The 57,671-nt window shown below is 42.1% G+C and carries 48 protein-coding genes and 1 riboswitch (1 of these 49 running past the window's edge); of the genes, 17 read left to right on the top strand and 31 right to left on the bottom strand.

All coding sequences use genetic code 11. The annotated features are described in order from the left end of the window. The 3 genes from rpoB to PR809_RS16965 form a co-directional block, all read left to right on the top strand. Positions 1-3,376, top strand: the 3' portion of a protein-coding gene (gene rpoB / locus PR809_RS16975) for a DNA-directed RNA polymerase subunit beta (protein ID WP_102140203.1). The gene continues 653 nt to the left of window position 1, outside the view; 3,376 of the gene's 4,029 nt are visible here — the last part of the coding sequence; its start codon lies beyond the left edge, outside the window; its stop codon occupies positions 3,374-3,376. A 108-nt stretch (positions 3,377-3,484) separates the two neighbouring features. Then, entirely contained in the window at positions 3,485-7,708 is a 4,224-nt protein-coding gene (rpoC, locus tag PR809_RS16970) for a DNA-directed RNA polymerase subunit beta' (RefSeq protein WP_102140202.1), read from the top strand. Between the two features lie 290 nt (positions 7,709-7,998). After that, positions 7,999-8,949 carry a VWA domain-containing protein gene (locus PR809_RS16965; RefSeq protein WP_195698093.1) on the top strand — a complete coding sequence of 317 codons (951 nt, stop codon included), beginning with the start codon at positions 7,999-8,001 and terminating at the stop codon, positions 8,947-8,949. A 71-nt stretch (positions 8,950-9,020) separates the two neighbouring features. Here PR809_RS16965 and dcuC read toward each other — a convergent pair whose 3' ends face one another. Both dcuC and pepT read right to left on the bottom strand, forming a co-directional pair. Then, entirely contained in the window at positions 9,021-10,394 is a 1,374-nt protein-coding gene (gene dcuC / locus PR809_RS16960; protein WP_102140200.1) for a C4-dicarboxylate transporter DcuC, read from the bottom strand. Beyond that, entirely contained in the window at positions 10,391-11,644 is a 1,254-nt protein-coding gene (gene pepT / locus PR809_RS16955; RefSeq protein ID WP_206276907.1) for a peptidase T, read from the bottom strand. The genes dcuC and pepT overlap by 4 nt, the downstream gene beginning before the upstream one ends. Before the next feature lie 909 nt (positions 11,645-12,553). Here pepT and PR809_RS16950 point away from each other — a divergent pair. Continuing rightward, positions 12,554-14,113 carry a sulfatase-like hydrolase/transferase gene (locus tag PR809_RS16950; protein ID WP_206276829.1) on the top strand — a complete coding sequence of 520 codons (1,560 nt, stop codon included), beginning with the start codon at positions 12,554-12,556 and terminating at the stop codon, positions 14,111-14,113. Between the two features lie 128 nt (positions 14,114-14,241). Next, the gene (locus PR809_RS16945) at positions 14,242-14,961 is read left to right on the top strand and encodes an oligogalacturonate-specific porin KdgM family protein (RefSeq protein ID WP_102140197.1); all 720 of its coding nucleotides are present in this window, start codon (positions 14,242-14,244) and stop codon (positions 14,959-14,961) included. A 167-nt stretch (positions 14,962-15,128) separates the two neighbouring features. Here the strand turns inward: PR809_RS16945 and PR809_RS16940 are convergent, their stop codons facing one another. The 11 genes from PR809_RS16940 to agaR all read right to left on the bottom strand — a co-directional run bounded on the left by PR809_RS16940 (position 15,129) and on the right by agaR (position 25,098). Then, positions 15,129-16,196: a glycoside hydrolase family 88/105 protein gene (locus PR809_RS16940; protein ID WP_206276828.1), complete on the bottom strand. Its 1,068-nt coding sequence runs from the start codon at positions 16,194-16,196 to the stop codon at positions 15,129-15,131. 17 nt (positions 16,197-16,213) lie between these two features. Next, positions 16,214-16,969, bottom strand: coding sequence for a 2-dehydro-3-deoxy-D-gluconate 5-dehydrogenase KduD (gene kduD, locus PR809_RS16935; RefSeq protein WP_102140195.1), 756 nt, complete (start codon positions 16,967-16,969; stop codon positions 16,214-16,216). A gap of 68 nt (positions 16,970-17,037) precedes the next feature. After that, positions 17,038-17,868, bottom strand: coding sequence for a 5-dehydro-4-deoxy-D-glucuronate isomerase (gene kduI, locus PR809_RS16930; protein WP_166268070.1), 831 nt, complete (start codon positions 17,866-17,868; stop codon positions 17,038-17,040). Between the two features lie 37 nt (positions 17,869-17,905). Beyond that, positions 17,906-19,078 (bottom strand): N-acetylglucosamine-6-phosphate deacetylase, encoded by a 1,173-nt coding sequence (nagA, locus tag PR809_RS16925; RefSeq protein ID WP_206276827.1) that lies wholly within the window; start codon positions 19,076-19,078, stop codon positions 17,906-17,908. Beyond that, positions 19,075-19,506: a PTS galactosamine/N-acetylgalactosamine transporter subunit IIA gene (agaF, locus tag PR809_RS16920; protein ID WP_102140192.1), complete on the bottom strand. Its 432-nt coding sequence runs from the start codon at positions 19,504-19,506 to the stop codon at positions 19,075-19,077. Before agaF ends, nagA begins: the two co-directional genes overlap by 4 nt. A gap of 62 nt (positions 19,507-19,568) precedes the next feature. Further along, on the bottom strand, positions 19,569-20,456 hold the full coding sequence (locus tag PR809_RS16915; protein WP_102140191.1) for a PTS system mannose/fructose/sorbose family transporter subunit IID: 888 nt from the start codon (positions 20,454-20,456) through the stop codon (positions 19,569-19,571). After that, positions 20,446-21,216, bottom strand: a complete 771-nt coding sequence (gene agaW, locus PR809_RS16910) for a PTS N-acetylgalactosamine transporter subunit IIC (RefSeq protein ID WP_004264436.1) — start codon at positions 21,214-21,216, stop codon at positions 20,446-20,448. The genes PR809_RS16915 and agaW overlap by 11 nt, the downstream gene beginning before the upstream one ends. Before the next feature lie 48 nt (positions 21,217-21,264). After that, positions 21,265-21,759: a PTS N-acetylgalactosamine transporter subunit IIB gene (gene agaV / locus PR809_RS16905; protein ID WP_094962832.1), complete on the bottom strand. Its 495-nt coding sequence runs from the start codon at positions 21,757-21,759 to the stop codon at positions 21,265-21,267. A 34-nt stretch (positions 21,760-21,793) separates the two neighbouring features. Next, on the bottom strand, positions 21,794-22,978 hold the full coding sequence (locus PR809_RS16900) for an SIS domain-containing protein (protein WP_102140190.1): 1,185 nt from the start codon (positions 22,976-22,978) through the stop codon (positions 21,794-21,796). 8 nt (positions 22,979-22,986) lie between these two features. Then, positions 22,987-24,270 (bottom strand): tagatose-bisphosphate aldolase subunit KbaZ, encoded by a 1,284-nt coding sequence (kbaZ, locus tag PR809_RS16895; RefSeq protein ID WP_102140189.1) that lies wholly within the window; start codon positions 24,268-24,270, stop codon positions 22,987-22,989. A gap of 51 nt (positions 24,271-24,321) precedes the next feature. Beyond that, positions 24,322-25,098, bottom strand: coding sequence for a transcriptional repressor AgaR (gene agaR, locus PR809_RS16890; protein WP_102140188.1), 777 nt, complete (start codon positions 25,096-25,098; stop codon positions 24,322-24,324). A gap of 528 nt (positions 25,099-25,626) precedes the next feature. On the opposite strand from agaR, the gene PR809_RS16885 reads away from it, so the two are divergent. From PR809_RS16885 to PR809_RS16860, 6 genes are all read left to right on the top strand, one after another. Continuing rightward, complete coding sequence (locus tag PR809_RS16885) at positions 25,627-26,862, top strand: anaerobic sulfatase maturase (RefSeq protein WP_206276826.1); 1,236 nt, start codon at positions 25,627-25,629, stop codon at positions 26,860-26,862. 23 nt (positions 26,863-26,885) lie between these two features. Then, entirely contained in the window at positions 26,886-28,493 is a 1,608-nt protein-coding gene (locus PR809_RS16880; RefSeq protein ID WP_206276825.1) for a sulfatase family protein, read from the top strand. A 63-nt stretch (positions 28,494-28,556) separates the two neighbouring features. After that, complete coding sequence (locus tag PR809_RS16875; RefSeq protein ID WP_166268076.1) at positions 28,557-30,023, top strand: DUF2264 domain-containing protein; 1,467 nt, start codon at positions 28,557-28,559, stop codon at positions 30,021-30,023. Positions 30,024-30,138: 115 nt separating this feature from the next. Next, a complete protein-coding gene (locus PR809_RS16870; RefSeq protein ID WP_102140184.1) occupies positions 30,139-30,993 on the top strand; it encodes a tagatose bisphosphate family class II aldolase in 855 nt (284 codons plus the stop codon). Between the two features lie 90 nt (positions 30,994-31,083). Beyond that, positions 31,084-31,662 carry a DJ-1/PfpI family protein gene (locus PR809_RS16865; RefSeq protein WP_195698099.1) on the top strand — a complete coding sequence of 193 codons (579 nt, stop codon included), beginning with the start codon at positions 31,084-31,086 and terminating at the stop codon, positions 31,660-31,662. A gap of 256 nt (positions 31,663-31,918) precedes the next feature. Continuing rightward, the gene (locus tag PR809_RS16860) at positions 31,919-33,220 is read left to right on the top strand and encodes a uracil/xanthine transporter (RefSeq protein WP_168222875.1); all 1,302 of its coding nucleotides are present in this window, start codon (positions 31,919-31,921) and stop codon (positions 33,218-33,220) included. An 80-nt stretch (positions 33,221-33,300) separates the two neighbouring features. On the opposite strand, the gene PR809_RS16855 is transcribed toward PR809_RS16860, so the two are convergent. From PR809_RS16855 to PR809_RS16780, 16 genes are all read right to left on the bottom strand, one after another. Further along, positions 33,301-34,302 (bottom strand): ABC transporter substrate-binding protein, encoded by a 1,002-nt coding sequence (locus PR809_RS16855; protein ID WP_102140181.1) that lies wholly within the window; start codon positions 34,300-34,302, stop codon positions 33,301-33,303. Positions 34,303-34,314: 12 nt separating this feature from the next. Beyond that, positions 34,315-35,082: an ABC transporter ATP-binding protein gene (locus PR809_RS16850; protein ID WP_229597510.1), complete on the bottom strand. Its 768-nt coding sequence runs from the start codon at positions 35,080-35,082 to the stop codon at positions 34,315-34,317. Positions 35,083-35,084: 2 nt separating this feature from the next. After that, positions 35,085-35,843, bottom strand: coding sequence for an ABC transporter permease (locus PR809_RS16845; protein WP_102140179.1), 759 nt, complete (start codon positions 35,841-35,843; stop codon positions 35,085-35,087). A gap of 12 nt (positions 35,844-35,855) precedes the next feature. Then, the gene (locus tag PR809_RS16840) at positions 35,856-37,658 is read right to left on the bottom strand and encodes an arylsulfotransferase family protein (RefSeq protein WP_206276730.1); all 1,803 of its coding nucleotides are present in this window, start codon (positions 37,656-37,658) and stop codon (positions 35,856-35,858) included. A gap of 327 nt (positions 37,659-37,985) precedes the next feature. Next, a complete protein-coding gene (thiH, locus tag PR809_RS16835) occupies positions 37,986-39,107 on the bottom strand; it encodes a 2-iminoacetate synthase ThiH (RefSeq protein WP_166268079.1) in 1,122 nt (373 codons plus the stop codon). After that, positions 39,104-39,874, bottom strand: coding sequence for a thiazole synthase (locus PR809_RS16830; protein ID WP_206276731.1), 771 nt, complete (start codon positions 39,872-39,874; stop codon positions 39,104-39,106). The genes thiH and PR809_RS16830 overlap by 4 nt, the downstream gene beginning before the upstream one ends. 2 nt (positions 39,875-39,876) lie before the next feature. After that, complete coding sequence (gene thiS / locus PR809_RS16825; RefSeq protein WP_004264499.1) at positions 39,877-40,077, bottom strand: sulfur carrier protein ThiS; 201 nt, start codon at positions 40,075-40,077, stop codon at positions 39,877-39,879. Beyond that, positions 40,065-40,823 (bottom strand): HesA/MoeB/ThiF family protein, encoded by a 759-nt coding sequence (locus tag PR809_RS16820; RefSeq protein WP_206276732.1) that lies wholly within the window; start codon positions 40,821-40,823, stop codon positions 40,065-40,067. The genes thiS and PR809_RS16820 overlap by 13 nt, the downstream gene beginning before the upstream one ends. A gap of 75 nt (positions 40,824-40,898) precedes the next feature. Continuing rightward, the gene (thiE, locus tag PR809_RS16815; protein ID WP_206276733.1) at positions 40,899-41,561 is read right to left on the bottom strand and encodes a thiamine phosphate synthase; all 663 of its coding nucleotides are present in this window, start codon (positions 41,559-41,561) and stop codon (positions 40,899-40,901) included. Further along, positions 41,548-43,527 carry a phosphomethylpyrimidine synthase ThiC gene (gene thiC / locus PR809_RS16810; RefSeq protein ID WP_102140174.1) on the bottom strand — a complete coding sequence of 660 codons (1,980 nt, stop codon included), beginning with the start codon at positions 43,525-43,527 and terminating at the stop codon, positions 41,548-41,550. Before thiC ends, thiE begins: the two co-directional genes overlap by 14 nt. A gap of 143 nt (positions 43,528-43,670) precedes the next feature. Further along, positions 43,671-43,783, bottom strand: a riboswitch (TPP riboswitch). Between the two features lie 228 nt (positions 43,784-44,011). Continuing rightward, the gene (locus tag PR809_RS16805; RefSeq protein WP_102140173.1) at positions 44,012-44,674 is read right to left on the bottom strand and encodes an HAD family hydrolase; all 663 of its coding nucleotides are present in this window, start codon (positions 44,672-44,674) and stop codon (positions 44,012-44,014) included. 18 nt (positions 44,675-44,692) lie between these two features. Then, positions 44,693-45,709 (bottom strand): ABC transporter ATP-binding protein, encoded by a 1,017-nt coding sequence (locus tag PR809_RS16800; protein ID WP_206276734.1) that lies wholly within the window; start codon positions 45,707-45,709, stop codon positions 44,693-44,695. Then, positions 45,709-46,539: an ABC transporter permease gene (locus PR809_RS16795; RefSeq protein ID WP_206276735.1), complete on the bottom strand. Its 831-nt coding sequence runs from the start codon at positions 46,537-46,539 to the stop codon at positions 45,709-45,711. The genes PR809_RS16800 and PR809_RS16795 overlap by 1 nt, the downstream gene beginning before the upstream one ends. After that, on the bottom strand, positions 46,529-47,431 hold the full coding sequence (locus PR809_RS16790) for an ABC transporter permease (protein WP_206276736.1): 903 nt from the start codon (positions 47,429-47,431) through the stop codon (positions 46,529-46,531). Before PR809_RS16790 ends, PR809_RS16795 begins: the two co-directional genes overlap by 11 nt. Next, entirely contained in the window at positions 47,431-48,246 is an 816-nt protein-coding gene (locus tag PR809_RS16785; protein ID WP_206276737.1) for an alkaline phosphatase family protein, read from the bottom strand. The genes PR809_RS16790 and PR809_RS16785 overlap by 1 nt, the downstream gene beginning before the upstream one ends. Positions 48,247-48,273: 27 nt before the next feature. Then, positions 48,274-49,326: an ABC transporter substrate-binding protein gene (locus tag PR809_RS16780; RefSeq protein ID WP_102140168.1), complete on the bottom strand. Its 1,053-nt coding sequence runs from the start codon at positions 49,324-49,326 to the stop codon at positions 48,274-48,276. A gap of 249 nt (positions 49,327-49,575) precedes the next feature. Between PR809_RS16780 and nudC the strand changes: the two genes are divergently transcribed. From nudC to PR809_RS16750, 6 genes are all read left to right on the top strand, one after another. Beyond that, positions 49,576-50,367, top strand: coding sequence for an NAD(+) diphosphatase (nudC, locus tag PR809_RS16775; RefSeq protein WP_102140167.1), 792 nt, complete (start codon positions 49,576-49,578; stop codon positions 50,365-50,367). A 92-nt stretch (positions 50,368-50,459) separates the two neighbouring features. Then, the gene (gene hemE / locus PR809_RS16770) at positions 50,460-51,524 is read left to right on the top strand and encodes a uroporphyrinogen decarboxylase (protein ID WP_102140166.1); all 1,065 of its coding nucleotides are present in this window, start codon (positions 50,460-50,462) and stop codon (positions 51,522-51,524) included. Between the two features lie 109 nt (positions 51,525-51,633). Continuing rightward, positions 51,634-52,305, top strand: a complete 672-nt coding sequence (nfi, locus tag PR809_RS16765; protein ID WP_166268091.1) for a deoxyribonuclease V — start codon at positions 51,634-51,636, stop codon at positions 52,303-52,305. A gap of 74 nt (positions 52,306-52,379) precedes the next feature. Beyond that, positions 52,380-52,967, top strand: a complete 588-nt coding sequence (locus PR809_RS16760) for a YjaG family protein (RefSeq protein WP_102140164.1) — start codon at positions 52,380-52,382, stop codon at positions 52,965-52,967. Between the two features lie 199 nt (positions 52,968-53,166). Continuing rightward, positions 53,167-53,439: an HU family DNA-binding protein gene (locus PR809_RS16755; protein ID WP_004264522.1), complete on the top strand. Its 273-nt coding sequence runs from the start codon at positions 53,167-53,169 to the stop codon at positions 53,437-53,439. Between the two features lie 89 nt (positions 53,440-53,528). After that, positions 53,529-54,155, top strand: coding sequence for a DUF1481 domain-containing protein (locus PR809_RS16750; protein ID WP_102140163.1), 627 nt, complete (start codon positions 53,529-53,531; stop codon positions 54,153-54,155). A 319-nt stretch (positions 54,156-54,474) separates the two neighbouring features. Here the strand turns inward: PR809_RS16750 and purD are convergent, their stop codons facing one another. Together purD and purH are read right to left on the bottom strand one after the other, a co-directional pair. Beyond that, the gene (purD, locus tag PR809_RS16745) at positions 54,475-55,758 is read right to left on the bottom strand and encodes a phosphoribosylamine--glycine ligase (RefSeq protein ID WP_102140162.1); all 1,284 of its coding nucleotides are present in this window, start codon (positions 55,756-55,758) and stop codon (positions 54,475-54,477) included. A 17-nt stretch (positions 55,759-55,775) separates the two neighbouring features. Further along, positions 55,776-57,365, bottom strand: coding sequence for a bifunctional phosphoribosylaminoimidazolecarboxamide formyltransferase/IMP cyclohydrolase (gene purH, locus PR809_RS16740; RefSeq protein ID WP_206276738.1), 1,590 nt, complete (start codon positions 57,363-57,365; stop codon positions 55,776-55,778). Positions 57,366-57,671 lie beyond the last annotated feature (306 nt).

The raw sequence follows: 57,671 nt of genomic DNA, 5'->3' as shown, positions 1-57,671 counted from the left end.
AGAAATCTTAAATCTGTTCTTCGACAAAACTGTATTCCAAATCCGTGATAATAAACTGATGATGACGCTGGTTCCTGAGCGTCTGCGTGGTGAAACTGCTTCTTTTGATATCGAAGCGAACGGTAAAGTCTATGTAGAAAAAGGCCGCCGTATCACTGCACGTCATATTCGTCAGTTAGAAAAAGAAGAAATCAATAGCATCGAAGTACCTGTTGAATATATCGCAGGTAAAGTTGTTGCTAGAGACTACATTGATGAAAGCACCGGTGAGCTGATTTGTGCAGCGAACATGGAACTTTCTTTAGACATGTTGGCACGTCTGAGCCAGTCTGGTCATAAAACAATCGAAACATTGTTTACCAATGACTTAGACCACGGTGCTTACATTTCTGAAACCGTTCGTGTCGACCCAACTAACGACCGTCTGAGTGCATTGGTAGAAATCTACCGCATGATGCGTCCTGGTGAGCCACCAACCCGCGAAGCTGCAGAAAACCTGTTCGAGAACCTGTTCTTCTCTGAAGACCGTTACGACTTGTCTGCGGTAGGTCGTATGAAGTTCAACCGTTCACTGAACCGTGAAGAAATTGAAGGTTCAGGTATCCTGAGTGAAGAAGACATCATTGATGTTATGCGTAAACTCATCGATATCCGTAACGGTAAAGGCGAAGTGGATGATATCGACCACTTAGGTAACCGTCGTATTCGTTCCGTTGGCGAAATGGCTGAGAACCAATTCCGTGTAGGTCTGGTTCGTGTTGAGCGTGCAGTGAAAGAGCGTCTTTCTCTGGGCGACCTCGATGCATTAATGCCACAAGATATGATCAACGCGAAACCAATTTCAGCCGCAGTGAAAGAGTTCTTTGGTTCTAGCCAGCTGTCCCAATTTATGGACCAGAACAACCCACTGTCTGAAATTACGCACAAACGTCGTATCTCTGCGTTAGGCCCAGGTGGTCTGACTCGTGAGCGTGCGGGCTTCGAAGTACGTGACGTTCACCCAACTCACTACGGTCGTGTCTGTCCTATCGAAACGCCTGAAGGTCCGAACATCGGTCTGATCAACTCATTATCTGTTTATGCACAGACCAATGAGTATGGTTTCTTAGAAACCCCATACCGTTTAGTGCGTGATGGTCTAGTTACAGACGAAATCCATTATCTGTCTGCAATTGAAGAAGGTAACTTCATCATTGCTCAGGCAAACACCGTTTTAGGTGATGATGGTAGCTTCGTTGAAGAACTGATTACTTGCCGTAACAAAGGTGAATCAAGTTTATTCAGCCGTGAACAGGTTGAGTATATGGACGTTTCGACTCAACAGGTTGTTTCTGTTGGTGCGTCACTGATCCCATTCCTTGAACACGATGACGCCAACCGTGCATTGATGGGTGCGAACATGCAACGTCAAGCGGTTCCTACTCTGCGTGCTGACAAACCATTAGTTGGTACGGGTATGGAACGTGCAGTAGCGGTTGACTCAGGTGTTACCGCTGTTGCAAGACGTGGTGGTTCAGTTCAGTACGTTGATGCGTCTCGTATCGTTATCAAAGTTAACGAAGATGAGATGTATCCGGGCGAAGCTGGAATCGATATTTATAACCTGACTAAATATACTCGTTCTAACCAGAACACCTGTATTAGCCAGATGCCTTGCGTATCTTTAGGTGAGCCAGTTGAACGTGGTGACGTGTTAGCAGATGGTCCTTCAACAGACCTCGGCGAATTAGCACTTGGTCAAAACATGCGCGTGGCATTCATGCCATGGAATGGTTATAACTTCGAAGACTCCATCTTAGTTTCTGAGCGTGTTGTTCAAGAAGACCGTTTCACTACTATTCATATTCAGGAACTCTCTTGTGTGTCTCGTGACACTAAATTAGGGCCTGAAGAAATCACTGCAGATATTCCAAACGTCGGTGAAGCTGCTCTGTCTAAACTTGACGAATCCGGTATCGTGTATATCGGTGCGGAAGTGAAAGGCGGCGACATTCTGGTTGGTAAAGTCACACCTAAAGGTGAAACTCAGCTGACGCCAGAAGAGAAACTGTTACGTGCTATCTTCGGTGAAAAAGCATCAGACGTTAAAGACTCTTCTTTACGTGTTCCTAACGGTGTTTCTGGTACGGTTATTGACGTACAAGTATTTACCCGTGACGGTGTAGAGAAAGACAAACGTGCATTAGAGATCGAAGAAACTCAGTTACGTGATGCGAAGAAAGACTTAACAGAAGAGCTGCGTATTTTCGAAGCTGGCCTGTTTGCTCGTATCCGTTCTGTACTGGTTAACGGCGGAATTGAAGCTGAAAAACTCGACAAACTGCCTCGCGATCGTTGGTTAGAGTTATCTTTAGCAGACGAAGAGAAGCAAAACCAGTTAGAGCAATTAGCTGAACAGTATGACGAACTGAAATCTGAGTTTGAGAAAAAACTCGATGCAAAACGTCGTAAAATTACTCAAGGTGATGACTTAGCACCTGGTGTACTGAAAATTGTTAAGGTTTATCTGGCGGTTAAACGTCAAATTCAACCGGGTGATAAAATGGCGGGTCGCCATGGTAACAAAGGTGTTATCTCAAAAATCAACCCAGTTGAAGACATGCCTTATGATGAAAACGGTAACCCAGTTGACATCGTTCTGAACCCGCTGGGCGTACCATCACGTATGAACATCGGTCAGATTTTGGAAACCCACTTAGGGATGGCTGCGAAAGGTATTGGTGAAAAAATCAATGCTATGCTTAAACAGCAAGAAGAAGTTGCCAAACTGCGTGAGTTTATCCAAAAAGCGTACGATTTAGGTGATGATCCACGCCAGAAAGTTGACTTGAATACTTTCTCTGACGAAGAAGTTATGCGTTTGGCTGAGAACCTGAAAAAAGGTATGCCAATTGCGACACCAGTATTTGATGGTGCGAAAGAGAAAGAAATCAAAGAACTGCTGAAATTGGGTGGTCTGCCAACTTCAGGTCAGATTACATTATTCGATGGTCGTACTGGCGAGAAATTTGAGCGTCAAGTTACCGTTGGTTATATGTATATGCTGAAACTGAACCACTTGGTTGACGATAAGATGCACGCCCGTTCAACTGGTTCTTATAGCTTGGTTACTCAGCAACCGCTGGGTGGTAAAGCGCAGTTCGGTGGTCAGCGTTTCGGGGAGATGGAAGTGTGGGCACTGGAAGCATACGGTGCAGCCTATACTCTTCAAGAAATGCTTACAGTTAAATCGGATGACGTTAACGGCCGTACGAAGATGTATAAAAACATCGTCGATGGCAGCCATCAGATGGAACCTGGTATGCCGGAATCTTTCAACGTATTGCTGAAAGAAATTCGTTCTCTGGGTATCAACATCGAGCTGGAAGACGAGTAATTCGTTTTATGCCGAAAGGTTCGCCTTTCGGCACATGTAAGCACTGGGATTTGGGGAGAGTGTCTTTGAACACTCACCTGACAGGTCTAACTCCGACAGGAGCATTTTGTGAAAGACTTAATAAAGTTTCTGAAAGCGCAAACCAAGACCGAAGAGTTTGATGCTATCAAGATTGCTCTGGCATCACCTGATATGATCCGTTCATGGTCATTCGGTGAAGTTAAAAAGCCAGAAACCATTAACTACCGTACGTTCAAGCCTGAGCGTGACGGTCTTTTCTGTGCGCGTATTTTCGGGCCAGTAAAAGACTACGAATGTCTGTGCGGTAAGTACAAACGTTTAAAACACCGTGGTGTGATTTGTGAGAAGTGTGGCGTTGAAGTTACACAGACCAAAGTCCGTCGTGAGCGCATGGGGCACATTGAACTTGCTTCTCCGACTGCACATATTTGGTTCTTAAAATCACTGCCATCCCGTATCGGTTTACTGCTCGATATGCCACTGCGTGATATCGAACGCGTTCTGTACTTTGAATCATATGTTGTTGTTGAAGGCGGTATGACTAGCCTTGAGCGTGCACAGATTCTGACAGAAGAGCAATATTTAGATGCGTTGGAAGAGTTCGGTGACGAATTTGATGCGAAAATGGGTGCGGAAGCAATCCAAGGTCTGCTGAAAAACCTCGATCTTGAGAACGAGTGTGAAACCCTGCGCGAAGAGTTAAACGAAACTAACTCTGAAACTAAGCGTAAGAAGCTGACCAAACGTATCAAACTGCTGGAAGCATTTATCCAATCTGGTAACAAACCAGAGTGGATGATCTTAAACGTGCTGCCAGTATTACCACCGGATCTGCGTCCATTAGTTCCACTCGATGGTGGTCGTTTCGCAACATCAGATCTGAACGATCTGTATCGTCGCGTAATCAACCGTAATAACCGTCTGAAACGTCTTCTGGATCTGGCTGCGCCAGATATCATCGTACGTAACGAAAAACGTATGTTGCAAGAAGCCGTTGACGCCCTGTTAGATAACGGTCGTCGTGGTCGCGCAATCACAGGTTCTAACAAACGTCCTCTGAAATCTTTGGCAGATATGATCAAAGGTAAACAAGGTCGTTTCCGTCAGAACTTACTTGGTAAGCGTGTTGACTACTCAGGTCGTTCTGTTATCACCGTAGGTCCATACCTGCGTCTGCATCAGTGCGGTCTGCCGAAGAAAATGGCTCTTGAGTTATTCAAACCATTCATCTACGGCAAATTAGAATTACGTGGTCTGGCAACAACCATTAAAGCTGCGAAGAAAATGGTTGAGCGCGAAGAAGCGGTTGTTTGGGATATCTTGGATGAAGTTATCCGTGAACACCCAGTCATGCTGAACCGTGCACCAACACTTCACCGTCTGGGTATCCAAGCTTTCGAACCTATTCTTATCGAAGGTAAAGCTATCCAATTGCACCCACTCGTTTGTGCGGCATATAACGCCGACTTCGATGGTGACCAAATGGCGGTACACGTTCCTCTGACTTTGGAAGCTCAGTTAGAAGCACGTGCGTTGATGATGTCAACCAACAACATCCTGTCACCTGCAAGTGGTGAGCCTATCATCGTTCCTTCACAGGACGTTGTATTGGGTCTTTACTACATGACACGTGACTGCGTAAACGCGAAAGGCGAGGGCATGGTATTAGCCGGTCCTAAAGAAGCTGAGCGTGTTTACCGTTCAGGTCATGCGTCACTGCATGCCCGCGTTAAAGTCCGTATCACTGAAGAAGTAAAAGATTCGGAAGGTAACATCACAATCAACACTGGTTTAGTTGACACCACTGTTGGTCGTGCAATTTTATGGATGATCGTACCGAAAGGTCTGCCTTATGCTCTGGTAAACCAAGCGTTAGGTAAGAAAGCTATCTCCAAAATGCTGAACACCTGTTACCGTGTTCTGGGCCTGAAGCCTACGGTTATTTTTGCTGACCAAATCATGTATACCGGTTTTGCCTATGCGGCACGTTCTGGTGCATCAGTTGGTATCGACGATATGGTTATTCCAGAGAAAAAAGCTGGGATCATCGCCGAAGCAGAAGCTGAAGTTGCAGAAATTCAGGAACAGTTCCAGTCTGGTCTGGTAACAGCAGGCGAACGTTACAACAAAGTTATCGATATCTGGGCAGCAGCAAACGAACGTGTTGCTAAAGCGATGATGGAAAACTTGTCGACTGAAGCGGTTATTAACCGTGATGGCGTCGAAGAACAACAAGTTTCTTTCAACAGTATCTTTATGATGGCCGACTCCGGTGCTCGTGGTTCTGCAGCTCAGATTCGTCAGCTAGCAGGTATGCGTGGTCTGATGGCTAAGCCAGATGGCTCCATCATCGAAACACCAATCACGGCAAACTTCCGTGAAGGTCTGAACGTTCTTCAGTACTTTATCTCTACGCACGGTGCGCGTAAAGGTCTTGCCGATACCGCATTGAAAACAGCGAACTCCGGTTATCTGACTCGTCGTTTAGTTGACGTTGCACAGGACTTGGTTGTGACTGAAGACGACTGTGGAACTCATGAAGGTATCCTGATGACTCCGGTTATCGAGGGTGGCGACGTTAAAGAACCACTGCGTGAGCGTGTATTGGGTCGTGTGACTGCAGAAGATATCCTGATCCCAGGAACGGCAGACATTCTGGTTCCACGTAATACATTACTGCACGAAAAACTGTGTGACCTGTTAGAAGCTAACTCCGTCGACAGCGTTAAAGTTCGTTCAGTTGTAAGTTGTGAAACTGACTTCGGTGTGTGTGCTCACTGTTATGGTCGTGACCTTGCTCGTGGTCATATCATCAACAAAGGTGAAGCTATCGGGGTTATCGCGGCACAGTCAATCGGTGAGCCGGGTACACAGTTAACGATGCGTACGTTCCACATCGGGGGTGCGGCATCTCGTGCGGCGGCAGAATCTAGCATTCAAGTCCGTAACACAGGTACTCTGAAACTGGTTAACGCGAAATTCGTTACTAACACAGAAGGCAAACTGGTTATTACTTCACGTAATACTGAATTGCGTCTGGTTGATGAATTTGGCCGTACGAAAGAAAGCTATAAAGTCCCTTACGGTGCGCACTTGACGAAAGGCGATGGCGATGCAGTAACGGGCGGTGAAACTGTTGCGAACTGGGATCCACATACCATGCCAGTCGTCAGTGAAGTGTCTGGTTTCATCAGCTTCTCTGACATGCTTGATGGTCAAACAATGACACGTCAGACTGATGAATTAACCGGTCTGTCTTCAATCGTTGTTCTGGATACTGCGGAACGTACTAGTGGTGGTAAAGACCTACGTCCTGCATTGCGTGTAATTGACGCAAAAGGTAACGATGTTCTTATCCCTAACACAGACATGCCAACTCAGTACTTCTTACCGGGTAAAGCAATTGTTCAGTTAGACGATGGCGTTGCTATCAATGCGGGTGATACTTTAGCGCGTATTCCACAAGAATCTGTGGGTACTAAAGATATCACGGGTGGTCTGCCACGCGTAGCTGACTTGTTCGAAGCACGTCGTCCGAAAGAGCCTGCAATCTTGGCTGAAATCAGCGGTATTATCTCGTTTGGTAAAGAAACCAAAGGGAAACGTCGTCTGGTTATCACACCATTAGATGGTAGCGATCCGTACGAAGAGATGATCCCTAAATGGCGTCAGCTCAACGTGTTCGAAGGTGAGATCGTTGAACGCGGTGACGTAGTTTCGGATGGTCCAGAATCTCCACACGATATTCTGCGTCTGCGTGGTGTCCATGCTGTTACGCGTTATATCACGAACGAGGTTCAGGAAGTTTACCGCTTACAAGGCGTTAAGATTAACGATAAACACATTGAAGTTATCGTTCGTCAGATGCTGCGTAAAGTCACTATCGCGGATGCAGGAAGCTCTGAATTCCTCGAAGGTGAACAAGTCGAGTACTCACGTGTTAAAGTTTCGAATCGTAAACTGGAAACTGAAGGTAAAATTCCAGCTAACTTTGCTCGTGACCTGTTGGGTATTACTAAGGCATCTCTGGCAACAGAATCCTTTATCTCAGCAGCATCGTTCCAAGAAACGACGCGCGTACTGACTGAAGCTGCGGTTGCTGGTAAACGTGATGAATTACGTGGTCTGAAAGAAAACGTTATTGTTGGACGTCTGATCCCAGCAGGTACTGGTTTTGCGTATCACCAAGACCGTATCCGTCGCCGTCATCTGAACGATGTTGTGGAAGCACCACAAGTGAGTGCAGATGAAGCAACAGCGAACTTAGCTGAGCTGTTAAATGCAGGTTTCAGCAGTGACAATCAGAACTAATTTCTGATTTTACTGTAAAATTCCTGATTGAAGCCAGTGCCGAAAGGTACTGGCTTTTTTTATATCTAATGATTTTATCAATTAATTTTTCCTAATTAAAATCAATCAGCCCACCAATAAAGTCTTTTTATGGTGTTAGTTTATTTGAATACGTATTTCTATTTTTGAAATATATCGAGCACTAAAAAGAAGTAATAATAAATTGCTTGATTAAAAAGAAATGGTAATAAAAACAATAATAAAAAATTATTTTAAAAATATTTAATAGAAATAAATAAAAGGAATATGCGATGGATAAAGAAAAGACAAATGAACAGACCGATGCAAATCAAACCAACCTTTCGGATTATTATGGATTACTATCAAATTCATTAGGAGTAATGAATACATCTCAGATCGTGACGGGAAACGGGCAAATTGCATTAGACTTAGTTGTTGTTATTGATACGAGTGGTTCAATGTCTGATGAAGCTGGGGATTTAAGCAAACAGATTGATGCGACGATTGAGGCTGCATCAGCAAAGTGTCCATCCCACCTTCGGGCGACATTTTTAGGTATCGAAGGGACTTGGGCAAATACAAAGTTCGACCAATCTGCCAGTGAATATTTAATCAAAACAGGCGCGAACGAAAGGGACCTACAGGCTAGATTGCCGTTTAAAGAATCCGATGGGCGAGATCATGCTGGAAATAAAGAGGATTTATGTCGGGCGGTTATTGATATAAGTAAACATTTTGACTGGCGAGATGATGCGCGTAGAGCTATTTTTGTGTTGGGTGATGAAGGAATGGAGGGGGGCGGTGGAATTCTCACGCGTGCTGCTATCGCAAAAAATAACGAAGCCATATCCGTCGCTCAAGAAAGAGGAATTAAGGTGTATACCTACCAAGGCACACCGGATGATACCCCAACCAATTTAGATCGCTTTCCGACCTTGGTGGATAGAGATAACGTGACGCGAGAGTATGAACGACTAGCCAAAGAAACCGACGGACGCTCATACATTTATACCACTGGGATCGCAAATTTCTCGTTGGTTTTACAGGAAATATTGTGTGATAGCTTAACGCCACCAGTAAAACCGGATAGAAGGCTTTCAGAATGCGATTCTGTTTGTGAAAACTTGCCACTCATTATAAATACCGTGAATACATTGTCTGATATTATAAAAAAGACAATAGATTCTTGCTGCCCTGATCCCAAACATGATGACCCCTCAGACTGCCAGTGTAAACATTAGGATTGGTTAGCTAGAAAAAGTAAAAAGCGGGAATATTTCCCGCTTTAATTATTGAATGGTAAATATAGTAATTAGTAAAAAATACCAATAATTGCACAGTGAGCTACAAAACCAACCATGAGTGGTACCGCGGTTCGTTTCACGACATCAAACGGCTGCAATTTTGCGCCACTCGATACCGCAATAATAACCCCCGCAACAGGCGACATACCTCGACCCATGTGTGAGGCTTGTTGCATAGGTAAAATCATCGCAATTGGGTTAACGCCCATACTGTGAGCAATTTGTGGAATGAGTTCAACGAATGCTAAGAATGGCGCATTACCAGAGCCCATAATAATTGCGGCGGCTAAGGTCACTAAAGCGAATACAATCGCCATGGCAAATGGTGGTAAACCAACAGATTCAGCACCTAATATCAGTTGGTCAATAGCACCACTGACTTTGATACCATGAGCAAATACCCCAGCTGCAACCAGTAAGCCCACCACATTACTAAATGCGTGTCCCATTCCGTTTAAGAAGGTTTGGAACCCATTACAAACCAGTTTGAAGTTACGTACACGAAGAGTTTCAATCACCATACAGATTGCCATTGCAATCAGTACGATAGTCACGACATCTAAGTGAATACCGGAAAAGAACAAATTGGATGTTCCTACCGCCATAATAATGGGTAACATAGGGAGAAGTGCATAATACCCAGGAACTGACTTGGTCACTTTCTCTTTTTCATGAGACTGAATGGCTTTACCGATCTCGGGAACAAAGCCTTGCTTACGGTCACAGTGACGTTGCCAGAAAATATGGGTAATACCGACTACTAATACCGTAGCTAACGCTGCAGGGCCCTGATAGTAAAGCACATACTCAACGACAGACATGTCGACCGCTTTCGCACCACGAATAGCATCAATTGCGGTTGGTGTGTAGGCTACCCCAAGAGACGTTGCGATGACCCCAGCTGCAGAAGCAGGTGATAGACCTAAACCTATCATAATTGGGAACATGGTACCCATTAACAGTACGGCTAAGCCTGTCGCTGATGGAATAGCTAATTGCAAGATACTCGCCAGCAAGAAAGAGAAAAATAGCAATACGTAAGGTGAACGCATATTTTTCAGTGGCTTAGTTGCAACACGAACTACCGCTTCATTGGCACCGATATGGTCCATATAGTGCGCAAAGCCCATCAATGCCATGATCATTAAACCGAGATCCGCTGCACGGCTGCTGAATAAATCTCGCATGACTTCAAATGGGTCGAGCCAAGTGATACCGGTGGTGGCGACATTTTTAGGGAGGATAGGCCCCCAGCCAAGGGCTAGGGTGAATATCATCAATACTAAGCCAGCGATTAACAGTACTGGCTCAGCTTTGTATCCCTTCAAAATAAACCGCGCAACCAAAACAACGATAATCAGAACCGTTAGAATTGGGATCATGCTTTAGCTCCTGGTTTGAAGCGTTCTGCGGTGATTTGTACCACTTGTTTTAGTACATCGCTGGCGGCGTAAAGGGATTTCACTGGCAGGTATTCATAGATTGAATGGAAGTTATGTGCGCCTGTGAAGATATTAGGGCAAGGCAATCCATTTTGCGATAAAGCGGCTCCGTCATAGCCACCACGCATTGGGATCACTTTTGGCGTAATGCCACAAGCTTGATAGGCATCAACAGCGATATCGATTGGATAACGGTTGTCACCTTGTAGGCTATTGTAAACGTTAGAGTAGCGGTCTGATAGCTTACAAGCAACACTTTCGTTGCCCCAAAGGCTTTCGCAGCTCTCTGCTAATTGTTTTAAGAAAGCCATACGTTTGCGATAGCCGTCTTCGGTAAAATCACGCACATCCATTTTTAAAACAGTGCGAGCGCTGTTACCTGACATTTGTTTTACCCAGTAATAGCCTTCGCGTCCATCTGTATACTCAGGGGCTTCACCACCAGGTAACATGGCAATAAATTTTTGCGCCATTAATAATGAGTTAACCAGTTTGCCTTTTGCGGACATTGGGTGTGCTGATTTACCTGTAAAGATGATTTCGGCATCACCTGCATTCCAGTTTTCATAAACTAATTCACCAATACCACAGCAGTCGAGGGTATAGGCAAAATCAGCACCGAATTCTTTAACATCGAAAACTTTAGCGCCACGTAGCCCTTGCTCTTCATCCGGCACAAAACCAATTTTAATTGTGCCGTGTTTAATCTCTGGGTTCTGCTTAAAGTATTGCAGCATATCCATGATAGAGGCAATGGCGGCTTTATCGTCAGCGCCTAATAAGCTAGTTCCATCAGTGACAATGATGTCATCACCGATATAATTCACCAGTTCAGGGAACTCACTCTTACGTAGATAAATATTAAGCTCTTTATTCATACACAAATCTTCACCGGTATATGGCAAGATTTGTGCTTTAGTGTCATTGGTTTGTTCTGCACTGGTGTCTAAGTGGCCAAAGAAAGCAACCGTCGGCACATCATAATCAAGGTTAGATGGCAACGTTGCGGTGACAATGGCTGTGTCACGCAGTTTAATATCTTCAACGCCGAGAGCTTCTAGCTCTTGAACCAGCTGTTTTGCAAGGACGCGTTGTCCTTCTGAAGAAGGCATAATTCCTGCCGCGCCTTTTTCTCTATCAGTGGTGGTGTTAATTTTGGTGTAAGAAATAAACCGCTCAACAATATTCATTCTTTTATTCCCCAGCATCTTATAGAATGCGTTTTACATTAGTTATATCTGTGGCTGTAATTTCATTTCACAGTATTATTCTTTTATCACAACTAAAGATATTCTGAATATCAGACCTGTTGAATTTTTCTAAGAAATGCTAGTGAGAATATAAAATTGATAATTAATAGTGGCATTATTTGAATAATGAATTAGAATGGGCGACTTTACTCCTGCCTTATTCTTCTTATTAAATAACTTTGTTAAATTATTGATATTAAAGCGTGATAATCTTCTTTCACGATGTATATTTTATTTAACACTTCGTTTTAAAATTGACCTATCTTAAATTTAATTAATATATATCTTTGTTAGATAATTAAAATATAATTAACTCTAAAAATAAAAAATATTTTTATTGAAAAAATAATAGAAAACTAGATGGAATGAATGATTAAAGTCATATTTTGGCATTTTATTTTTTTCTTAATTTTAGATAATTGAATAATTTTTATAATTATCCTTATATTGATTAATTTTTACAGAATATAGGGTAGTGATAAAAATTTATCTTTTTGTATTGTTTCGGATTACCTGTTTTTTGCATTATTGAAAGTAAATGAAAATTCGATAAATGAGGTGAAAGCATCATTTTCATACAATTTACAAACATAATTTAGCTTTTGTGCTCATTATCTCTGAATTATTTATTTCTTTTATAAATCAATTTATTGTGTTTATTTTTAATAAGTTGGCACCATCTTTTTATTGTGCGTTAGTTGGCTTTTTCTTGGTATATTGCTCATTTTTTGTGATCTCTACTTGAATTTTGATATTTTCGATCACTTACTTTTTGATCTTATGTAAAAGTATAAATAATATGTATTAACCAAAAACGAAAGAAAACGTAAACGAAAAGAGGATGAAGCAATGACTGTTTCGCGCAGAACCTTTATAAAAGGATTAGCAGCCAGCGGTGCAGCAATGTCGGTTTCTAGTCCCATTTTAGCCAGTGATGGAAAACCTTCAAATATTAAGCCTTATCGGCCCGATGACGCCCCTAACTTATTGATAGTATTCCCCGATGAGATGCGTGCCCATGCCTTACAATTTATGGGAGAAGACCCGTCAATTACGCCCAATTTAAATAAGTTTGCGAAACAAGCGAAAGTGATGACGCAAATGGCATCTAATTACCCATTATGTTCTCCATTCCGAGGCATGTTTATGACAGGGCAATATCCTGTTCGTAACGGTATCACAGGCAACGCTCATGATTATGGCGGTAAGGTAGGGATTGATTTATCACCTTATGCCAATTGTTGGTCTGATGTTTTAAAATCATTGGATTACAGCACGGGGTATATTGGTAAATGGCATTTAGATGCACCATATGCCCCTTTTATTGAAAGCTATAACAACCCGATGGAAGGGCGTTATTGGAATGAATGGGCTGCTCCAAACCGCCGCCATGGCTTTGATTTTTGGTACTCCTATGGCACATATGACCTGCATATGAAACCAATGTATTGGGCCAATGATACGCCTCGTGAAAAACCTATTTATGTAGACCAATGGGGACCAGAGCACGAAGCGGATATGGCCATAAAATTCTTACAGAATAAAAATGGGCAGTTTCGTGATAATACCAAGCCATTTGCGCTGGTTGTTTCAATGAACCCTCCGCATTCACCGTATGACCAAGTTCCACAAAAGTATCTCGATGCCTATAAAGGAAAAACCTCGCAAGAGTTAAATACTCGACCAAATGTTAAATGGGATGTGGAATACCAAGAAGGTTATGGTCCTCAATATTTTAAAGAATATCTGGCGATGGTAAACGGTGTTGATGAACAATTTGGTCGTATTGTTGATGAGCTTGAAAAACAAGGGCTGGCGGATAATACATTGGTTGTTTTCTTCTCTGATCATGGCAGCTGTCTTGGTGCAAATGGCCAGCCGACAAAGAATAACCCATATGATGAATCGATGCGTGTTCCGATGATGTTTCGGTTACCGGGTAAAATTAAACCGGGGCAAGATGATGCATTAATGTCAGCACCTGATATCTACCCAACGATCCTAGGTTTATTAGGGTTAGAGCAATGGATCCCTGGCTCAGTTGAAGGAAGTAACTTAGCTGAACGCGTAGTCACTGGTGAGGGGGATGTCGCCAATTCTCAACTTTATTTATTTATACCGTATGGTGAACCTTCGTTTGGTAAACGTGGCGTGAGAACGAAAACGCATACATTGGTTATTGACCGCCAAGATGGACAACCGCTGAAATATACTCTTTATGATAATGTGAATGACCCTTATCAAATGAAAAATGTCGCAGACGAAAATGCGCCAATTATTGATAAATTAATTAAAGATGAGCTCATACCGTGGTTAGAGAAAACCGGTGATTCTTGGAGACCAACAGAATTTATTACAGCTACAACAAATAAATTAAATAAAAAAGCTTCAGCTTGTGAAGTTAAATAAATTATTTCTTAATTGCCGCCTAATAAATTAGGTGGCATTAACTAAAAATAATGAAAATATTATTCTCTAATAAAATAGGGAATCACTATCCTCGTGCTTAAATAGTACACAGCTTTGGAATAAAGATAATGAAAAAATTAATTATTGCTAGTGCAGTGTTATTTTCAATTTCATCACAATATGCTCTCGCAAATAACTATAAAACAACAATTGAATATCGTCATCAATATTTAGATGCGTCAGGAAAAAGTGGGGACAGAATTAAAGCTTTCTTGGATACAGGAAAGAATATTGGATTTGAACTTGATGCGCGTTATGGAAATAAAGATGGTGCCTATGACGCAATGAAAATTGATGGTTCTGAATTTTCAGCTTTTTATTATACGAAATTAAACCCAAATTTAGTGGGGCTTGTTGGTGCTTCTCTTGATTTTGATAAATTAGGTTTGGTTTATGTTCCTTATGTCCGTTTAAACTATACATTCGATAACGGTATTCGTTTGCAAGGCCGTTATAAATGGAAAGTATGGGATTATGGTCAAGCAGGGGAAAATGGCAGTAATTACCACTCTAAAATCCAAGAGTTTGATAGCTGGATAGGTTATAAATGGGGTAACTTAGACTTACAGTATCAGTTAGATTTAATGTGGGAAATGGCCGACAACGCTCAACCTCTTTATAATGATAAGAAATTCGATTATCAGCACAACGTTCGCCTTCGTTATGATATTAAAGCGGATGATGGTGCTTTATGGCGCCCATTTGTTGAAGTGGGTAATGTGAAAGAAAATAGATTTTCAAGTGACCGCCAAACACGCTTCCGTGTGGGTATTCAATATACTTGGTAATATCACTTTTTATTAAATATACATTTGCCCACGAGTGATCGTGGGTTTTTTATTGCCGGCTTGTAAAGAAGAGAGAAAAATAGAAGCAAGAAAAATGGCCAATAAATTGGCCAAAAAGAAAGTAATGAAATGACAACTTGAGCAATGGTAAATCGGGTCGTAATGGATTAAATCTTGAGTTGGATAACTTCACTTGCGGCTAATAAATAGGCTCCTGCCCCATAATCCATATTATGGTCATACTGGACATCTCGTGGGTTGAACGCTGGAAGCTGTACCCAACCTAGCATTCCATTGGGGTGAATACAGCTTTGTAGTGCACACCATGATTTTTCGAGTAAAGGCAGATAACGTGTCTCTTCCAGTAAACCTTGATTTAAGCCCCATGCTAAGCCATAGCTAAATAATGCAGTCGCACTACTTTCAGGGGCTGGGAAGCTTTGTGGGTCAAGTAAACTGGTACGCCAGAAACCATCATCTTGTTGGTATTGAATGACAGCTTCCATTAGTTCAACAAATAAATTCACATACTGCTGGCGGGCAGGGAAACCATCAGGTAAAGATTGTAAGATACGTGGGATAGATGCAATAACCCAACCAATACCTCGACTCCAAAATACTTTCTCACCATTTTTTTCACGCAATTCACCGCCTTTGCCATCTGGAATATAGCGATAATCACGATAAATTAAGCCAGTTTCAGGATCACGCAAATGGTCTACTGCATCCCAATAAGCGGTATGCATGTAGTCTAAGTAGCGACTGTCATTTGTTTGAGCTGATAAGGCAGCAAAAGCTGGGGGAGCCATGAAAAGTGCATCACACCACCACCAGTCTTCTCGACCTGGTTTTGGCTCAGCTAACATAAGGTTGAATGCGTTAATAGTGGGTTCAAGGACTTCTGGATGATCAAATTGTGAACTTACAGCTAAATAAGCTTGAGTACAGACATGGTCATCGGCAAAACGCGGGTTAGGTCCTGTACGAAATCCAGTATGTAATGTGTAATCCAATACACCAGTCAGATATTCGTTATCCTGTGTTGCTTGCCAAGCAGCGGCAACACAAGACCACAGAACACCACGTTCCCAATCCGTATCTTTAATAAAACGGGTTTTACCACTACGACGAAGTACACTGCGTACTTGGTTTTTTGATTGATAACGGTAAACCCGTTTCATGTCGTCTAAAACCGTATCGCGCTGTAATGGTTTTGGTAATGATGATTGTTCCATTATTTTCTCCAGATAGGTTAGCGAGCTAACCAGCCACCATCAACCGCAATGGTATAACCATTAATATAGTCGCTTGCTTTGGAGGCTAAAAAGACAGCTGGGCCTGCCAAATCCTCTGGTGTTCCCCAACGGCCTGCTGGAATACGCTCTAAGATAGCCGCATTGCGGTCTGCATCAGCGCGTAGTGCTGCTGTGTTGTCTGTTGCCATGTAACCTGGGGCGATTGCATTCACATTAATGTTGTATTGGGAAAGCTCAGTAGCGAGAGCACGAGTGAGCCCCATGACAGCGGACTTACTTGCCGTGTAAGATGGAACTCGAATACCACCTTGGAACGAGAGCATTGAAGCAATATTAATAATTTTACCGCCATTTCCTTGCTTCACGAATTGTCGTGCAACACGTTGAGATAAAAAGAATAGGGTTTTTTGATTAATATTAATCACATCGTCCCAATCTTTTTCACTAAATTCGAGTAAGTCTTCGCGACGAATAATACCCGCATTATTAATAAGGATATCAACATGGCCCATGGCAGATACGGCATCATCAACTAAAGTTTGCAGCCCATCTTGTTCCATTAAATTCATAATAATATAGTGAAACTTGCGGCCTAAAGCTTCGACCTGAGCACGTGTTTCAGGGGCATCTTGGACTCCAACTCCGACAATATCTGCGCCTGCTTGTGCCAAACCAATTGCCATTCCTTGACCTAAACCAGTATTACATCCAGTGACAATCGCGACTTTTCCAGTTAAATCAAATAAGTTCATATGTGCCTCACTTACGATGTGACGGTACAGCCACATCGTTTTTTATTTTGTTCAAAAAGATAAAGGGATTATTTCAGATCTTTCATGGCAACATGGTCCATGTCGTGGAACACCTGATTCTCTCCAACCATTCCCCATATAAATGTATAAGCAGCGGTTCCTACGCCTGAGTGAATCGACCAGCTCGGGCTAATAACGGCTTGTTCATTACGAACAACAATATGGCGGGTCTCCGAAGGCTCACCCATATAATGGAAAACAACGTTGTCTTCTTTCATATTGAAATATAAATAGACTTCCATACGGCGCTCATGGGTATGGCATGGCATGGTATTCCATAAGCTGCCAGGCTCGAGTACTGTCATACCCATTGATAATTGGCAGGTTGGTAAAATCGATGGGTGTAAGAACTTATAGATGGTACGAACGTTACAGTTCTCAACATTACCTAATTTTTCTGGCGAAGCTTGTTCGATAGTAATTTTGCGTGTTGGGTAAGTATGGTGTGCAGGTGCGCAGTTCATGTAGAAGCGTGCAGGAGTATTGGCATCGGCACTAATAAATTCGACAGATTTAGCGCCCATACCGATATAAATAGCTTCTTTTGGTGCGATGTCATAGGCTTCGCCATCAACGATAACTTGGCCCGCGCCCCCAATATTAATTGCACCCAGCTCACGACGCTCAAGAAAAAAATCAACGCCTAATGCTTTTCCTGCCATTAGCGCGAGTGGTTTTTGTGTTGGAACAATACCACCCACAATAATGCGGTCGATATGGCTATAAGTGAGATTCATTTCCCCTTCACGGAACAAATTCTCGATCAGGAACTGTTTGCGTAAGCCTTCAGTATCAAGTGTTTTTGCATGCTCACTGTGAATTGGTTGACGAATTTCCATTATAAATACCTCATAATTTACTGATAGGTAACCGGCCTTAATGGTCGGTATTCCCGAATACAGAGTGAACGTGTTCACCTCTGATGAATGTGTCTGTTAGATAAAAATTGTTATCAACAACAGCGAAATTAGCGTGTGCTCCAACTCGGATGTAGCCAAATTGGTCATCGATCCCAAGGTATTGGGCGGGAACCGAAGTGGCCATTTGTACTGCTTCCCACTCAGGAACATGCGCGAGTTGCACCATGTTGCGCAATGCGCTATCAAGGCTACATGTACTACCTGCAAGAGAGCCATCAGTCGTGCGGGCTTGTCCTTGAGTGACTTTTACTGTTTGCGCACCAAGGAGATAATCGCCATCCGGTAACCCTCCAGCTCGCATACAATCTGTAATTAAAGCGAGCTGCTGATAACCTTTCATTCGATAAGCTAGCTGCATCATGACGGGGTGAACATGAACGCCATCGGCAATCAGTTCCGCAAGGACATCGTGGTACAACACTGCGCCACAGCAACCGGGCTCTCTATGATGTAAACCCGTCATGCCGTTATAAAGATGTACGCCACAATCTGCACCATGTGAAAATGCGAGACTGGTTTGTATGAAATCAGCGGCAGTATGTGCAACACTGGTCTTAATACCGCGTTGTACTAACCAATCAATAGCCTCAATGGCACCTTCTGCTTCGGGGGCCACTGCAACCCGTAAAAGTGTGTGATTAGCACATTGCACAAGGTCTTCCAGCTCATGAATGGTGGGTGCTTTTAAGTACTTAACAGGATGTGAACCTCGATGACGTTCAGTGAAGTAAGGGCCTTCTAAAAAACTGCCGACTAACTGGGCTCCTGATGTTTGCGATTTGGCGATAAACTCACAGACTTGGGTGAGTGCACGTTTGATATCATCCATTGGTGCGGTGACGGTGGTTCCCACCCAAGCAACAACACCGGTTTTGGCTAATGCATCGGCTATGGTTTGCAACCCTTGTTGGCTTGCATCCATGATGTCTGCACCAGCACGCCCATGAATATGGATATCAACAAACCCCGGTAGTAAGGAGCGGCCTTCCAGGCGGATGACAGGGCAATGTTCGGGAGCGGTATCCGTAATTTCTTGTATAACACCGTTGCACACACGAACATACTGCTGATAACGAATTCCCTCAGGAGTAAAAGTACGATCCGCTAAAAGGGCATATTGCTGTTTCATAGGCCATCTTCTTCAAATTCAGTTTCTGACGTCATAGCCAGTTGCTGACGTAGGTCTTGAATACTGCGAGTCCCTATATCGTGTAAGATAGAAAGGAGTTCTTTTGCATCAACCCCTTCACGCTCGAATGCCGCATTAACGATCATCGGCAGGCTAACGCCAGCTACAACTTCAACGAATTGATTTTCCATCATAATTGCCATGGCGCGGTTACAAGGGGTTCCACCAGGAAGGTCGGTGAGAAAGAGCACTTGTTCACAATTCATAGCGTCCATTGCGGCTCGCATTTGTTGTTCTAATTCATCGGGAGAAAGGGTTTCAACAAAATCAATAAACACCATATTTTCCTGTTCACCTGCGATAGCCTTGACCGCAGAGGCCATGCCGCTCGCAAAATTAATGTGCCCAGAAACAATCAAACCAATCATTGATAACTCCTTGCTGGTGGGTAACTTAGCTACCCACCTAAAAACAATTTAATACGATCCTGTTACATCACACCGAGTACGTGGCCAATAACGCCGAAGGCTAAGACAGAGAAGATAAGAACGGGCGGTTTTGCCCAGAAACCAGTCCCTTTCACCATTTTGAACATCAAAAAGACGAGGCAAAGGGGGAGTAAGTTAGGCATGATTTTGTCGAACAAGGCGGTTTGTAGTTCAACCACCTTGCCGCCTACCTCAACAGCAGCGGTGGTTTGTACTTTTATGAAGGTGGCGGAAAGTGCCCCAATCACAAAAATCCCCATGATGTTGGCGGCTTTAGCGAGCTTTTCTGTTGCATCGCTCATATTAACCATTGCTGCGGTACCCGCGCGATACCCCATGAACATCAAGCCGAAATAGACAAAAAAGTGAACAATTTGGTACAAAAAGAAGAAAACAAATGGGCCGGCAATTGAGCCTTCCATTGCGATAGATGCACCTAATGCTAAAGTCAGCGGCATCAATGTCATATGGTCGATAGCATCGCCGATGCCACCTGTTGGCCCCATACCTGCCACTTTCATAACGTTGACAGTTGACGGCTTCTCTTTGTTTTCTTCCATGGCCACAGCTGTACCAAGTAAGAAAGTAAATAATTTTGGACTCGCATTGAAAAACTGTAAGTGATTTTTCAGTGCAGTTGCATAATCGCGTTTGTTATTACCATGAATTTTGCGTAGGGCTGGGATGATGGAGAATGCAAAGCCTCCCCCCTGCATACGTTCAAAGTTAAAGTTACCTTCCATAAATAGTCCACGAAAAGCACAACGCCATAGATCGCCTTTCGTGATGACTTTGCGGACAGTGGTATCTTGGTACTCATCAATGCCATCAACGTAGGATCCCACTGGTAAGTTTTTGGTTTCTACTGCTGTTTTGTTATCAGATACCATCTTCAAAATCCTCATTTTGTTGTGAGTTATTTTTATTGTTGTTACCGCTGAAGAAGTAATACAGTGCTGCCGCTGATGCGCCGAGTATTGCCACTGCCATAATTGGCAGCTTGAGATAAGTAGTCATGACGAAACCAACAAAGAACACACCAGCCACTTCTTTTGACCACATGATTTTTAACAGCATCGCGAAGCCAATTGCTGGAACCATTTTCGCGCCAATACCTAAGCCTTCGAGGAGTACTTTTGGTGTGTTTTCATCAATCCATTGTGCTGCGTGTTCACCGAAGTAAACGGTTACAAAAGCGACGATAGCGTAGAGCAAAGAACGAACGGTAATGGTGGCGACTAATAACCGGGAGATCCCCGCTGCATCTGCTTTTTCAGCGTAGCGGTCAGCTTTCCCCATGGTGAATGCGGTAATAGCAAAAAAGCCGATAATGATCATTTGCATGAGAACGGCAATTGGCATGCCGATTCCCATCGCTACTGCTGGTGATTGATTGGTCATAATGGCAAATGCAACAGCAGCGATAGTACCTAAGGTAACATCAGGCGGCTGAGCCCCTGCATTTGGAACAAGCCCAAGCCAAGCTAATTCTAATGTTGCACCCGCAATTAAACCGACTTGCATATCACCCATAATCAGGCCGACAACAGGCCCTGTGATCAGTGGGCGGTGGATATTGAGTGCAACGTCATACTTATCTATACCGCAAAAGAAGGCCCATAAAGCCACGAGAGAAGCTTCATAAATCATAATAGTTTTCCTTAAACGCCTTAATGTTAAGTTGTTATCTCAATCTGCTTATGCTGTTGCGAGAGTAAGAACATTAACGGGGGTTTGGTCTGGAGTATTTTGAATTGTGCAAGCTACCCCTTTGTCGACAAGCCGACGGAATGCCTCTAAGTCGCGTTCATCCACAGACACTGTTTTGGCAATTTGGCGTTTTCCTTCATGGAAGTGCATATTACCGACGTTGCAGTGAGTGATAGGAACGCCGCCTTCGACAAGACGAGCAACATCTGTTGGGTTATTGCAAAGAATAAAGATTTTTTGACGAGGAGATGCCTTGTGAATGACATCGATAGTTTTTTCGATAGAGAAAAATCGGACGGCATATTCTCCACCGGCAGAAGCTTTCATTCCTGCTTGCATAAACGCGGAGTTAGGGCCGTCCGCAGCATCATCATTAGCGACAAGAATTAAATTTGCTTCAGTGTGTTTACCCCAAGTGATTCGAATTTGCCCATGTAATAAACGCTCATCGATTCGGGTCCAGACAATATTTGGTGCGTGCATATAATTGCTCTCTTATTATTAGCTATATTTATCATTAAGAAGGCATGGTGCCATCTTCTTGATATGAGAACGGGTAAATAGTGACACCTTGAACAACTCGATTAATTTCTCCAGTTGGAGACGGGTTATCCGGTGTATTCCCCAGTGCAATGGAACTATGGAATGCAAAGGCTTGCGCTAACATTAAATAAGGGAAAAATAGTGCTGAGTCTGAGCATTTCTCCATTTTTTTAATATAAACAAAACTTTCTTCTATTTGTGTGTCATCAGAAGAGGAGGTGATCGCGATCACTTTCGCTGAAGCATTATCGTGAATTACCTCTCTTAATAAGTCAGTCTCATACTGTCTGGTGTACTTATCGTTTGATAGAAACAGCACAACTAACGTTTCTTTATTGACGATAGATTTCGGTCCATGGCGAAACCCTAAAGGCGTGTCAAAGTTAGCAACGACCTTACCAGCGGTTAATTCCAGCATTTTTAGGGCGGCTTCTTGTGCAAGGCCTTGTAGGCCCCCACTACCTAGATAAATGACTCGTTTAAACTTACCTGCATAATCTTCTCGGATACGGAGGTTAAATTGGGTATAACTGTCGTGATAATCTTGGAAATAAGGTTGAATTTCGTTCAAATAAAACGATTCTTTTAAGAAAATACACAGCGCAGCCATCATCATAGATGAAAAGCTTGATGTCATTGCTAATGAACGGTCATTTGACTCTTCTGGCATTAAAATAGCTAATGCATTGGTATTATTTTGGCAATAACGATATAGCTGTCCTTGCTCGTTACAGGTTAAAACTAAGTGGTAACATTGTGTTAGGCACTTTTCTGCTACATCCAGGGCGGCAACACTTTCAGGGCTATTACCAGAGCGAGCAAAAGAAATTAGTAGCGTTGGTACGTCTTCTGCTAAATATTCTTTTGGGTCGGCCACTAAATCCGTGGTGGCGATAGCATCAACTCGGCGTTTTAAATGACCAGTCAGAACGGGGGCAAGGGCGCGGCCTGCAAAAGCCGATGTTCCTGCTCCCGTCATGATAATACGTGCGTCCGATGCCTGAAGTACTTTAGCTAAAAATGTATCAATTTCAGCACGTTGTTCTTGTATTAGCTGGTTTGTTTTTTCCCAGCATTCAGGCTGTTGCTCAATCTCTTTTGCTGTCCAGAATGCGTTTAGCTTTTCGAGTTCAGGTGTTTGATAGCTTAAATATTCCATGTCAAACCTCAGTGACTAAATTTACATGCATCGGCATATACCGAAAGTACGTCGCGAATTTTTGCAAAAATAAAGGATTTCGCTGAGCCGTCGATCATGCCTTCTCTTAATTGTTGAAATTGATGTGGCATGTATTGGCTTAGAAGTGGTAACGGAATCGATTTTGAAGATAAGTTCGCCATCAGGGTGTCTATGGCTTGGTTAATCTCTTTATCAGGCCAGTAATAACGAATACGGTCACTAAAGCTATAAACGCGAGCAAAAGCTTGCTGCTGAGCATCACCATGGTAGTATTTTTGCCAAAATTCAGGCTCACGGCACATCAACTGTTCCATTTTCTCTTTTAAGTGAGAACACTGTTCTGTTGGGAACATTTCATTCTCAATTTCACACAGAGAATAGAGGGCTTCCCGCATAGCAAATGTTAAAGCAGGGCCAACTTTTAAAATGGCAAAATGGTCTTGCACTAGTTGCTTGTAAGCATCCGGTGTTTGGTAATCGGTTGAATGTGCTTCGAAAACGAGATGAGGGTAGTCATCAACCACTTGACTTAATGCTTGTGCTTTTTCAGGTTGATAGTCAATAACACCGGTATGGTCGAATTCCACACCAGGTTGAACGACGAGGCCAATAACACGTGCCCAGCAGTCACCGATGCCTGCTTTTTCGAATGCTTTCGCATGACAGTCTAAGGTTTTTCTTGCAGCTTGTGGGTCTGTGACCTCAACACCTTCAAGGGCTTCTGTTGCTCCACCAGGCACAGGAACTTCAGTACCAATAACATAGACGATATCGCTATAACCGAATTTTTCTTTGGCAGTTTTTTCTGCAATAACAGCAAGTCGGGCGGCCCGCTGTGCAACAATTTCATCAGTGAGTGGAACTGGGTCATCTGCACAGGACATACTGCAATCAAGGTGGATTTTTTTAAACCCTGCAGCAACATAGTGCTCAATCAGGACATCTGCATTATCCATGGCATCAGCGGCATTAAGCCCCTGCCAGCGATTTGGGCCTAAATGGTCTCCACCAAGAATTAATTTATTTAGAGGGAAATTGATTTTTTCTGCTTTTTCAATAACGTAGTTGAAGAAGTCAGCCGGAGTCATACCCGTATAGCCACCAAATTGGTCAACTTGGTTAGATGTGGCTTCAATTAAAAGAAAGGAATCATTATCCAGCGCTTGGTGCAGTGAAGCTTCAATAACAAATGGGTGGGCTGAGCAAACAGAATAAATGCCATTCTGTTTACCAAGTTTATTTTGCTGAACAATCTTTTCTAAAGGATGCATTAATACTAACTCCACAATCAACACGGTTGTATTGTTAATGGAGTTAGCGAATTATTGCTCTTTATCGACGATGATTACTTCAATTTTATGGTTTTTTAACTCTTGGATATATTCATCAGGGATCCCAGAGTCTGTCACCAAAACATCAATACCAGCGAATTCACGGATCATATGACAACTGCGCTTACCGAATTTCGTAGAATCAGCAACCGCAATAACTGTTTCCGAGATTTCACACATTAACCGGTTAAGGCTAGCTTCCTGTTCATTGTGTGTCGTGATACCAACGCGTAAATCGAACCCATCAACCCCAAGAAAAACCTTGTCAAAACGATAATTTCTGAGGCTGTTTTCTGCTTGTGAGCCAGAAAACGATAAAGCATTCTTGCGCAATGCGCCGCCAGTCATTAGTACATCAATGCCTGCAGCTGTAGCTAACTCCATTGCGACATCTAAACCGTTAGTCATGACAACAACGCTATCTCGCGACTTTAAGTGGGTCGCAATTTCTCGTGTCGTTGTCCCCGAGTCTAAAATTATTGTGTCGCCATCATTAATGAGCGCGGCGGCCGCTTTTCCTATTAATGTTTTTGTGCCCGCATTCTGCCCACGTTTTTCGTGGATGCTAAGTTCAGCAATAAACCCAGTATTTGGGATTGCTGCCCCATGGGAGCGGACGACATAACCATTTTTTTCAAGAAAGCTTAAATCGCTACGGATGGTGACACTTGAAACTTTAAATATTTCGGCTAAATCTTCGACCCGTGCTTTACCTTGTTGGTTAATCATGTCGAGGATTTCCATGCGCCGTTCAACAGCCGCTTTCACTTTCATCTCCTTACGAAACCAAATGAATTTTCTTTCATTTGATTTCGAATTAAGTTTACTACGCTAAAAAATACCGACAACGAAAAAAAACAAAACTTTTGATCTCTTTCACAAAGTTTCGATTTGTGTGTTGCTTGCTTACGGATATTTTCAAATTTTAAATATCATATCTTCGAATAGGAAAGTATCCAATCAATAAAGTAGCAATAATTGTACTTTTACTAAGCAACCCCTGTGTTTTGCATGAATATTAGCAATATTTGCAAAAAAATCGCTAAATATAAGCTCAAGAATTGGCATAAAGTGCGATGGCGATATTAGAAATTCGAAAGAAATAAAAATTTCTTTAAATCAAAAACAAAAATTAGTGGCTTAATGCGTGCTATTTGTGCTCTCTTCAATGCTTCTAACTCAAATTACAACCTTTCAAACTCTTTCATTTTTTAATTTTGTGATTTCAATCTCTTTTGATTTTTCGTGTTTTGCGTAATGCTATAAAAATAACCTGACTGTTTCGGATGAATTTAAATGCCTGCAAACCAACCTACTTATTTTCATATGATGGCGAAACCCACCAGCTATCGCTGCAATATTAAATGCGAATACTGTTTTTATCTTGAAAAAGAAAATGTATTTCACGAACAATCAGTGGAAGACCAACATGACGTTATGCCTGATAACGTGCTGCGTCGTTATATCAAAGACTATATCCAGTCTCATGCAGGTGAGCAGGTGGATTTCTCGTGGCAAGGTGGGGAGCCAACCCTTGCAGGGCTCGAATTTTTTGAGCGGGTTGTTAAGTACCAAAAGCAATATGCCCAAGGAAAAACCATCACGAATAGTGTGCAAACTAACGCTATTGCGATAAACCGGCAATGGGCGCAGTTTTTTGCAGACCATGGTTTTTTAATCGGTGTATCAATTGATGGCTTAGAAGCTGTTCATGATAAATACCGGATTTCCGTTAATGGTAATCCAACTTTTGAACGTGTAAAGAAAGCGATTCAGCTCCTGATTGAATATGGTGTTGAATTTAATACCTTAACCGTTGTTAATGACCAAAATTGGCGAAAAGGAAAAGAAACTTATCGAGCTTTGAAAGCATTGGGTTCCACTTTCTTTCAGTTTATCCCCATTGTTGAGGTAGATAGGCGCTTTCCTCATACCCAAGGTGGCCATTATGCCCCTGGGCCAAATGCAGTGATGGCTCCTTTTTCAGTACCCGCTGAGGGGTATGGGCAGTTTATGGCTGATGTTTTTGATGAATGGGTCCACCAAGGAGACATTGGCAAAATTTATATTCGTCTATTTGATAGCTTATTAGGCACTTGGATGGGCTATCCGGCATCAACCTGTGTGCAATCTAAAACGTGTGGACAAGCGCTGATTATTGAGTCGAATGGAGATGTCTATTCCTGTGACCACTATGTGTACCCAGCAAATCGGGTGGGTAACGTACAACAACATTCCCTTTCTCGTCTTGTTTCCTCTAAGCAGCAAATCCGTTTTGGGCAAAATAAATATGACAAGCTAACGAGTCTTTGCCAGCGCTGTGAGGTTCAAAGCCTTTGTTATGGCGGCTGTCCTAAGCACCGGATCACGGCGATAGAAGGTGAAAAATATCGCCATAACTATTTATGTCGTTCATATAAAAAGATTTTCCATCATACCGCTTTAGGCATGCAGTTAATGCGCCAAGCGATATCACGTGGCGCATTAGCCAGTGATGCACTTGGCGAAATACAGCACGCTTATAAGCAATAACAATATTATCTGGAGATATTTTTGTGAGATTACCTTCTATGAAGAAAAGCCTGTTAGCAGGGCTGATTGCAACCAGTAGTTTAGTGCCTCCAATTGCAGCGAATGCAGGTGGTACACCGGAAAAGCCGAATGTTTTACTGATTGTTATGGATGACTTAGGAACAGGACAGCTCGATTTTGTACTTGATAGCATTGATGTTAACGAACTTGCGAAGCGCCCGTCACCACAACGTTATCAGGGCGATATTAATAAGATGGTGGAAGCGGCAAAAATAGCGATGCCAAATGTCGCTGACATGGCGGCTGGCGGAATTAAGATGACCAATGCATTTGTGGCTCATCCTGTCTGTGGCCCATCACGAGCCGGTATTTTTACTGGCCGCTCTCCTGCAAGTTTTGGTACTTACAGTAACGATGATGCGATGTTAGGTATTCCACAAGATATCAAACTATTACCTGCATTATTCCAAGAAAATGGCTATGCCACCGCCAGTATTGGAAAGTGGCATAATGCGAAGGTATTGAAAAAACCTAAAATTGCAGCAGAAAAGCAAACTCGTGATTATCACGATAATATGATTTCAACACCGGAACCAGGTTTCGCGCCTCATGAAAGAGGTTTCGATTATGCATATAGTTTCTATGCATCAGGAGCGGCACTTTGGAACTCCCCCGCAATGTGGCGAAATGGTGAAAATGTGCCAGCTCCCGGCTATACCACACATTTGCTAACGGATGAAACCATTAAATTCATTGATGGGCACAAGGACAAACCTTTTTTTATCAACCTTTCATATAGTGTGCCGCACATTCCGTTAGAAGAAGCTTCTCCAGCGAAATATATGGATAAATTCAATACGGGTAATGTTGAAGCCGACAAATATTTTGCTGCGCTCAATGCCGCAGATGAGGGAATTGGTAAAATTATCAATACACTAAAGGAAAATGGTGAATTAGATAATACGTTAATCTTCTTTATTTCTGACAATGGCGCGGTGCATGAGTCGCCAATGCCAATGAATGCAATGGATAAAGGCTTTAAAGGGCAAATGTTTAATGGTGGTGTACGTGTTCCATTTGTCGCTTATTGGCCGGGGCATATTCCTGCGGGTAAACACAGTGATGCGATGGTTTCAGCGATTGATATCTTACCAACCGCATTACAAAGCGCAGGGATCACCATTCCCGATAGTATGAAGGTTGAAGGCAAAAACATTATGCCACTCTTAACGGGGAAAGCAGAAAAGTCGCCACATAATTATCTGTATTGGACAGGGCCAGGGACGAAACATTACAGCGAAGAAAACCAAGATTTTTGGCATGGCTACCATGAATGGATCACTTATCAACGCAAAGAAATTCCAAACAACCCTAATTTAGAAAAACTATCGAAAGGTTCATGGGCTATCCGTGATGGAGAGTGGGCTCTTTATTTTTATGATGATGGTTCTAACCAGCTCCAATTATTCAATGATAAACAAAACCCGGCCGAATCGAATAACTTAGCAGCTCAATATCCAGAAAAAGTGAAAGAGTTGAAATCGGCTTATTATCAATGGGTTAAAGATAAGCCAAAACCCGTTGTATGGGGACAAGATCGTTACCAAGTCCTGATTGAATCAGCAAAATAAATACAAAATTTTGTTTTAGCCTGAGCGCAAGGATGCGCCTGTTTGCATGATAGAGAAATACGTATGACAACACCTACTGAACGTCCAAAGCTGCCTTATGAACACCCAAATATAAAAATTTACCAGAAACTATTCAAAGAAAATATCATTCGAAGATTAATTAGAAAGTCAGCCTATCAATGTAACGATAACCACATCACCAAAGCCTTTCAAGATGAAAATCAATCACTTTCAGTTCTTTGCGAATTATTAGTTCGCTATACCACGGAAGCTTTTGTTCATTATCAAACATGGGGCTACTCTCACGCATATTACCCCGGTAGCCCAGGCCAGCAAACGGTACGGACAGATGCTCTAGAAGGGGTTAGTAGGGTACTGCCTTTGCTTGCTTCATGGCTAGTTCACAGCCAAAAAGCAATATTGAATGGAATAAATTTAGCATCAATTGACCTTTCTGACATTATCAAGAATGCATTTTTACATGGCACAGATCCCACTCATAAAGGCTATTGGGGAAGGCTTGAAAATTATGACCAAAAAATTTGTGAGTCTGCAGATTTAGCGCTGACTCTCTGGTTAAGTCGTGAGTGGGTATGGGAAAAATTGGATAAGTCCGCACAACAGAGGATCATTGCATGGTTCGAACAAGTTAATCACTGCGATATCGTAGACAACAACTGGCACCTGTTCCCGCTTACTGTGCAATTTGTGATCCGAGCACTCACTGGTCGAGATACTATTGCAACGTGGCGCTATGAAAGAGTGAAACAATTTTACGTGGGTGATGGTTGGTTTCGGGATGGCGCGAAAGGTAACTTTGACTACTACAATGCATGGGGGTTTTACTACTCATTATATTGGCTTAACCAGATATGCCCTGATTTTGATGAAGAATTCATTCGTAGTTCATTAAATCAGTTTAACCATCATTACCGATATTTTATGACACCTCAAGGCATCCCTTTTTTTGGTCGCAGTGCATGTTATCGCCTCGCAGTATCCGCGCCTTTATTGGCAGGCGTTGATTTGGGTGGGAACGCCGTGGGTGTGGGGGAAGCTAAAAACGCACTAGAAAGCACTTTGCGTTATTTTATTGGTCATGGTGCCTTAAAAGCAGGAGCGCCAACTCAAGGTTTATTTGGCTATGATGCACGCTTAGTTGATAACTATAGTGGCCCTGCGAGTAGTTTTTGGTCATTACGTGCGGTAGTCATTGCTCTATATTGCGGCAAGCGAATTCAACTTTGGGATAGCCCTCGCACTCCATTGCCAATTGAGTGTTCAGACTTTCATTTCGAAATACCGTCAATTTCGGCAACGGTTATTGGTGTGAAAGAAACACAAGAGGTTACCGTGATATTTCGTGAAGATTACCTCAAACAGCAATCCCCGTTGACGCGTCGCTTAGAGAAACAATTATGCTCTCAGAAAGTGATTGAAACGCTACTAGGCCAGTCAAGACGCCCTAAAAACAATCTGTTACGTAAGGGGGTGACCAGTTATAGCTCTAAAATGACTCACTACTTCTAGCCTCTCTTTCATTTGCTTTCAGTGCGAAAGGAATGGAAATGTGATTTAGATCTTTTACCTTTCTGATTCTTTCGTTTAATATTATTCGAAATCAATCGAAAGTTAAGAGGCGATTATGTACTTGGTATCTACCCGTAATATGTTGAACAAAGCCCAACTGGGTGGCTATGCGGTTCCCGCATTTAATATTCATAATTTAGAAACCATTCAAGTTGTCATGGAAACGGCCGCAGAAATGGCATCCCCCGTTATTTTAGCAGGCACACCAAGTACATTTTCTTATGCAGGAAGTGACTACTTGATTGCAATCTGCCAGCAAGCGGCTGAGCGTTATAAAGTTCCCGTGGCTTTGCATCTCGACCATCATGAAGATATCCCAGATATTTTCCAAAAAGTCTCCGCAGGTGTACGTTCTGCAATGATTGATGCTTCTCATTTTCCGTTTGAAGAAAATATTCAAATCGTTAAGCGGGTTGTTGATTTTTGCCATCAGTGGGACTGCACGGTTGAGGCTGAACTAGGGCGTTTAGGGGGGCAAGAAGATGACTTAGTTGTCGATGCAGCGGATGCGCTTTTCACTGACCCTGATGCTGCCGTAACTTTTATTCAAAGAACCGGTATTGATTCCTTGGCTGTTGCCATTGGAACCGCTCACGGCATGTACAAAAATGAGCCACACCTAGATTTCGCTAGACTAGACGCTATCCGTAAGAAAACGGATTTACCGTTAGTGCTTCATGGTGCTTCGGGGATCCCTGATGCGGATGTCAGGCATTGTATTGAGCTTGGAATTTGTAAAGTCAATGTCGCGACAGAGCTCAAAATCGCGTTCTCTGATGCAATTAAGCAGTATTTCATTGAAAACCCAGAAGCCACTGACCCTCGCCATTATCTGGTTCCAGGAAAGGCAGCGATGAAAGCGGTGGTGATGGATAAAATTCGTGTTTGCAAAAGTGATGGAACACTTTAATAAGCAAAACTATCTGGATTTGCTTGATATATAACCAAAATTTATTGCGGATGCCCTGCAATAACTCTTTTTGAAAATAAAAGGAATGTCATGAAACAAGTTGCTGTTTTGCTCGCGGATGGCTTTGAGGAAGGGGAAGCTGTCGTTTTCATTGATATCATGCGTCGGCTAGATATTCATGTTGATGTGCTATCTTGCATGGATACGCTTGTTTTAAATACGTATTTTGGCACTAAAATTAGTGCAGATTATCTTTTAGTCGATAAATTATCTCATACTTATGATGCAGTGATGATGCCAGGTGGGCCAAAAGGAACTGACCGTTTATATGCGAATGAAAAGGTGGTTGATTTTCTTCGCCGGCATATACATGAGGATAAATATATTTGTGCGCTATGTTCTTCTGGTGCGAAGGTGCTAGCCGCCCATGGCTTACTGGAAGGGCGGCATTATAGTACCGGGGACAAACTCGCTGAGAAGTTTGATGATGGTATTTATGTTGACCAAGATGTTGTTGTTGACGGGAAATTTATCAGTGCAAAAGGGCTCGGTGTGAGTTTTGAATTTGCATTTACCGTCGCAAAATATTTACTGGCTGACAATATTGATAAAGTGGATTGGCAAGCTAAGCATATTTATTTTAAACATTGGCCACTTCCTTATCTATAACGTTTATTGCTGACTAAGCGTTTTTTATCTTGATCACCGATAAAAATAAAGCGGGAATAATATTTTTTCCCGCTTTATTAATATTAGATAGCAGAATAATGATCAAAAATCAGAGTTAATAGTGTATGAAGCTAGTTCTCATCATGATAAGAATTAATTGTAATTTATCAATATCATAACAGCTGGATTTAAATTAGAAATTTTCCGTTATAAATATTAAGCTGGTCAGGTACATAATCGCCGGTAAGGAATGAATATGCGGAATATTGCTATTACAAAAAATAATATTATTTCTGGTTTTCAATGGTTCTTTTTTATCTTTTGTAATACGGTTGTTATTCCTCCGACGTTACAGTCCGCTTTTCATTTATCACCACAAACCACATTTGTTATTACCCAGTATGCTTTCTTATTAACAGCTCTGGCTTGTTTATTGCAAGCATTCTTAGGGCACAAGCGCTCAGTAATGGAAGGACCGACAGGGTTGTGGTGGGCAACAATTTTAACTGTCACATTATCAGAATCGATGCAAGGAACTCCCCTTGGCACTATCGGCTGGAGTTTAGCTATTGGTATTTTCTTGTCTGGGGTCGTGACTATTCTTATTGGTTTGAGTGGATTGGGCGGTTGGTTGGCGAGTTTGTTTAAACCGGGTGTTTTAGTCGTATTTATGTTTTTGCTTGGCGCCCAGTTAGTAACTATTTTCTTAAAAGGAATGCTAGGACTACCATTTGGTGTCGGAGGCGAAAATATCACGGTCAATTACCCTGTCTTCTTTTTAGCGCTTGCGGTACTGATATTTGTCATCGGGATGATTATTTATTTACCCATGAGCATCAGTAAATATGCGTTATTAATTGGGACAATTATCGGGTGGGTTGCTTATAGTGGGCTATTTGGCAGCGCAATATCCCCTGTTTCATCAGGGGAATGGATGCTATTTCCATTAGGTCGCTCCGATGAAGTCAATATGAGTATTGTATTGACGGCTATTTTGGCGGGGATATTAAATACATCAAATACATTTGGAGCGATGCGAGGAACTGATGTGTTTTACCCCGATTCATTGCCGACGAAGTCCCTATATCGACGTAGTTTTATGATGTCAGGGTTCGTCACGATATTAGCCGCGCCAATAGGGGTCGTGCCTTTTTCACCGTTTGTTTCATCCATTGGTTTAATTACCCAAACAAAAGATAGTTCACGTACCTCTTTTAGTATTGGCAGCCTTATTTTCTTATGTGTGGGGGGCGTTGCAGTATTGACCCAATTTTTTCGCTCTTTACCGTTAGCCATTGGCAGCGCGGTCATGTTGGCGACTTATCTGCCTCTATTGTTTTCTTCATTTTCGTTTCTGGCAGATATGAAGCTGAATGCACGTAATATTTATCGCCTTGCTCTACCTATTTTTATTGGTATCTTCTTGATGTCAGCACCTGCTGCGGTATTAAGTTCTTTGCCAACAATGTTTAGTTCTTTACTGGGTAATGGGCTGCTAATGGGCATTATCTTGGCACTTATTTTAGAAAATACGATCAAGTGGGATAACATTGCTTAATATTTTGATAAAAAAAGCAAAGATGAAGAAAAATCTTTGCTAGAAAAGAAATAAAAAGGGATATGGTTTCATTTAGGCGTTTATTTTTTAGTATAAACCCAATTTTTTATATCAATAGGCTTAGTGATAATTTTGTTATCAATCAAAAATTGTTGAGTTTGCTTTAACTTACGGATGTCATTATCAGTAATATTAACGGAATAGCGTTTAGAAAAACTATCTATACTATGAAAATCATGTATTTTTTTAATGATTTCAACATTAGTATCGCTTTCTTTAGCAAGTAAAATTTCTGCCTGATCGGGATTATTTTGCGCATATTTACTTGCTTTTAATAAAGCAATATTCATTGCTTTAATCACATTCTCATTTTGATTTATGAATGCTTCTCGCCCTACGATAACAGAAATACCTGAGAGTTCAGGTTCAGTACGGGTTGAATAAAGTGTTGTAATAGTTGGGGATTTATTTTCTAAACGGGCGGTACTTTGCTCAGTCCATACCATCGCATCAATTGCTCCGTTTAATAATGCGGATTCAGCATCATTTGTCATTTGAATAATATTGAAGTCAGATAATTTATACCCTTGTTGTTCAATAAATAGCGTGAAATACCGTTGCATATACGTTCCTCGTGGTAATGCAACTTTCTTGCCTTTAAGGTCAGCTAATGAGTGAATATTGCTATCTTTTCTTACTGCGATATTGGCATTGATGGAAGAATCCTCTGACATGATTAATTTTAAGGGGACACCTCTCGATGTGGCTATAATTCCTGGAAAATCAGCATAAACAGCAATATCAATGGCATTTGTCGCTAGGCCTTCATTGACGGCAGGCCCTGCTCCTGCAAAACCAGAAATGGAATATTGGTAATCAACTTTTTGTAGCTCTTCTTCAAGATATCCTAGCTGTTTTGCTAAACCGAGCAAACCACTTAAACGACCATTATTATCTGCTGTGCCAATACGAACAATTTTTTCATTATTTTTACTGTCAGGTAGCCTTTCATCCCCACAACCAACTAGAATGAACGAAATTAATACTATAATAGGAAATTTGATATAATTTAATAATACCATGATATGTTCCTTCTAGATTTCATATTCACTTGCAAAAAGTTCTGCAGAATTATCGAAAAATTCTTGAAGAATAATTCTTTTATAATATGCAAAATCAGAACTGCCTCGATTTCGTGGATAAGGAAGATTAATATCAATTATTTTTTTTATGTTTCCAGGACGGGATGACATTATAATTACTCGATTTCCCAAATATATTGCCTCTTCAATATCATGAGTAACTAAAATCATCGTCAGTTGCTTTTCTTGTTTGATAGATAAAATCTCTCGTTGCATCTCAATTTTGGTTAAAGCATCAAGTGCGCCAAGCGGTTCATCCAATAACAATAGTTCAGGTTGGGTGATTATGGTACGGGCAATTGCTGCACGTTGTGCCATTCCACCTGAGAGTTGTTTGGGATAAGCATTAGCAAACTCAGTCAAGTTTACGAGTTTTAAATAATTTTCAACTAGAATTTTCTTCGTTTTTTTATCTATATGGTCTAATCCGAAAGCGATATTATCGGCAATTGTTAACCAAGGTAGAAGCCTATTTTCTTGAAAAATCATTCCTCTTTCTATATTTGGTTTGGTTATCTCTTTATTTTTAAATAGTACACTTCCACTATTGAATTGGTTTAAGCCTGCAATTATGCGTAGTAAAGTACTTTTCCCACAACCACTATGGCCAACGATAGCAACAAATTCACCTTTTTGAACTTGAAGGTTAATATCTTCTAAAACAGGAAGTAACTTATTATTGATAGTGAAGTTTTTAAATCCATTTTTGATTGATAGCATATCTATCTCCTTTCTGTTCTTAACCATGGCAGCAGGTAATAAGATATAATTAATAAAATCTTATCTAATAATAAACCGACTATACCGATAACAAGAATACCCACTATAACGACTGGGGAATCTAGCATAATCCGGGCATCATTGATGCGATAGCCAATACCCGAGTTAGCTGCGATCATTTCTGCTGCAACAACTGTTGCCCAAGATAACCCCATTGCAAGCCTTAAACCTGTAAATAGGTTGGGAAGTAGTGATGGAATATAAATTTTTCGTAATTTTTGCCAAATATTGAATTGATAAAGATTACCTAATTCAATATAAGTCATAGGTGTCGTTTGTATTCCATTGATAGTACTTAGTAAGATAGGGAAAAAGGCACTTTTTATAATAAGAATAATTTTAGTTACTTCACCAATTCCAAACCATAAAATTAATAATGGTATCCATGCTAGTGGAGGAATTTGACGTATAGCATTTAATGTTAGGTTGAAAATTTGGTTTGTTCGTAGCGACAATGCCATGATAATACCAAGAAAAAAAGCAAAAATAGCAGCGATAACAAAGGCTATTAATACTCGGGATAAACTAATTGATAAATCTTGCCATAATTGCCCAGAATATAGCTGGAAATTCAAAGAATGCCATGCTTGTGGAATAGATGGAAAAATAACAGGGGAAACACCTCCAATTGTTGTTGTAATATACCAAGTTGTAAAAATAATAACTGGAAGTAGAAGCAAGAAAAAACTGTTTTTCAACATGATATATAAGCCTCAATTTATTTTGTCGAAATATTGATTGAGGAAACTCACATATGTTGTTGTATCCTGTAATCCAACGAGTTTATCCACTAATTTCCCATTATTTGAAATTGCAATAATAGGTATGCTTCTAAGTGAATACTTTTGAAGGATTTCAACAGAATTATCTACAGAGAGATAATTGATTTTATTTATTGAGTAACGTTTTACTAATGAAGGCAATAACTCACTCAATACTTTACATTTATTGCACCAACTAGCACCGAAGAATATCAAATTATTTTTATTTTCATTAATAATTGAGTCGAATGTTTCACTATCTATTTCATATATGTTATCGGAAAAGAAAAAGGTATCAGATTTCTTAGAGGGATGATTATCTCTAGTTCGAGCAATACATAAGATATCATCATCTGAAATTTTATGTTTTATTATTCCTTCGATATACACTCCTGTAATTGTATCTTTAGGAGCTGCATTTGGTAATCGGAATTGAGAGACATCCATAGGTGCTATGCTATTTTCTTCAGGTATATCTAATTGAGGGATCCAATCATAAGGGATTCTATAAGCACGATAGATCATATTATTGCGTTTTTTTCCTTCTCGCCAGTAAGGCGAGACATATTCCCACACAATCTCATGTTCAGCTGTTATTTCAATCAATCGCCCATTTGAGCCTTCGGTAATTAAAGTATTACCATTTGGTAGACGCTGAGCGCTACTTACATATGGGCTATAGAATCGACTTGAATCCATGGGAGCGGCAAAGCCTAGTTTTTCTGCATCATGTTGCCAAATAATTTCGAGAGTAACTGGGGTTATTTCTAATACTCGAGAACTATCTCGCCAAGCATTTTTTAAGCCATATACAGATGAAGGGTTTGGTGCTCCATAACCTGCCCAGCCGCCATTATCAAAAATTAATAGATTTCCTGCGCCTGGAAGGCCATGAGGTATAATATGAGCATGATGAGGTCCGATAATCCAACCAAGATGATGAACTTGTTTGTTGTTATAATCGGGCCCTAATTGCCAAACTATTTTTCCAGTTTTCCGGCTCGTTATTCCGATTATATTTGCTTCTCTAGAATCCCAAATAATATTATCAGGATGAAAACGTTCGTCTCCATTATCATAATGTAGATTTGGTCCTATACGAGACATGGTATTAATATGTAGATAATCTCCCATGCCTCCACCGGCACTACGCATATTTGGGTCACGATATAAAACATTTCTAGCTTCTTCGCTGAAATTTAATTCTGAAAAGTGATCGCTAAATGCCCATTGCCAGATAATATTACCTTGCCAATCTACTTCGATAAAAATATCATCAAGTAGCCATTTATCTGATATTTCAGGTTTGTAAATATTCTTATGGCATAGTATTAGAGTATTTCCGCTATGGGTTTGTGATGTTAATGTAGGAGAATAATAACCAACAGGGTTACCATCACGTTGAAAATCATGATGTTGTCTTGCCATCCATATTATTTCTTGATTGGGATCTTGTATTTTTTCTAATTTATTGAATGACCATATAATGTTACCATCCCAATCAAATTGAACTAAATCAACTTGATCTTGAACACCATATTTAGGTGATCGCAAACCATGACTACCAAATAAATATCCACCAGGTAAAATTTTATTAGGAAAACCATCAACTCCTTGCCATAAATGCACTTCTCGGCCATTCATATCAATTAATAGCGCACCTTTTCCAGGTGCGTTAAAAAGGGTATAACCACTAAATGTTTTTTCTTTATTGAAAATAGTAGTTCCTGAAGGATAAATACTTGGGTGTCCCATATTAAATATTCCTATAGTAAATTTTTTCTATGTGGAATAATGGTGTAAAGGTAATGGGTTTTGAAATATCTTTTATTATGGTGTTATAACTTAATAGAAAAATAAAGTAATGTTCTATTAAGTGTTTATATTTATAATATTAAGTAATAAGAATATAATACGTAATTAATACAAAAAGTTAAAAATATGATTGATTTTTTCCTAGTGATGGCAATGAGTATTGCTCATATTTTATGATTAGTAGCACAGTATGAATGATATTAAACTATATATGAATTCATTTACTGATCGTTACTTGCGGGCTAACATCGCGTTAGCCCGCAAAATTTAACGGCCTAAATAGCTATCCCAATCTTTCCAAACGGGCTGTAAACCGGCTTGCACAAGGGCATGTGCGACTTGTGTGGCACTGCGGTTATCATTTGGGGAAAACTGTTCTAGCTCTTCTTTGGTATCTGCATATCCACCCGGCTGGGTTTTCGAACCCGCACTGACGTTATTAATTGCCAATGGCACGACGTGATCACGGAAATAAGGCGATTCACGGGTTGAGAGGGAAAGCTCAACATTCGGTGCGAGTAAGCGAAAAGCACAAATTAATTGCACTAATTCTGCCTCACTCATCAGTGATGCCGGTTCAACGCCACCCGCACAAGGGCGTAAGCGAGGAAAAGAGATAGAATAACGACTTTGCCAATAGTATTGCTGTAAGTACAACAAATGTTCTGCAACCATATAGCAATCGGTACGCCAACTGTTTGATAAACCAATTAACGCGCCAAGGCCGATTTTATCTATACCTGCTTCCCCTAAACGCTCAGGAGTGGCTAGGCGCCAGTGAAAATCCTGCTTTTTGCCTTTGAGATGATGTAGCTGATACGTGGGCTCATGGTAGGTTTCTTGATAGACCATCACACCATCTAACCCCAACGTTTTCAACTCCTTATATTCCTCTGTGCTTAATGGCTGCACTTCCATCATTAAGGAACTGAAATAAGGGCGAATGATGGGGAGTGTGTGACGGAAATAGTCCATACCCACTTTACTTTGGTGTTCCCCAGTGACCAGCAATAAGCTATCAAAACCAATTTTGCGAATGGTTTCGCACTCATTAATGATTTCATCGTCACTTAGGGTTTTACGTTTAATTTTATTACTCATCGAAAAACCGCAATAAGTACAATCGTTTGCGCATAGGTTCGATAAATAAAGTGGCACGTAAAACCCAACTGCATGGCCAAAGCGCTGGCGGGTGAGTTTCTGAGCCTTTTGTGCCATTAGTTCAATATAGGGGCGAGCAGCAGGGGAAAGCAGCGCCATAAAATCATCGAGTGTGAGTATGTCTGCCGCTAAAGCGTGTTCCACATCGACAGCGGTTTTACTGTTTATCCGCAGTGTCGTATCGTCCCAATCCAGCGCTTGTAAGCGTTCTTGGAAACTTGGGGTCATGATAAGGTCCCTAAGAAACTGGTCAACGGGCTTGATGCTTGCGCCTGTTGCTTCGGTGCAGCTAACCCACTTTGATAGGCCAATTCAGCGGCTTCGACAGCCAGTTTAAACGCTTTTGCCATAAGTACCGGTTGCTTAGCTACCGCGATTGCGGTATTGACTAAAACGGCATCAGCACCCATTTCGATCGCTTCTGCCGCATGGCTTGGTGCACCAATTCCTGCATCTACGACGACAGGGACAGAAGCTTGTTCAATAATGATACGAAGCATTTCTTTGGTTGCTAAGCCTTTGTTTGTGCCTATCGGTGCGCCTAATGGCATCACAGCGGCACAGCCAACTTCTTCTAAACGACGGCATAACACTGGGTCTGCGCTGCAGTAAGGCAATACAACGAATCCCTCTTTAACGAGCTGCTCCGCGGCAAGCAATGTCTCGATAGGATCGGGTAGCAAATAACGCATATCTGGATGAATTTCGAGTTTGACCCAATTGGTACCGAGGGCTTCTCGAGCTAGGCGCGCGGCAAACACCGCCTCTTGGGCATTTTTCGCACCAGAGGTATTCGGTAATAGTTTCACACCCAGTTCTTGCAGAGGTTGTAGAATGCCATCATCTTGCCCACGTAAGTCAATACGCTTCATTGCCATTGTCACCAATTGACTGCCTGAGGCCGCAATGGCGTCTTGCATTAGGTTGGCGCTGGCAAATTTACCTGTTCCAGTAAACAGGCGTGAGTGAAAAGTTAAATCTGCGATTTTTAACATTATTAGCCCCCAGCGATAGCTTGAAATAACAAGATATTGTCTTGGTCATTAATGAGATGCGAATCCCACTGACTTTTAGGAATGATCACTTGGTTGATAGCAAGTGCAGTTCCCACTATTGGGCGGTTGAGAGTGGAAAATAATTGATTAACCGTCAGTGGGGCGTCGAATTCCATAGGTTGGTCGTTAATTATGATATGCATGTTTCTTCCCGACAGATTGGGCATTGCAATGACGGCGTTAATTGCAATGTATTCCATTGTTGTTGTTTTCCATCGAACAAACGCAATTTACCACTCAGTGAAGAGGGAAGGCCGACAAGTAATTTAATGGCTTCCAGTGCTTGCAGCGTGCCGATGATCCCAACTACAGGCCCTAATACCCCAGCAGTGCGGCAGTTGCGCTCAGGTTCATCTTGGTCTGGATATAAACAGGCATAGCAACCGGTGCTAAATGGCGGTTCAAGAACCATTAATTGGCCGCCAAACCCAACCGCACTACCGCTAACTAAGGTTGTATTGGTCATGACACAAGCGGCATTAACTGCGTGACGAGTGGCCATGTTATCGCAGCAATCAAGCACTAAATCGACTTGCTCAGCTAAAGGAATTAAAGTCTTAACATCCAACTTTTGTGCGACAACATGGGTTCTTACCAACGGATTGAGCTGATGCAGTCTATCTGCGGCCAGCTGGGCTTTTGGCTGGCCGATATCATCAGTATCATAAAGCACCTGCCGTTGTAAGTTAGAAACATGTAAATCATCGTGATCGGCTAGCCACAATTCGCCGACACCAGCCCCCGTTAAATAAAGGGACGCGGGAGAGCCTAAGCCCCCTAAGCCAACAATGAGGACTTTGCTATTTTTCAGTTTTTGTTGCCCCTCGGGACTGATATCTTCGAGTAGTAGCTGGCGGCTGTAACGCATGAATTCTTGGTCACTTAACATGAATGAATTCCTTAAATCATCACTAACCCTGTTTTATGATGATAAAGCAGGGCGAGTTATGTGATTAAAAATTGGCTAGTTGGCAGTATTGCGCTCAATTAAATTCAGCAAGGTTTCTGTTGCAGCTAGCCAATCATCTGCTTTGGTAATCGCACTGACCAGCGCGATGCTGCCTACTCCAGTTGCTAGCACGGCAGGGACTTTATCAATAGAAATCCCACCAATGGCGACCGTTGGGTAATCAGGCGTTGCTTCCACCATGGCTTTAAGTGTTTCTAAACCCTGAGGCGAAGATGGCATCTCTTTCGTTTGTGTTGGAAAGATATGCCCCATAGCAATGTAAGAAGGACGCACGGATTTTGCGATAGCCAGTTCATGCTCATCGTGCGTTGATATTCCTAACCGTAGCCCAGCTTGGTGTATTGCCAGTAAGTCGGTCGTTTCCAAATCTTCTTGGCCCAAATGTACGCCATAGGCACCGAACTCAACGGCTAAGCGCCAGTAATCGTTAATGAATAAACGTGCATTATGTTTTTTACCCAAAGCGATGGCTTTTTGAATATCATCACGCACATCTGCGTCAGATTTGTCTTTGATACGCAATTGGATTGTGGAAACACCTGCATCAAGCAAACGTTCAATCCATTCAACGGAATCCACAACGGGGTAAAGCCCAAGGTGTTGTTCGGTCTCTGGAAAGGGTGATGTTGGCGTTATAATAGCATTAGGCATTTTCATTCACCTCTGCATTCACAATTTCAGCTCCGTGATAGAGCTCGCTGCCATGGGCACGAAAGGCCTCAGACATCTGTTCCATACCTGCTTCTTTTTCGTTTGCTTCTTTTTGGGCTGCGTAATCACGGACTTCTTGGGAAATCTTCATCGAACAGAATTTTGGTCCGCACATTGAGCAGAAATGGGCAATTTTTCCAGAAGCTTGTGGCAAGGTTTCATCGTGATATTTGCGAGCAGTTTCAGGGTCTAATGCCAAGTTAAATTGGTCTTCCCAACGGAATTCAAAACGGGCTTTGGACATGGCATTATCACGAATTTGCGCACCGGGGTGGCCTTTAGCAAGGTCAGCGGCGTGAGCTGCGATCTTATAAGTGATTAGCCCTTGTTTAACATCGTCTTTATTTGGTAAGCCTAAATGCTCTTTCGGGGTGACGTAGCACAGCATTGCACAACCAAACCAGCCGATCATGGCGGCACCAATACCAGAGGTAAAGTGGTCGTAACCCGGTGCAATATCGGTAGTGAGTGGACCTAAGGTATAAAAAGGCGCTTCATGGCAGTGCTCGAGTTCTTCCGTCATATTACGGCGGATCATCTGCATTGGCACGTGACCAGGGCCTTCGATCATCACTTGGACATCATATTCCCATGCAATTTTGGTTAACTCGCCAAGGGTATGGAGCTCAGCAAATTGTGCTTGGTCGTTGGCGTCTTGGATTGAACCTGGGCGCAGGCCATCTCCTAATGACAAGGAAACGTCGTAAGCGGCACAAATTTCACAAATTTCACGGAAGTTTTCATATAAAAAGTTTTCTTGGTGATGAGATAAACACCATTTTGCCATGATGGAACCACCGCGAGAGACGATCCCCGTTAGGCGTTTGGCGGTCATTGGCACATAACGTAATAATACGCCAGCGTGGATAGTGAAGTAGTCGACGCCTTGCTCTGCTTGCTCTAATAATGTGTCACGGAACATTTCCCACGTAAGATTTTCAGCGACACCGTTCACTTTCTCGAGCGCTTGGTAGATAGGTACTGTTCCAATCGGCACAGGGCTATTACGTAAAATCCATTCGCGAGTTTCGTGAATATAACGGCCAGTGGATAAATCCATGACCGTATCTGCGCCCCAACGCGTCGACCAAATCAGTTTTTCCACTTCCTCTTCAATGGATGAGGTGACCGATGAATTACCAATGTTGGCATTCACTTTAACCAAGAAATTGCGACCAATAATCATCGGCTCCGATTCGGGATGGTTGATATTGGCTGGGATGATGGCACGACCCGCTGCCACTTCTTGGCGAACAAATTCAGGGGTAATATTTTCCGGTAAATTTGCGCCAAAGCCTTGCCCTGGGTGTTGTTGTAATAAAACTTCGCCACGAATGCGTTCACGCCCCATATTTTCACGGATTGCAATAAACTCCATCTCAGGGGTTACGATACCTTTTCGTGCATAGTGTAATTGGGTAACACACTTGTTAGTTTGGGCTTTTAATGGGTGGGGGCGGTTGTTAAAGCGCAGATGGTCAAGGCCTGCATCAGCGAGACGCTGTTGGGTAAAATCGGAACTTAAATTTTCGACAGGTTCGGTATCAGCACGTTCACTTATCCATGGCGCACGAATTTTTTTAAGGCCTTTATGGACATTTAATTCAGAAACTGGGTCGCCGTAAGGGCCAGATGTATCATAGATAGGAACGGGTTCGTTATCTTCAAATTGTGGGTTGTCTTTATCGCCCCCGATCAAGGTTTGAGAGAGTTGGATTTCTCGCATCGGGACTTGGATATCGTCTCTAGAACCTTGTAAATAAATACGCTGTGAATTAGGAAACGAAACGCCAGAAACGGTATTAATAAAGGTTTCAGCGGCATCACGTTGAGCTTTACGGGTGCGAGCCGGGGCTGCTTGTGGCGATAAATCAGCAGTAGGGATGATATTTTGTTCTGTATTATTGGACATAGCAATTTCCTGACATTGTCACGGCTATCACAGTTTAGTGAGTAGCGGGTTTATCGAAAGAAAGTTGCTTGTCAGGAGTTCGGAGGAGTAATAAAAAGGCTTGCGCTGAATTTTTCACCAAATATAGTGGGGTGAAATGACGCTGAGTGATTACTCTTGTTCCCTTCGCGGGTATTAACCCGATCAGGTTCCGCGGATCCCGAATTAACGGTCTCAGCCTGATGCGTATGCATACTAGGCACTCCGACAAGAGGTTTCAGTATAAGCTTTCCTTATCATTCTTCAAGCGATAAGTGCTTCCTCGTCATTCTTCGCGCGATAGGTGCGTCGATTTCATAGATTTACCCGAATCACATACTTATGTATGCTCATCGGGATAATTCTATTTATCTCCTTCCTCTAGCACGAATAATTTAGAGGAACCTTTGAAAAGATTAGTTAGTTAAAACCAAAATTAAAACCAAGTTTGAAATTAAAATTGGGCTTACAAACCCCAAGTATGTTGTGGCCAATTGTGTTTGAGTGCGGCTTGCGTTAGGCGTTCGTCGCCGTTGATAATAAATACTTCATCGGCAAATTGGCACATTGGGAGATCGTTAGCGGAGTCGGTGTAGAAATACACATAGGCGTCAGTGATCGGCTGGTGGCGGATCCAATCTAATAGGCGTTTGACTTTGCCTTCTTTAAAGGTTGGGATACCGTCAATTTCTGTGGTGTAGCAGCCATCTTGTTGCTTGATATCGATCCCCATTGCGATATCTGCACCCAGTTGATCCGCAATTTTTTTCACAATAAATGAAACAGTTGCGGAGATCACAATAATTGGGATCCCTTTGGCTCGATAATTTGCGATCGTTCTAATCGCTTCAGGGTAGATCCGCGGTAAAATCACACTTTGTACAAAATCATCCAACCAGATATCTACTTGCTCAGCTTTTACATTGGCGAGAGTCTGCAGGTTAAAACGTAAGTAAGTTGGCATGTCTAATGTACCTGCATTATATTGCGCCATCATGGCTTTATCCGCTTCCACAAATTGCGGATTACTGATGATTTGTTTATCCCACAGGTATTGTGTCCACAATACGCTGCTATCACCTTGAATTAACGTATCATCTAAGTCAAAAATGGCCAGTTGGTTTTGCATTATATTCCTATTCACTGATTAACTAAGTGTGCGAATTTCATTTTTATTAAACATAAGTTGAAGGTGAGTTCCTGGTTCAAATAAACGCTCAGATGAGCGGTTAAGTAAATCCACCGTCATATCACCTGCAGGGGTATTCACACTATAACGAATAATATTGCCGAGCAATTGATGGTCCAATATCACGGCATCAACAGGGTGAGAAATATGGCTACCATATTGGCGCCCCGCTTCTTTGACATATATAGACTCAGGACGGATAGCCAGTGTACCTTGTAAATTAAGGCCTAACATTGTATTGGCTTTTTCTGAATCAACAAGGTTGTAGTGCCCCATAAACCGAGCAACAAACTCTGTTGCCGGTTGGGTATAAATATTCTCTGCCGTATCGCTTTGCACGATCTGGCCTTTATTCATAAGAAAAATACGATCAGACATAATCATCGCTTCATCTTGATCATGAGTAACAAAAATTGTGGTTAAGCCTAACTCACGTTGAATTTGGCGGATTTGCTGGCGTAAGTGCTTGCGAATGCGTGCATCAAGAGCGGAAAGCGGCTCATCAAGTAACAAAATTTGTGGTTTCATCACCAATGCTCTTGCTAGCGCAACGCGTTGGCGCTGTCCCCCTGACAGTTGATGAGGAAATTGTTGTTCTTTGCCTTGCAATTCAACTAATTCAATCACTTCAGCGACTGCTTTAGATCTCGCTTGGCTATCAATTTTACGCATTTTTAAACCAAACGCGATATTGTCAACCACAGTCATGTTGGGAAATAACGCATAGCTTTGGAACACCATACCCACTCCGCGTTGTTGCACGGCTTGGTAGGTTACATTCTGGCGATTAATATAAAGTTCACCATGATTAAGTTGTTCAAGCCCTGCAATACAGCGTAATAAGGTAGACTTTCCGCAACCACTTGGCCCTAGTAGGGTAATAAATTCACCTTTTTCGATAGTAAATTGAATATCAGCAAATACCTGATTAGTGCCAAAAGATTTGGCTAAATTTTCCGCAATAACATAACTCATCATTCATCTCCTGAACGATTTAATCGCATTGCTAACCACGTCAGCAATAAGGTAAATAGAAAATAAGACATCACCAGGGCAGAAGTGAAGTGTCCGCTGGTTTGTCGCATATTGAAAAGATAGATTTGCAAAGTTTCATAGCGTGTTCCCACAAGGATATTGGCAAACACAAATTCACCCATTAAAAATGAAAATGAAATTAATAATGAAACCAACATACCTTTGCGAATATTGGGTAACACAATCATCATGAAGGCTTGGAAAGTACTGGCACCGAGTAAATGTGCTGCATCCATTAAGTCATGTAAATTAATGCCTTGGAAGCTATTCGCAAGCGCACGATACATAAAAGGTAACGTGATGGTGAAATAGGTACCAATCAGGATCCAAGGGGTGCCAACTAACATGAATGGTTCATCGGCAAATATTTGCAGCAAGCCCACCGATGAGACCACAGGCGGGATCGCAAAGGGTAAAATAATCAGTAAATCCATTACCCCTTTGAGTTTGGGGAACCGATAAAATACTGTAAACGTCATCGGTAAAATAATTAATGTGCTAACCAGTAATGTACCAAAGCAAATAATCAATGAACGACCAAACGCCATGAGAAAACGCGGGTCTTGCCATAATTGTAGATACCATTTGATGGACAAGGCGTCAGGTAGCACAGTGGCTCCCCAAGAACTGGCGATGGAATACAAAAATGTGGCAATAATAGGTAACGCTAGTAGGCTAGCAACACTGATTAGTACTAACTTATGAAGCCATAACCCAGAGGGTTTATTGCCATTGGTTATGGCTGGGCTAATCGCATTATTATTTTGCATGGTAGCTCCGCTTGATTAACCAATGATGTATGGCAGTGATAAAAGCTAAGATAGCGATAAGTAGCATTGATAACGCAGCAGCCATATTCGGTTCGAGAAACAAATCACCAGAAACTAAACTGGCAATTCGGATAGTCACAAGGTTGTAATTACCACTCGTTAACGCATAAGTACTGGCGTATGCGCCCATTGCATTAGCAATTAAGATAATAAAAGTGCCAAGTAAAGCAGGAGAAAGCACTGGAATAGCGACTTTTAACCAATAGGTCAGCTTACTTGCACCCATCGTTTTCGCTGCGTCTTCCCACTCCGGTTTTAGTGCGTCAAAGGCGGGGTAGAGCAACAACACACCTAATGGGATCTGAAAATACACATACAACAGCATTAAGCCGCTGGCGCTGTATATATTAAAATCTTCGATAATCCCCCATGATTTAAGTTGTAAGGTAATCGCCCCATTGAAGCCCAAAATAATAATGAATGCGAAAGCAAGGGGAACACCGCTGAAATTACTGGCCATGGTGGTGAAGGAGATCATTATTCGGCGAATTTTCCCTTGCATTTTATAAATGGAAAATGCCGTGATACTGGAAATAAATAAGCCAATCACACTACAAATAATGGAAAGCCATAAGGTATTTTCAAACGCTTGCAAGTAAAAATCATTATTGAATACCTCAAGATAGTTACCTAATGACCATGCTTCTTCGTAGATAAAGCTATTAATGAGCACCCAAATCATTGGGGCGATTTGGAATAAACTAAACAACACAAAGAATGGCAAAAGTAGAGGTGCAGCGCGCCAATGAAAACGAGCAAAGCGTTTTTTCAACATGGCAATTTTTCCCTGTTGTTGGTATGTCTGTTCACAGGGGGCAGGAATATCAGCCATTACAAATCTCCTCGTAATAGCGCATCACAAACCGGTTTATCGAGAGAGTTGGCACCGAGTAAACGACAAATGGTTCCGCAAATTGCTGTCTGCTCAATATTGCAGGGTTGATGAGAAAACTGCGAACCGACCACAAACAATGGTACTAAACACTCTTCGGGGGGTGTTCCACCATGGCTACGATCATTATTCATACCATGATCACTCGTGATCATGATTTGATAGCCTTGCTCAACCCATGTAGGAATATAATTCGACAGGATAATATCTGCATGGCGTGCTGCATTACGATATTGGGGCGAATCAAAACCGAACTTGTGCCCTGTGTCGTCTATATTCATAGGGTGGATCAATAAAAAATCAGGGTTAAATTGAGTCCGTAAATATTCCGCATCGACAAATAAATGGTCATCAGGGTAATGGTCTGCTTGATAAAAGCAGCCATGTTGGATAGCGAGTGAGTCATCGTGGGTGAAGCGGTCTCGTAAGGCAACAAAAGGAGCCCGGTTATACAGTTCACTCACCCAATAATAAGCGGCGGCGGCAGTTGTTTTCTCAGCTTGACGAGCAAGGGAAAAGAGACTCTCAAAGTGAGAAAGGCGGACAATTTGGTTATTTACAATACCACTTTTGACCGGGGGAACCCCCGTCAGTATGCATTCATATAAAGGGCGAGACATCGAAGGAAGCTCACACTCTAATTGGTAAAGTGTTGCACTGTTGGCTTTGATTAAGCCGTTGAGATAGCCCATGCAATGATGGGCTACTGAATAACTTAAACCGTCTAGGACAACAAGTATGACTTTTTCAGACATTAATTTTTCCTAAAATCAATACATTGATTACTGCTGGTGGATCAAAACTTGCTGTTGCCACATTTTAGGGAGATTACGAGATGATTTTTCCCAGCCTTCTGCATTTTTAATGGGTTGAACATTTTTATATTGTTCTTCTGGTAATAATTTGGCTTTAATATCATCAGGTAACGTTAAATATTGTGCACGAATTGGTCGTGCATAACCTTCAGCAAGGTTAATTTGCCCTTTATCACTGAAAATAAACTCACGAGCTAACTTCGCTGCGTTAGGGTTTTTGGCGAATTTGTTGATAATAGTGGTGTAACCCGAAATCACGGAGCCATCAGATGGGATCACAACCGTAAAGCGATCGCGATTGATCTGATCACGGTAATTCAGTGCGTTAAAGTCCCATAATATGCCAACTTCGACTTCACCTTTTTCGATATTTGCGACAGTTGGGTCATTAACGGATAGGCGTTTTTGTTTGGCGAGTTCAGCAAAAAATTCAATAGCAGGCTTTAGGTTGTTTTCATCCCCACCACGCGCAAATGCAGCTGCCAGTACAGCGTTATTCGCTTGTGCAGCGATCCCAACATCCCCAACGGTGACTTTATATTTCCCTTTTAGTAGGTCATCCCAGCTTTTCGGTGCATCTTTTACTAAATCATTATTGATCATAAAAGCGATAGACCCCGTATAGGCTAAAGCCCAATGACCGTCTTTGTCTTTTGCCCAATCAGGAATTTGTGACCAAGTTGTTGGTTTATAAGGTTGCGTCACTCCTTTTTGTACGGCAACAGGCCCAAAGGAGGCACCGACATCACCAATATCTGCCGTTGCATTATTTTTTTCTGCGGCAAATTTAGCAATTTCTTGGGCGGAGCTCATATCGGTATCTTGATGTTTCAACCCATATTGTGTCGCTAAGTCTTGCCAAGTTCCTTTCCAGTTCGCCCAAGTATCAGGCATCCCAACGCTGTAAACTTGTCCTTCTTTTTTCGCTGCATTGATTAACTCTGTTAAATTAGTATCAGCAGCTAATGTCACACTGGATGCGGTCAATGATAGTAAAATCGCAGGAACGATAGTTTTCATTATTTTCTCACTTTTGAAGAACGGTGAACCGTATTGGTTACTTAGCATCCTAATTTTAAGACGTGACAGTTAGTTGATCCTTTTATGACAGTTTTTAGACATTTTATGGAATGGAACGTCTAAAAAGTGTCAAAATTGCTAAAGAAAAACAATGAAACAAACGTTTGAATGACTTTGTGTCAAAAAAGTATATTGTGTCATTAATAGATTTATTTTACCGACAATAAAAACTGACAAAAGACGTGAAAAATGAATAAGTTAAAATTATCAGGAACAGAAAGTGGTTGGTGGTTTATCTGTTTTTCCGGGCGTTTGTGGCTACCTCATGGAGATATTCCTCGAGGTATGGCAAAGGACTATTTGTTAGAAGGAAAAACGGCAACACCCATTGGTGAGTGGCAAGGGGAAATCGTCTGGTTGATAGCCGAAAAAATGCCATCAGATATGGCTTCTCCCCGTATTGTTGCTGCGCAAGATGAAGGCTTATTTCGCCTTGCTGGGCGAGGTGTGCAATTAGCAGAATTCTATCGTTCCCACCGTTATTGTGGTTATTGTGGTACTGCGATGCGCCACAGTGAAACAGAGTGGGCGTGTTTGTGTGACCATTGTCATGAGCGCTATTACCCGCAGATCGCCCCTTGCATTATCGTGGGGATCCGCCGCGATGACCATATTCTATTAGCTCAGCACCGACGCCATTCGCAAAATCCGTTATTTACGGTACTTGCTGGTTTTGTCGAGGTTGGCGAAACATTAGAAGAAGCAGTCATGCGCGAAGTCATGGAAGAGAGCCATATTAAAGTGAAAAATATCCGCTATGTTTCTTCACAGCCTTGGCCTTTTCCTCATTCCTTAATGATGGGGTTCCTCGCGGATTATGAGAGTGGTGATATTAAAGTAGACCCGAAGGAACTGGTGAGCGCAAATTGGTATCATTACGATGATTTACCTTTGATCCCACCGGCAGACACAATAGCTAGGCGTTTGATTGAAGATACGGTCGCATTGTGTCGTCAAAGTGAGTATGAAACGGGGGAATAGCACAGCGCTGATATTGTTATCATTAACATGATACAATAATGAACTTCGCTCTTAGCCATTTGCGGCGGCCACTTATAATAATGGAGTAAATAATGACTGAGTTAAAAAATGACCGCTATCTACGTGCTTTGCTACGTCAGCCTGTAGATGTGACCCCTGTATGGATGATGCGTCAAGCAGGGCGTTACCTGCCAGAATATAAAGCAACTCGCGCGGAAGCTGGTGATTTTATTGCTCTGTGCAAAAACACCGAATTGGCTTGTGAAGTGACATTGCAGCCATTACGTCGTTTTCCATTAGACGCTGCAATTTTATTTTCTGATATTCTTACCATCCCTGATGCAATGGGGCTTGGGCTATATTTTGAAACAGGTGAAGGTCCGCGTTTTCATAAACCTATTATGAGCGCAGCAGATGTAAAAAATATCCCTATTCCTGATCCTGAAATGGAACTTGGTTATGTGATGGACGCAGTTCGTGCCATTCGTAAAGCCCTTGAAGGCAATGTACCACTCATTGGTTTCTCTGGTAGCCCGTGGACACTGGCGACTTATATGGTGGAAGGCGGTAGCAGCAAAGCCTTCACTAAAATCAAAAAGATGATGTACGAAGACCCGAATTCATTGCATTTGTTATTGGATAAACTGGCAGATAGCGTCATTTTATACTTGAATGCTCAAATTCGTGCCGGTGCGCAGTCTGTGATGATTTTTGATACATGGGGTGGGGTATTAACTAAGCGTGATTATTTACAGTTTTCACTGAATTATATGCATAAAATTATTGATGGCTTAATTCGTGAAAATGATGGTCGCCGTGTTCCTGTCACCTTATTTACTAAAGGTGGCGGTCAGTGGTTAGAAGAAATGGCAGCAACGGGTTGTGATGCATTAGGCCTTGATTGGACGACTGAAATTGCCGATGCTCGTCGTCGTGTTGGTGATAAAGTTGCCCTGCAAGGAAATATGGATCCATCCATGTTGTATGCACCTCCTGCGCGAATAGAAGAAGAAGTACAAAATATTCTATCAGGCTTCGGCCAAGGTGAAGGGCACGTATTCAATTTAGGTCATGGTATTCATCAGGATGTTCCACCGGAGCATGCAGGTGCATTTGTGGATGCTGTTCACCGTTTATCCCGCCAATATCATCAATAATTATCGTTTATTGATCTTCTTGATTTGTGGTGTATTTATAGGATCTTGTAAGTACACCATTATCATCTATGATTAAGAATAATTAAATATCATAAGCAATGGACGCATGATGGTTTTAGATACCCAACAGTTACGAACAGAACAAACTAGCCAAGCCTCAAAAATCATTTTGCATGACGAATTTCCACCCCTCAAACTGATTGGTGGGGCTGATGTGGGCTTTGAACAGCAAGGTGAGATTACGAGAGCTGTGGTGGCTGTACTATCTTGGCCACAGTTAGAACTTGTTGAGTATCAAATAGCTCGAATACCGACGCAATTACCTTATATACCGGGGTTACTTTCTTTTCGTGAAGTGCCTGGACTAATGGCTGCGTGGGGAAAAATACAAAACAAACCTGAATTAGTGCTTGTGGATGGACAAGGGATTGCACACCCACGGCGGTTTGGTGTTGCCTGCCATTTTGGGTTACAAGCGAATGTTGCCACAATTGGTGTTGCAAAAAGCCGTTTATGTGGTGATGCAGATGAGTTAAGTGAAGAACCCGAAAGTGTTCAGCCGTTAATGGCAGGTGAAAATCAACTCGGTTGGGTGCTGCGGAGTAAAAAACGCTGCAAACCATTATATGTTTCTCCGGGACATAAAGTCGATTTTTCATCTTCCTTAGAGTGGGTTAGGCAGTGTCTAAAGGGTTATAGGTTGCCTGAACCAACACGTTTTGCTGACGGAATTGCATCAAATCGAACGTTTTTTAAGCGAATGAATGAGAAAATCAGCTAATTATCAGCAAAATATGTGGCATTGACAGATTTTCAGGTAAACTGCGAAGTATTAAGATTGATGAGTCAGAAATTATGTTAAGAAATCCCATTCATTTGAGGTTGGAAAAATTAGAAAGCTGGCAACATACAACTTTCATGGCAAGCTTATGTGAAAGAATGTATCCCAACTTTCAGATGTTTTGTCTGCAAACTGAATTTGCCGATGCAAAAGTTTATCGTTCCATCCTTGATTTAGTTTGGGAAACTTTGGTCATTAAAGATAGCAAAGTCAATTTCGACAGTCAGTTAGAAAAATTAGAAGAAATTATCCCATCAGCGGATGATTTTGATATGTATGGTGTGTATCCAGCTATTGATGCCTGTATTGCATTGGGTGAAATTATTCATTCGAAATTGAGTGGTGAAACCCTCGAACACGCGATATTGGTTAGCGAAGCATCCATTCGTACGGTTGCCATGCTCGAAATGACTCAAGCAGGGCGGGAAATGACAGAAGAAGAACTCAAAGAAATCCCGGCCGTTGAAGAAGAGTGGGATATCCAGTGGGACATTTTCCGCTTACTGGCAGCTTGTGAAGAGCGCGACTTAGAGTTAATTAAAGGATTAAAATCTGACCTCCGCGAAGCGGGGGTGAGCAACATAGGTATTACTTTAAGCTGATTTTTGCATTTTCATTATCGAAAACGTGACTTGACGCAGTAATGCTGAGTACTAAGACTTCACATTTGCCCCTACTCTGGTCTACATTTAGGGGCGAGAAGAAGTGGCTATCGGGGGCGTGTATCAGGGGCTGTCAATTTGGCATATCCGACGCACTCGATGCTTTGCAAACGATAAACACACTGTGTAAGGATAATTTATGAATAAGACTGAATTAGTTGATGCTATCGCAGAATCAGCGGACCTGACCAAAGTTCAGGCAAAAGCAGCATTAGAATCTACTCTGAATGCTATTTCTGAAACGCTGAAAAAAGGCGAGCAAGTCCAACTGGTCGGTTTCGGTACTTTTAAAGTTAGCCATCGTGCTGCACGTACTGGTCGTAACCCACAAACTAAAGCAGAAATCCAAATTCCTGCTACAACTGTACCTGCTTTCTCTGCCGGTAAAGCACTGAAAGAAGCTGTAAAATAAGAACATTGTACAGACGAATTACCAGAGGGGGTAAAAAATTCCCCCTTTTGTTTATTCAAAAAGGGTTGCTGGTATTGGGAGCCATCTCAATGCTAAGCGCCTGTTCTTCTAATGCACCAAAACTTCCTGAGTTTAGTGCAAGTGGTTTTATTGCTGATGATGGCGTCATTCGTATGTGGCGGCTGAATAATGCACAAAGCCAACCTCTTGTCTTAATGGTGGTTTATAGCCCCTATAAAGGCACAGACACTTCCGTTAATTTCTTCGAATACCGCTCCGGTAAACTCTGGCAAATTCGCAGCCAAATCTTGAACCAAAAAAATGGTGATATCACCGAACAATTACGCTTCGATAAAAACAATGACGTTGTTTTTATGCAGCGTGCCCAAGATGGCCATAAAACACCACTTTCAACGGATGACATCACGCGTTGGCGCTTTGAAGCTGAACGAGTACTTGAGACAAACACTGCCCTTATTGTCGGTGGCGTTAAACTTTACCAAGGACGTTGGCAACAAGGCAAAGTGACGACTTGTGAAGGTGATGTGCGAGAAGTAACCTTCGAGCCCTATGCTGAAAATTGGTTACAGAGCCGTGCGAAAGTGTGGCATTCCCAGTTAAATTTAGCGTGGTTGGAGTCTTCAGAGGGGAATCAGCTTTTGATGGTGGCGGATACCGATTTTTGCCGCTGGCAGCCTTCTAAAGATTCGTTGTAATATCACCGCTCGTCGTCTTTCAATCCATAACGTTGTTGGCTGCTCTCAGCTACTTAGGTCACATACTTATGTATGCTCCCTAAGATATCTTCGTTTGCCGCCTAGCTCTGAATTGAAATACTTAGAGCCGATATTTTTGCTCGTCAACTCGTAGCCTTTCGACCTTCAGCATTGTTGGCCGCGGTGACTTAGCCTAGTCACCTTGTCGTCTAGCTGCGAACAGAAATCCTTAGAGTGCTTGTTTGATAGTACAAACAACAATAAAAAAGCTGATAAAAGTTTCCTCTTATCAGCTTAGGGAATGGTTTAGTACTTTGTATTATTTTATACGAGCGATAGCACGGTAGCCGATGTCGTTGCGGTAAAAGTTATCATCCCAGTGAATGGTTTTTGCCACTTCATAAGCTTTGGTTTGCGCTTTAGCGATATCATCGCCTAACGCAGTGACACACAACACACGCCCACCGGCAGTGACTACATCACCATTTTTCAAGCGAGTGCCTGCGTGGAAAACCTTGCTATCAGTGGCTTCAGTGGTTGGTAAACCTGAAATCACATCGCCATTGCGGTAATCACCTGGGTAACCACCCGCGGCAATAACTACCCCTAGAGCAGGGCGCTCATCCCATAATGAATCTTTACCTGCCAGCTCACCTTTCGCACCGGCTAAACATAAAGCGACTAAGTCCGATTGCAAGCGCATCATAATAGGTTGAGTTTCAGGGTCGCCAAAACGGCAGTTGAATTCGATAACCTTTGGGTTACCTGCTTTATCAATCATTAAACCTGCATATAAGAAGCCTTGATAGCGGTTTCCTTCTTGGTCCATGCCTTTAACTGTAGGGTAAATGACTTGTTCCATCACACGCTGGTGTATTTCATCGGTCACGACAGGGGCGGGAGAGTATGCGCCCATTCCACCTGTATTTAGACCAGTATCACCATCACCGACACGTTTATGGTCTTGGCTAGTCGCCATTGGAATGACATTTTCACCATCTACCATAACGATGAAACTCGCCTCTTCACCATCGAGAAACTCTTCAATAACGATACGATGCCCTGCATCGCCAAAGGCATTTCCCGCTAACATATCGTGAACAGCTTCTTTTGCTTCTTGTAAGGTCATGGCAACGATAACGCCTTTCCCCGCGGCAAGGCCGTCAGCCTTAATCACAATAGGCGCACCGACTTTATCTAAGTAAGCCAAAGCGGGCTCTATCTCAGTAAAATTTTCATAAGCGGCAGTTGGAATATTGTGACGAGCTAAAAAATCTTTGGTAAATGCTTTTGAACCCTCAAGCTGTGCAGCACCTTGGGTTGGGCCAAAAATAGTTAAACCGGCAGCCTTAAATGCATCAACAACACCAATAACTAATGGTGCTTCAGGGCCTACAATAGTTAAATCAATTTGTTTTTCTTTAGCAAATTGGAGCAGCCCATCAATATCAGTTGCCGAAATATTCACGTTTTCGAGTGTAGGTTCTAATGCTGTTCCTGCATTACCTGGGGCAACATAGACTTTTTCCGCTAAAGGTGATTGCGCAGCTTTCCATGCCAATGCATGTTCACGACCACCACCACCAATAATTAAAATATTCATGACTAGGCTCCTAATAATTAGTGACGGAAATGACGCATATTAGTGAAAAGCATGGCAATACCATGTTCATTTGCGGCTGCAATCACTTCATCATCGCGAATAGAACCGCCAGGTTGGATAACACAAGTTACGCCAACAGCTGCCGCGGCATCAATACCATCGCGGAATGGGAAAAAGGCATCTGAGGCCATCGCACAGCCAGCGACTTCTAAACCTTCATCTGCGGCTTTAATACCTGCAATTTTTGCAGAATACACACGGCTCATTTGCCCTGCGCCAATACCGATAGTCATATCATTTTGGGCATAAACGATTGCATTGGATTTTACAAATTTCGCGACTTTCCAGCAGAATAACGCATCTTTTAGCTCGCGTTCAGTTGGTTGGCGCTTAGTTACAACGCGAAGTTCTTCTTTTTCAACCATTCCTAAGTCACGGTCTTGCACTAATAAACCGCCATTCACGCGTTTAAAGTCTAAACCTGCAACGGGTTTGCTCCATTCGCCACATTCAAGTACGCGGACGTTTTGTTTAGTCTCAAGAATAGGCAATGCATCTTTAGCAACAGAAGGCGCAATAATGACTTCCACAAACTGGCGTTCAATAATCGCTTGAGCGGTCTCTTTATCTAATTGACGGTTAAAAGCGATAATGCCACCAAAAGCAGAGGTTGGGTCAGTTTTGAATGCGTTATCATAAGCTGTATGAATAGAATCACCGATAGCGACACCACAAGGGTTTGCATGTTTGACAATTACACAAGCAGGTTCTTCGAATGATTTAACACATTCAAGAGCTGCATCGGTATCAGCGATATTATTATAAGACAGTGCTTTACCTTGGATCTGCTGTGCAGTTGCAATAGAAGCTTCTTTTGGGCTTTCTTCTATATAAAAAGCCGCATCTTGATGGCTGTTTTCTCCATAACGCATATCTTGTTTTTTTATAAAGTTTAAATTCAAGGTGCGAGGAAAGCGGCCGGAAGGCTGAGTTGTATCGCCATAATAAGGGGCAACTAATTCACCAAAGTAATTCGCAATCATGCTGTCATAAGCCGCAGTGTGCTCGAAAGCTTTTATTGCGAGGTCAAACCGAGTCGACCAATTTAGCGAGTTTTCGTGATTATCCATCTCATCAATGATGGTTTGATAGTCATTACTATTTACCACAATTGCGACATCTTTATGATTTTTAGCCGCGGAGCGCACCATGGTTGGGCCTCCGATATCAATATTCTCTACAGCATCTTCAAGGGTGCAATTTGGTTTTGCCACGGTTTGGGCAAATGGGTATAGATTAACAACAACCATATCGATAGGCGCGATGTCATGTTGTTGCATGATGGCATCATCTGTACCGCGACGTCCTAAAATTCCGCCATGCACTTTCGGGTGCAATGTTTTCACTCGGCCATCCATCATTTCAGGAAACCCTGTGTAATCTGAAACTTCAGTTACGTTTAATCCTGACTCAGCAAGTAACTTTGCAGTACCGCCAGTAGATAGAAGCTCAACACCACGTTGAGATAACGCCTTAGCGAATTCAACAACCCCTGTTTTATCAGACACACTAAGCAGGGCACGACGAATAGGACGAAGCAGTTGCATGAGATAGATCCCTTGGATTTGAATAAATAAGGCAATAACGAATATCAGTCAGTAAAAACTCAAAGAGCTTTTCTTATATACCTATTATATCTGTTGATGAAAGCCAAGCGGAATTAGCCCGCTTTCCCTATAACAATATATAAGTCACTAACAATTTCAGAACATAAAAACAAAATCAATGCTGAAATTTCGAGCCAATTGTAACGCAAACGTTTGCGTAATGCGCGGTAATTTTTAAATTATTTTCATGTTGTGGATAACTTTGTGCATAAGTCGGTATAAGTGGGGGTTTTGCTGTGGAATGCA

Source organism: Providencia sp. PROV201 (genome assembly GCF_028479545.1).
In the GTDB taxonomy this organism is placed as follows: Bacteria; Pseudomonadota; Gammaproteobacteria; order Enterobacterales; family Enterobacteriaceae; genus Providencia; species Providencia huaxiensis.
Note: the sequence above shows the minus strand (reverse complement) of the source record. Positions and strands in the feature narration are given on the sequence as shown.

Bases quoted from the DNA above. Each gene is read 5' to 3' on its own strand.
- PR809_RS16965 (WP_195698093.1), top strand. From the start codon at position 7,999: ATGGATAAAGAAAAGACAAATGAACAGACCGATGCAAATCAAACCAAC.
- dcuC (WP_102140200.1), bottom strand. From the start codon at position 10,394: ATGATCCCAATTCTAACGGTTCTGATTATCGTTGTTTTGGTTGCGCGG.
- pepT (WP_206276907.1), bottom strand. From the start codon at position 11,644: ATGAATATTGTTGAGCGGTTTATTTCTTACACCAAAATTAACACCACC.
- PR809_RS16950 (WP_206276829.1), top strand. From the start codon at position 12,554: ATGACTGTTTCGCGCAGAACCTTTATAAAAGGATTAGCAGCCAGCGGT.
- PR809_RS16945 (WP_102140197.1), top strand. From the start codon at position 14,242: ATGAAAAAATTAATTATTGCTAGTGCAGTGTTATTTTCAATTTCATCA.
- PR809_RS16940 (WP_206276828.1), bottom strand. From the start codon at position 16,196: ATGGAACAATCATCATTACCAAAACCATTACAGCGCGATACGGTTTTA.
- kduD (WP_102140195.1), bottom strand. From the start codon at position 16,969: ATGAACTTATTTGATTTAACTGGAAAAGTCGCGATTGTCACTGGATGT.
- kduI (WP_166268070.1), bottom strand. From the start codon at position 17,868: ATGGAAATTCGTCAACCAATTCACAGTGAGCATGCAAAAACACTTGAT.
- nagA (WP_206276827.1), bottom strand. From the start codon at position 19,078: ATGAAACAGCAATATGCCCTTTTAGCGGATCGTACTTTTACTCCTGAG.
- agaF (WP_102140192.1), bottom strand. From the start codon at position 19,506: ATGATTGGTTTGATTGTTTCTGGGCACATTAATTTTGCGAGCGGCATG.
- PR809_RS16915 (WP_102140191.1), bottom strand. From the start codon at position 20,456: ATGGTATCTGATAACAAAACAGCAGTAGAAACCAAAAACTTACCAGTG.
- agaW (WP_004264436.1), bottom strand. From the start codon at position 21,216: ATGATTTATGAAGCTTCTCTCGTGGCTTTATGGGCCTTCTTTTGCGGT.
- agaV (WP_094962832.1), bottom strand. From the start codon at position 21,759: ATGCACGCACCAAATATTGTCTGGACCCGAATCGATGAGCGTTTATTA.
- PR809_RS16900 (WP_102140190.1), bottom strand. From the start codon at position 22,978: ATGGAATATTTAAGCTATCAAACACCTGAACTCGAAAAGCTAAACGCA.
- kbaZ (WP_102140189.1), bottom strand. From the start codon at position 24,270: ATGCATCCTTTAGAAAAGATTGTTCAGCAAAATAAACTTGGTAAACAG.
- PR809_RS16885 (WP_206276826.1), top strand. From the start codon at position 25,627: ATGCCTGCAAACCAACCTACTTATTTTCATATGATGGCGAAACCCACC.
- PR809_RS16875 (WP_166268076.1), top strand. From the start codon at position 28,557: ATGACAACACCTACTGAACGTCCAAAGCTGCCTTATGAACACCCAAAT.
- PR809_RS16870 (WP_102140184.1), top strand. From the start codon at position 30,139: ATGTACTTGGTATCTACCCGTAATATGTTGAACAAAGCCCAACTGGGT.
- PR809_RS16865 (WP_195698099.1), top strand. From the start codon at position 31,084: ATGAAACAAGTTGCTGTTTTGCTCGCGGATGGCTTTGAGGAAGGGGAA.
- PR809_RS16860 (WP_168222875.1), top strand. From the start codon at position 31,919: ATGCGGAATATTGCTATTACAAAAAATAATATTATTTCTGGTTTTCAA.
- PR809_RS16855 (WP_102140181.1), bottom strand. From the start codon at position 34,302: ATGGTATTATTAAATTATATCAAATTTCCTATTATAGTATTAATTTCG.
- PR809_RS16850 (WP_229597510.1), bottom strand. From the start codon at position 35,082: ATGCTATCAATCAAAAATGGATTTAAAAACTTCACTATCAATAATAAG.
- PR809_RS16845 (WP_102140179.1), bottom strand. From the start codon at position 35,843: ATGTTGAAAAACAGTTTTTTCTTGCTTCTACTTCCAGTTATTATTTTT.
- PR809_RS16840 (WP_206276730.1), bottom strand. From the start codon at position 37,658: ATGGGACACCCAAGTATTTATCCTTCAGGAACTACTATTTTCAATAAA.
- thiH (WP_166268079.1), bottom strand. From the start codon at position 39,107: ATGACCCCAAGTTTCCAAGAACGCTTACAAGCGCTGGATTGGGACGAT.
- PR809_RS16830 (WP_206276731.1), bottom strand. From the start codon at position 39,874: ATGTTAAAAATCGCAGATTTAACTTTTCACTCACGCCTGTTTACTGGA.
- thiS (WP_004264499.1), bottom strand. From the start codon at position 40,077: ATGCATATCATAATTAACGACCAACCTATGGAATTCGACGCCCCACTG.
- PR809_RS16820 (WP_206276732.1), bottom strand. From the start codon at position 40,823: ATGTTAAGTGACCAAGAATTCATGCGTTACAGCCGCCAGCTACTACTC.
- thiE (WP_206276733.1), bottom strand. From the start codon at position 41,561: ATGAAAATGCCTAATGCTATTATAACGCCAACATCACCCTTTCCAGAG.
- thiC (WP_102140174.1), bottom strand. From the start codon at position 43,527: ATGTCCAATAATACAGAACAAAATATCATCCCTACTGCTGATTTATCG.
- PR809_RS16805 (WP_102140173.1), bottom strand. From the start codon at position 44,674: ATGCAAAACCAACTGGCCATTTTTGACTTAGATGATACGTTAATTCAA.
- PR809_RS16800 (WP_206276734.1), bottom strand. From the start codon at position 45,709: ATGAGTTATGTTATTGCGGAAAATTTAGCCAAATCTTTTGGCACTAAT.
- PR809_RS16795 (WP_206276735.1), bottom strand. From the start codon at position 46,539: ATGCAAAATAATAATGCGATTAGCCCAGCCATAACCAATGGCAATAAA.
- PR809_RS16790 (WP_206276736.1), bottom strand. From the start codon at position 47,431: ATGGCTGATATTCCTGCCCCCTGTGAACAGACATACCAACAACAGGGA.
- PR809_RS16785 (WP_206276737.1), bottom strand. From the start codon at position 48,246: ATGTCTGAAAAAGTCATACTTGTTGTCCTAGACGGTTTAAGTTATTCA.
- PR809_RS16780 (WP_102140168.1), bottom strand. From the start codon at position 49,326: ATGAAAACTATCGTTCCTGCGATTTTACTATCATTGACCGCATCCAGT.
- nudC (WP_102140167.1), top strand. From the start codon at position 49,576: ATGAATAAGTTAAAATTATCAGGAACAGAAAGTGGTTGGTGGTTTATC.
- hemE (WP_102140166.1), top strand. From the start codon at position 50,460: ATGACTGAGTTAAAAAATGACCGCTATCTACGTGCTTTGCTACGTCAG.
- nfi (WP_166268091.1), top strand. From the start codon at position 51,634: ATGGTTTTAGATACCCAACAGTTACGAACAGAACAAACTAGCCAAGCC.
- PR809_RS16760 (WP_102140164.1), top strand. From the start codon at position 52,380: ATGTTAAGAAATCCCATTCATTTGAGGTTGGAAAAATTAGAAAGCTGG.
- PR809_RS16755 (WP_004264522.1), top strand. From the start codon at position 53,167: ATGAATAAGACTGAATTAGTTGATGCTATCGCAGAATCAGCGGACCTG.
- PR809_RS16750 (WP_102140163.1), top strand. From the start codon at position 53,529: ATGCTAAGCGCCTGTTCTTCTAATGCACCAAAACTTCCTGAGTTTAGT.
- purD (WP_102140162.1), bottom strand. From the start codon at position 55,758: ATGAATATTTTAATTATTGGTGGTGGTGGTCGTGAACATGCATTGGCA.
- purH (WP_206276738.1), bottom strand. From the start codon at position 57,365: ATGCAACTGCTTCGTCCTATTCGTCGTGCCCTGCTTAGTGTGTCTGAT.